Origin of the sequence: Kribbella sp. NPDC006257, assembly GCF_040613535.1 — a bacterium.
Classification (GTDB): Bacteria; Actinomycetota; Actinomycetes; order Propionibacteriales; family Kribbellaceae; genus Kribbella.
Genome location: NZ_JBEXSJ010000017.1, coordinates 1 through 57671 on the forward strand (window position 1 = coordinate 1; position 57671 = coordinate 57671).

Consider the following 57671-nt stretch of genomic DNA (forward strand, 5'->3'; position numbering starts at 1 on the left):
CCGGGCGGCCGACGCGGTCAGCCCGGCCGGCAGCACGACGGCGGCGAGCACCCCCGCGAGGATGCCTCGCATCGCCTTGTTTCGAAGGAACCTGGTCATCAGCGGAATGCCCTCTCTTCGTGGTTCAACAGCCCCCGGCCCCAACCACAGATCGGATAGGATATTGGAACCCTGATGGCTCCCGCAGACGATGTCAAGGTCCTGAGCGCAGTATTCTTGACGCAGTTAAGTTAATCTCCGGTACGACGTACGCCGCCATCACCACCAGTGTCCGACCGGTGACCCTCACCCGTCGGCGAGGCCCAGCTCGTCGGCGCCGAGGCCGGCGAAGTAGGCGGCGACGGCATCGCCGGCAACGTCGGCGAGTTCACCCGGAGACCAGTTCGGCGAGCGATCCTTGTCGATCACCTGCGCCCGCACCCCCTCCAGAAAATCGTGCGACCCGTGGAACCGCACCGCCAGCCGATACTCCTGATCCAGCACGGCCCGCAACGACGGCAGATCGGCCGCACTCCGCAACGCCCTCAGCGTCACATGCACTGAGGTCGGCGATTTCGAAGCCAGTACTACGGCAGTCTCACGAGCCGCCGCGATGCTGGAAGCAGCCAGCCGGGCATGGATCTTCACCACGTCGTCACCTTCGTACGCCGCGTCTATCCACTCCTGATCAACCAGCAGGGTCGACCCCGGTCGTGGCTCGGTCATCTTCGCCAACGCATCCAGTGGCGCCTCGGAAGCCAGTGCCTCGAGCAACAAAGGCAGTCGCTCGCTCGGCACATACCAATCGGCCAGTCCCACCGCGATCGCGTCGCCCGCTCCGACCAAGCCGGCCGTCAGCGCCAGGTGCGTACCGAGCTCCCCGGGCGCCCGCGACAACAGATACGTCCCGCCGACGTCGGGGAAGAATCCGATCCCGGTCTCGGGCATCCCGATCTTCGACCGCTCGGTCACCACCCGTACGTCGGCGTGCGCCGAGAGCCCGATCCCGCCACCGAGCACGATCCCGTCCATGATCGCCACGAACGGCTTCGGGTACTCCGCGATCGTCGCGTCCAGCCTGTACTCGTCAGCCCAGAACGCCAGCGAGTCCGTCCCACCGACGAGCCCGTCGCGGTAGATCGACACGATGTCCCCACCCGCACACAGCCCCCGCTCCCCACGACCAGTCAGCACAACCGTCTGCACCGCGGGATCGTCGGCCCACTCATCCAGCGCGCCCTGAATGATCGAGACCATCTCATGCGTCAACGCATTGATCGCCCCCGGCCGATCGAGCACGATATGCCCGGCCCGCCCCTCAACCCTGGTCACCACCGGCATCCCGCTCATCCCGCTCCATTCCCGGCTAGCCCGCGCTGACCAATTAGTAGGACGCCCAACTATATCCATGACGCCTCCCCCTCATGCGACGAGTGGGCAAGCACAGTCTTCGCCCGGCGAGCCACCCGCGAACCCCGGCGTCTCGGCGCGCGATTGTCAAACAGCGCTTCGCATCGAACCCGATCGCGCTCACCCGCGAGGCCCACCCGGCAGCAGCCGCCCGGGTGTCCCGATCGACAGGAAATGGACCCCGAAATCACCCCCAGTGCTCCCACCCTGAGCGTGAAACCCAGACAGCTACCCCTCCATTTCCTGTCGATCGGGACGGCCCTCCACCAGGCCAAGCTCCGCGGCATACCCGACCTCGCCACGCCGGTGGGTCAAGGCTCGACGGGTGGGGTTGCCGCTGCCAGTTCCTACGGGAACACTCGGACAACCTGTACTTCGTCGGTGGCAGGTGCCCCCGACGAACTCGTCGCCCCACGAGAGGAAACAGATGAGCTGGCTTCGGAGGACTGTTGTTGCGGTTGCTGTTGCGGGACTCACGTTGAGCAGTACGTCGTACAGCTGGGCCGCCAGCACTTGGCCGGGTGGATCCGCGGTTGCGGTGGCGGATGGGAGCAATGTCTTCGGGACGAATCTGAGTGGGCTGTCCTTTCAGAGCGCGACTGTGGTCTGGGCGGTGAAGAACGGGCCCGGGACGATCTACAAGGTGGTGCCGAACGGGTCGATCTGGCAGCCGAGTCCGAGCAGCGGGAAGCCCTTGCGCTACAGCAACGGCGAAGGTGATCCGGATGCTGAAGGGGTCGTCTCGACACCGGACGGCCTGGTGGTTTCCACCGAGCGGGACAACAACAATGACAACGAGAGCCTGCTCAAAGTCCTCCGCTTCGACCCCAACTCGACCGCGTCCTCGCTCAACGCGACAGCCGAGTGGGACCTCACTTCGGACCTCCCCGAAGTCGACCCGAACGGGGGTCTCGAAGCTATCTCCTGGATCCCCGACACGTTCCTCACTACCCACGCCTTCCGCGACGAGCACACGGGCGCGACCTACAACCCCAGCAGCTATTCAGACCACGGCACCGGCCTGTACTTCGTAGGTCTCGAAGACAACGCCACGATCTACGCCTACGCCCTGAACCAAACGAGCAGCAGCTACACCCGCGTCGCCACCATCACCACCGGCTTCAGCGGCCTGATGGACCTCGAGTTCGACCCCAGCACCGGCCACCTCTGGGCCGAATGCGACAACACCTGCTCAGGCCAGACCAAGACCTTGGACCTCAACGTCCAAGGCAGGTTCGCCGTCACCGCGACCTACAGCCGCCCATCCGGCATGTCCAACCTGAACAACGAAGGATTCGCCCTGTCCCCCGCCTGCACCTCCGGCCACAAAGCCGTCCTCTGGTCCGACGACGGCAACAGCAGCAAACACGCCCTCCGCACAGGCACCCTCAACTGCACCAGCTGAGACCCCGCCCTGTCACCTGGTGGGCTGCGAGGCCGGCTACCTGCCGCCCCGCTTCACCGACGAGTTAAGGCAGCAGGATTAGCTTGCCGGTGGAGTGGTTGGCTTCCATGTAGTGGTGGGCGGCAACGACCTCGTCGAGAGGGAAGGCGCGGTGGATGTTGGGGCGGTAGGTGCCGGCCTCGACCTCGCGGACGATCTGCTGGAGCACGGCGGAGTTGCCGGCGAGGTTCTGGCTGTGGAACGCGGTGAGCCTGCTGCCGGACGGGATCATCGCGATGGGTTCGAAGTCCGGGATCAGCCAGCCGCTGAGCGAACCAGCCACGCAGACCGTCCCACCCCGACGCACCAGCCGCAGCGAATCCGGCACGGTACTCGCCCCGACGAGATCCAGAACGTAGTCCGGGCCGTCCGGCCAGATCGAGTGCACGCTCGCCGCCAGTGAGCCACCGCGATCCGCAGTCGCCGGCCGGTCGACCAGGACATGGTCGGCAGCAGTCAACGCGCCGAGCCGATCCTCCCGCCGCGTCGTCGAGGCGACCTCGGCCCCGTAGCCGGACGCGATCGACGCCGCCGCCATCCCCACCGACGAAGTACCGCCGCGGATCAGCAACCGACCGCCCGCCTTGATCCCCAACGTATCCAGAGCGCCGTACGCCGTGAGGTAACTCTCCGGAAGCGCGGCCAACACCTCCCAGGGCAGACTCGTGACGACCGGCATCAGCAATGTGTTGGGAACCAGCGCGTACTCCGCATAACCACCGTCGAACGCGCGACCCATCTCGCCCATCACCGCCGCGACCGTCGACCCCTCCGGCAGCGCCGGATCGGTCGAAGCGGCAACCACCCCGACACACTCGATCCCCAGCACCCGCGGAAATCGGACAGCCGGCGAATGCCCCTGCCGGGTCCGGAGTTCCGAACGGTTCAACCCCGCGCCCTTCACCTGCACCAAACTCCAGCCGTCCCGGACCGGCGGCACCGGGACATCTCGGATCTCGAGGACCTCCGGTTCGCCCGGCCGGACACAAACTGCGGCTCGCATCATCGTCATGCGTCCACCCTCGTCAGTGAGTGCCGTGGCTGCCCACCGGTAAACTGCCAACTTATGCTCGACGGCCGCCAAGTTCCCCAGACTTCGCGCCTATGGGCCTCGGGTGGGATGCACCTCTGGTCGTCCGGCGGATCGAGCCGGCCGGACTCCCATCGTCGTGGACATCTGGTGTATGCGGCGAGTGGCGTGCTGACCGTGCACACCGAACGCGGTACGTCGATCGTCCCGGCGAATCGAGTCGGCTGGACACCGGCCGGCTTCAGTCATTACCACCGGGCTCACGGCGACACCGACATGCGAATCCTGTTCCTCCCGGCAACCCTGGCCCGGCTACTTCCGGATCGTCCTGCCGTGTTCGCGGTCTCCGCTCTCACGCGCGAACTTCTACTCACCCTCACTGGTCCGCGCAGCTACGACTCCGAGACCCCTGATGCAAACAGCGCCCGACTCCGGAGGGCTCTGGTCGACGAGCTCCCCGAAGTACAGGAACAGCCTTTGCAGTTGCCGGAGCCACAGGATGATCGGCTGCAGGCACTCGCCCGATTCCTGTACGAACAACCTGCGGACAACACCTCGCTCGCCGAACTCGGGCAGACGATCGGCGCCAGTGCCCGGACGCTCAGCCGCTTGCTGCACAACGAGTTCGGCATGACCTTCTACGAGTGGCGCACCCAGTTACGCATCTACCACGCACTCCTATTGCTTGCCGAAGGCCACGACACCACCTACGTAGCTCACGCCTGCGGCTGGTCGAACCCGAGCAGCTTCATCACCGCCTTCAGCACCGTCATCGGCACCACGCCGGGCCGCTACAGAAAGACCTGAAGGAGCCTTCGGCAACGAACAGGATCCTCAGTGAGCCCGGCGCCGAGACCCCAGAGGTAGTAGTCCACCGTGCGATAGACGACCCAGTCGCGAGCCCGGTCACTGTCCAGGGCGGCGGTCTCGACGAGAGTGCCGAAGTGTTCGAGGATGTCCGCGTCGGTCTGCATCTTGTCGAGGCTGGTCCAGAGGATCCGGGCAAGGTCGAACTCGATGTCGCCGCGATAGAGCACGGGGTCGACCACCAGCCAGGGTTCGCGAGCGCCGCGTAGTACCTGGTCTGCGTGGAAGTCGCCGTTGACCGCCAGGTCGCGCTCCGCCGTCGCCAACGGTCCGGCGCCGAGCTGCTCGGCCGCACGCAACCAGGACTTGTCGAAGGGAGACCCAAGACGATCCCACTGCGGACCGAACTCCCCGGCGCGCCGGCGCGCCATCGTTGCCGTGGACAACGACATCGGATCGCCGGAAATCGCCAGCCGGCGCATCAGACCGCCGAGGATCGCGATCGATTCATCCAGCGGTACGCCGGTCAGCGGCGCACCGAGGCGCTCGAGCAACATCGCGCCGCGGTCCGCATCGGCGTCGACCAGTCGCACCATGCCGTGGCCGTTCCACCACCGCAGGGCGTGGATCTGCTCGGTGACCTCGGCACCCGGAGGCGACAGGCGAAGTGCCAGCGGTTCGCCGTACCGGAGGACCGGCAGGACGATCGCGTTCGACCCGTGCGCAACTTCACCGTCGAGCTTCAGATCCCAGCGTTCGCACTGGGCCGCTGCGTTTGCGGGTAGTGCGGCAAGCCAGTCAGCGCCTTCGGTCCACCATCGCGGCATCGCGAGGAAGGACGGCGGCAGCTCGATCACTCCAGCGAGACTACCGATCGACCGACCAGGTGGCATCCACGTTTTCGACCGGCGCCGGCGCCGTACAGACACACGCCTTGTTGCCGTCCTGATCGGCGATCACCGTGTACGACGGCGCCTGGCTGTCATCGACGACGGTCCCACCCGCGGCGACCGCAGCGGCGATCCGTTCCTCGGCCACATCGGCCGGCACCCACACGTCGATATGGAAGCGCTGCCGCGGCGTCTCGTGCTCGTCGGTTTTCTGGAACCACAGGATCGGCACCCGCCCGGTCACATCGCGAACATCGTTTCCGATGCTCCCGCGCCCGATCGCCTCCAGACCTCCGGTGAGCAGCACGGCCCAGACCGGCGCGATCGCGGCGGCATGCGCGGTGTCGATCGCCATCTCGATCACGGTGATCTCACTCGGTACGGCGACAATCCCTTGCTCAGCAGCGATCTCGCTCACCAACTGCGCCGCCTCGAGGTCCTTCTCCGTCACCCACTCCACCACATGCTCGACGCCGTCCCCATCGCGATACACCGCGTCCTGGCTGATCAACTTCAGATCGACGAACCCGTCCCCCAACGTCACCGTCGGCGGATGCGCCACCCCCAACGCCCCCACGAACCGAACCCCTTCGGCAAACCCGCCCACCCGGTACCGCGCATGCAACCCCTGCCCCAACTTCCGCCAATCCTTCAACCCCGCCGCAGCAATCTGCTCATCCATCACCATGTCCATGTCCGCCACGCTAACCCCCATTCCCGACATTCAACTTCCGGAATCTTCACGGCTTCACGCTGCCGCAGCCGACCCCGGATCGGCGCGGTTGCCGAAGGCATGGGTTGGGTTTGGCGGCTGAACGAGCTGGGTACCGCACTTTCGGCGACCGGGGTGGGCGGCTTGCCTCCGGAAGGGCGGCCCACTACCCGGCCGCCGCCGGGTGTCCAGCTCAGTCCAGGCAGAATTCGTTGCCTTCGGGGTCTGTCATCACGATGAAGCCGAGGCTCAGCGGGGGCGCGGGTTCGTGGCGTTCGAGGCGCTTGGCGCCGAGGGCGACGAGGCGGTCGCACTCGGCCTCGAGGGCTGCCATCCGCTCGTCGCCCTCGAGCCCCGGAGCTGCCCGGATGTCGAGGTGCAGGCGGTTCTTCGCGACCTTGCCCTCGGGGACCTGCTGGAAGAAGAACCGCGGCCCCTGCTTGGTCGGATCCTCCAGGGCCGACGCCGAGTTCCGCTTCTCCTTCGGTACGCCGGAGCGCTCGAGGAACTCGTCCCAGGCGGCCAACGGGTCATCACCCTCGGCGAGCTCCACTCCGGGCGGCCCCGGGTGCACGTAGCCGAGCACGTCGCGCCAGAAGAGCGACAAAGCCGCCGGGTCGTTGGCGTCGAAGGTGACCTGGATTTCACGGGTTTTCGTCATGGATCCACCCTGGCATCCCAAGCGGACAGAATCGGTCCGCTAGTTCTGGCAAGCTGGAGATTGTGGAAGACGACCTCGGCACGACCGAACGGGTGCTGACCCTCCTCGGCCTGCTCCAGCAGCGCCAGGTCTGGACCGGCCCGGAGCTGGCCGAGCGCCTCGGCGTCACCGCGCGCACCGTACGCCGTGATGTCGAGCGATTGCGCACCCTCGGGTACCAGGTCAATGCGAGCCAGGGTGTCGGCTACCAACTCGGGCCGGGCCAGGATCTGCCACCGCTCCTCCTCGACGACGAGGAGGCGATCGCCACCGCTGTCTCGCTGCTCGCCGGAGCCGGCGGCGGCGTGGCCAGCGCGGGCGACGCCGCCGTACGGGCGTTGACCAAGCTCGATCGCGTGTTGCCGACTCGTTTGCGGCACGAAGTACGGGCGTTGTCCGGTGCGGTGGAGTCGTTCGGTGGCGGGCGGACGCCGGTCGATCCCGAGGTGGTGATGACGCTGGCGCGAGCGTGCCGCGACCAGGTCGAGGCGGGGTTCGACTATCCATCCGGGCAGTCCGTACGCCGGAGGCGGGTCGAGCCGTATCGCCTGGTCAGCTCGGACCGGCGCTGGTACCTGTTCGCCTACGACCTGGACCGCGACGACTGGCGCACCTTCCGCGTCGACCGGATGACCGAGGTCGCCGCGCGGACGTGGCGGTTCCGTCCGCGCCCCGCACCCGACGCGGCGGCGTACGTGCAGGAGACCGTCGCAAGCCGGGTCTACCCCCATCAGGCCCGTTTCCTCGTCCACGCGCCGGCCGAGACCATTCGCGCCCAGATCCCGGCCGCGGCCGCCGTCGTGAATCCGCGCGGAGCCACCGACTGCGAAGTGATCACCGGCGGCCCCAACCTCGACTGGGTGCTCATGCACATGGTTCTGCTCGAGCAGCCCTTCGAAGTACTCGAACCACCAGGCCTCACCGACCGCTGCCGGGTGCTGGCCGAACGTCTGCTGGCTGCGGCACGTTAGCTTTTCGTGTGTTTGCGGACCTGTTCCGGATTGGAGGTTTCGAGCGGGACGTCGGCGGCCGGGATGACGTTGAGTTGCGTGGTCTGGCGGCGTAGTACGGCGTCGAAAAGCCAGTCGGTGGCCGTGCGGAGGCGGTTGCCCGGCATCGACAGCAGGTGGTACCCGCGGGTGACCACCTTCGCCGGGAGACCGGCCAGCGGGATGTGCAGCGGGTCGGCCGCGGCCTGGGTGCCGCCGAGGTCGACCACGAAGCCGAGATCCTTGTGCACATAGGGTTTCAGCTCGCCGGTGCCGAAGCTGGCCGCCACGTTCGACGCGGCCCGGCGACCTTGCCGTTCGGCATGCTGCGCCGTCATCGGCGTGATCTCGCCCGGGCGGGTCAGGTCCGGAACGGCCGCCGCGTCACCGCAGGCGAACACCTCCGGACGACCCGGCACCCGGAGATATTCGTCGACCACCAGACGCCCCTTCTCGGTCTTCAGCCCGAGCGCCTCGACGACGGGATCCGGCCGGACGCCGACGCACCAGATCAGCGACCGGGTCGGCACGTTCGTGTGGTCGGTGAGCCGTACGCCGGCCTCGGTCGCCTCTTCGACGGACAGACCCATCCGTACTTCGACACCGCGGTCCCGCAGCACCTTGTCCGCAGTACGGGAAAGTCGTTCGTCGAGCTCGGGCAGGACCCGGTCGGCGATGTCGAGGAGCATCCAGCGCAGGTGCTGGTCGCGCAGCCGCGGGTGCCGCTTGCGGAGGAGCTCGGTGTAGAGGACGCCATGTGCGGCGACCTCGGTGCCGGTGTAGCCCGCGCCGACGACGACGAAGGTGCAGAGCGCGTCCCGTTCGTCCTGATCGTCGGTCGCATCGGCCAGTTCCAGTTGCTGGGTCAGGTGATCGCGGAGGAAGACCGCTTCCGGGATCCCTCGGAAGCCGTGAGCGTGTTCGGCGACACCGGGGATCGGCAGCAGTTTGTTGACGCTCCCGGCGGCGATGATGAGCCGGTCGTACCCGAGCTCACCGCGGGCACCCGTCGGATCGGCGTACCGGACCCTCCGGCTGTCGAGATCGAGGCCGTCGACCTCCCCGAGCACCAGTTGGACGCCGGGGAGCGTGTCCGCGATCGACACCGTCACCCGGCGCGGCTCGAGGATGCCGGTGGCGACCTCGGGCAGCAGCGGGACGTAGAGGAAGTAGTCGGTGGTGTTCACGATGATGACGTCGGCCCGGGCGCGGGCGAGCCGGTGCAACCGGCGGGCGGCGTGGAATCCGGCGAACCCGGCTCCGATGATGACGATCCTCGGCCTGTTCATGCGACTGCTGTACCAGTTCCGGCAACCCGCAAACAAGAGGCGCACGGCACCGACGGCCGACTGTGTCGCTCGGCCGTGTCCGTGGTGATCCGCGGGCTGGACTTGGCATGATGTGCGCATGGTTCAGTCCGACGGCGCGCCCCTGGGGCCCGACGAGCAACAGGTCGCCGACACATTTGCCCGGCTCGCGGTCGAGCTGCACGATGCCGACGGGGTCGTGGAGACGGTCGACGCGGTCGCCCAGTTCGCGCTCCAGGCCCTGAACTGCTCGTACGCCGGAATCGTGCTCTACACCCGCGGCAGCGGGCCCGAGATCGCCGCCGTCACCGATCCGGTGGTTACCGAGGCGTACAAGCTACAGCTCGACAGCGAGAACGGGCCGCTGGTCACCTCGCTCCGGGAGCAGATCACCGTACTGATTCCGGACACCCGCGCCGAGCAGCGCTGGCCCGAATGGTCTGCCAAGCTCGCCACCCTCGGCGTCCGCAGTGTGCTCGACGTCCCGCTGCTCACCGGCAGCGGCCGCTCCCGGACCGTCGGCGTCCTCGGGCTCTACAGTCCCGACCCGGACGCGTTCGGCGCCGACGACGAGGCGATCGCGCACATCCTGGCCCGGCACGCCTCGGTCGCCGTCGCCACCGCCCGGCACGAGGCCTCGATGGCGCAGGCGGTCGACGCCCGCAAACTGGTCGGCCAGGCGATGGGCATCCTGATGGAGCGCTTCGACGTCGACGGCGACCGGGCCTTCGCGATCCTCAAGCGCTACTCCCAGGACACCAACACCAAACTTCGCGACGTCGCCCAGCGACTCATCGACACCCGCAAACTCCCGGTCGCCCCGCAGCAGGAGCTGCGTCCGCCGGCCTGACTGTGGGTACCTCCTACTGAAAGTCGAAGCAGAGGAGGCCTCATGCCGAAGGTGGCGACGCTCGAGGAGCTGCAGCAGCGGCGAAGCCAGAAGTGGTCCGGCTACGACGACGGCGTGATCGCCGCGACGGTGGCCGAGATGGATTTCGCACTGGCCGAGCCGATCGCGGCGGTGCTGCGCGACGCGGTCTCGCGCGGCGATCTGGGCTACGCGCCCGGCGTACCGGATTCACTCCGTACGGCGTTCGCCGGGTTCGCTGAGCGACGGCTCGGGTGGCGGGTCGATCCCGAGCGGCTGACGCTGGTGCCGGACGTGATGGTCGGGTTGATCGAGTTGTGCCGGCTGATCGCGCCGGGCGGCTCGGTGGGTTTCGCGACCGCGGGCTATCCCCCGTTCTTCCTGCAGCTACCGGCGGCGGGTTTCTCGCTCGTCCACTTGCCGTTGCACGACGACAGGTCGTTCGATCTGGAGAAACTGACCGCGGAGTTGCAGCGTGGCCTGAAGGTGCTCATCCTGGCCAACCCACACAACCCGACCGGCCGCACACTGCCGTACGCCGAACTGGAGCAGATCGCTGATCTCTGCGTGTCGTATGGCGCCTGGGTGCTCGCGGACGAGATCCATGCGCCGATGGTGCTGCCTGGTGCGAAGCACGTGCCGTGGTTCGAGGTGTCGGATGCAGCGCGGGAGTGTGGGATCTCGTTGACGTCGGCGTCCAAGGCTTTCAACCTGGCCGGGTTGAAGGCGGCGCTGATGGTGACCGCGTCGGATCGCGCGCAGGACGTCGTACGCCGGATGCCGTTCACGGCCGACCAGGTCGGTCTCCTCGGCGTCCTCGCCGCCGAGGTCGCCTTCTCGTCCTGCGACGATTGGCTTGATGACGTACTGCGGCAGCTGGATCGCAACCGCACTGTTCTAGGCGACCTGCTTCCCGACGCCATCACCTGGACTCCCCCACAGGCCACCTATGTCGCCTGGCTCGACTGCACGGCGACTGGGCTCAGCGATCCCGCCCAGTTCTTCCTCGAGAAGGCCCGCGTCGCCCTCAGTCCAGGCCACACCTACGACCCAGCCGCTGTCACTCATGCCCGCCTCAACTTCGGTACCAGCGAAGAACTCCTCACCGAAATGCTCACCCGAATGTCGAAGGCCCTTGGCTAACCCTCGGGGTAGAAGAGGAAGAGGGTGCAGCCCTCAGCGGACTGTGGAACATGGGACGAGCCGGCCGGAGCGTGGATGAACGACCCGGCGGGATAGTCGCGGATCCCGTCGTTAAAGGTGCCTTTGACAACGAACACCTCTTCGGGACCTGGCTGGTGGACATCAATGCCTTCCCAGCAAGAGCCTGGAGCCATCTCGAGCACGTGGGCTGAGGCGACCTCGCCTTTCCACAGTGTTCGCAAGCTGATGCCTGGGAAGAGCTCCCGGGCTTCGACATCGTGGACCGAGGACCATTCGAAGTTCTGCACAGCTCGATCGTCGGTCGTACGGGGACCGGATCCCAGTGTCTGAATTGTCCCGATCAGGTACTTTTCTGCCATGGTCGCGCATCGGGTGGTCGCGCTGGTGACGGCACCGCAGTCCTCATTCGAACTGGGCTGTGCAGCGGCCGTGTTCCGGGACGAGAACTACCGCTTCGCTGTGTGCACAGAGGAACCGGGCGCGATCGCGACGCTGGAAGGCTTCGACATGGTAGTGACGGCCGGCTTGCGTGCGCTGGATCGCGCGGACACGGTCGTCATCCCCGGCTGGCTGCCGCTCGATCGCGAGCCTTCTCCTCCCGTACTACGGGCGCTCAGGCGCGCGCATCGACGAGGAGCCCGGCTGGTCAGCATCTGCTCGGGGGCGATCGCGCTGGCTGCCACCGGGTTGCTCGACGGACGCCGGATGACGACGCACTGGCGGTACGCCGATGAGTTGCAGCGTCGCTTTCCGGCGGTCCGAGTTGATCCGGATGTGCTTTACATCGACCACGGCGACGTCGCCACGAGCGGCGGTTCCGGCACCGGGATCGACCTGTGCCTGCAGTTGATCCGCGCCGATCACGGTGCCGCCTACGCGGCTCGGGTCGCGCGGCGGATGGTGATGCCACCGCATCGGGAGGGCGGGCAGATCCAGTACCGCGCCGAAGCTCACGTCGTACCGGGTGATTCTCTTGGTGAGCTGCTCGACTGGGCGAACGAGCAGTTGGCGGAGCCGCTCACGGTGGAGGATCTTGCTGCGCGGATCAGCGTCTCACCGCGGACTCTTGCGCGGCGGTTCGCCGAACAGCTCGGGATGGCTCCCGGCCAGTGGATCCTCCAGCAACGCATCGCGCGAACCCGTGCACTGCTGGAGGAGACGGATCTCCCGATCGAGACGATCGCGGTCAGAGTCGGTCTCTCGTCGGCGACGAACCTTCGCCGGCGGTTCGCTGCCGCCGTACGGACAACTCCTAGCGCCTACCGTCGAGCCTTCAGAGCTGGACGCGTTGCCGGTGCAGTTGCGTACGATCCTGAGGCATGAGCATCGAGATTCGTCCGGCCTCGGTCTTCGAGGACGTGCGGGCCGTGATCGGTCCGAAGGCGCCCACGTCAACGGTTTGCTGGTGCCTCAGCCATCGCATCCCGGCCAAGGAGAACAACGCCTTGCGCGGTGCTGCGCGGGGTGAGTACGTCGCCGAGTTGTGCAAGGCGGCGATCGCTCCGGGCGTGCTCGCGTACGACGGCGACACGCCCGTCGGGTGGGCTGCCATCGCACCCCGCTCGGAAACGGCCTACGCCCGCAACCGCACGATCCCGCACGTCGACGACCTCCCCGTCTGGTCGCTCTGGTGCATCCGTGTCCGGCCCGGTCACCGCGGCCAGGGCATCTCGCACACCCTGATCACCGGCGCCGTCGACTTCGCCCGCACCCACGACGCCCCCGCCGTCGAGGCCTACCCGCTGGACAACGGTACGGCCAAAGTCGACCTCACCATGGCCTACGCCGGCCTCCGCAAAAACTTCGAAAAGGCCGGCTTCGTCTACACCGCCCCCACCACGAGCACCCTCGCCCGCCACCCCCGGGTCCTCATGCGCCTCAACCTGACCTGAGCAGTACCTTCGCATAGCAACGCGTTCCGGGCTGGGTGATGTATTTACCCCACGGCGCAGCGGGCGTATAGCCGCTCGATTCGTAGAGCGCGATCGCCTCAGGCTGCAGCCCGCCGGTCGTCAGCCGCAGTACCGGATGCCCCGCCGTACGGGCCAGCTCTTCCAAGGCAGCCAACAGCCCCCGGGCAAACCCACGCCCACGAGCCGCCGGTACGACGTACATCCGCTTGAGCTCCCCATCCCCCGGGTGCTCGCTGTCCGCCTCGAACGCCTGCACCGCCCCGCACCCAACCGCCACACCGTCATCGTCGAGCACCACGAGATACCGAGCGCCACCCTTCACCTGCGAGCGCCCCTCCGCCCCGTACCGCCCCACCAACTCCGCGAACGCAGCCGCCAATAACCCATCCAGCCCCGCGTCCCCGACCGCCCTCTCCTCGAACTCCACCTCAGGCGTCGCGGCACACGTCGACGATGAGGGCACCAGGACCCTTCAAGTAGGCGGCTTCGGTGCCCCAGTCAGTGGTCAACGGGCCCGCGAGGAGCTCGGCCCCGGCCGCGACCGCACGCTCAACTGCCCGCCCCACGTCGTCGACGTACTCATGCAGAATCACCCCACCGAGCGTCTCCCACGGCACCATCGCCTCCCGCGAAAGCATCAGTCGCACCCCACCCGCATCCAACTCCCCGAAGTTCGCATCATCACTCAGCACCCGCCACCCATAGGCGTCCGCAAGCAACTTGGTAGCCCCGGAGACGTCCTCCACCTGCACATCGATCGCCCGAATACTCATGGTTGCAACGTACTTGGCGGCCGGGTTCAGCAGGAGGTCCTGAAGGCCGGCGACGGCCGAGGGCCGCACGATCCGCCCGCCGGGTTACCGCTCCTTCACCGGGTTACCCCATTGGTCTAGCGATGGGGGAAGCACGCGACGAGGAGGTGAGCACATCGAAGGGTGCGCACGGCGGGCCGAGCGGCGGGCTCGGGTGGCGCACAGCCCGCCAGGTAACCCTGCCTCGGTCGGTCATCCCCTCGCCAGATCGTCGAGAGAGTCGCCGGCTGGTGGGTCCCCGCAAGTCCTCGGAATACCCCCATGGGGTATGGTGTTGGCGGTTGAGAGATCGACGAGGCTGAGAGGACGACGACGATGGTTGAGCACGGCGTACATCAGCACGAGACCCACAGCAACCACGCAAGCCATGACGCCCACGGCGGACACGAGCAGCACGGCGGGCATGGCGGGCATGGCGGGCACAGTGCGCACGACAAGCACGCGGGACATGATCCGGAGGTGTTCCGGCAGAAGTTCTGGCTGAGTTTGCTGCTGACGCTGCCGATCGTGGCGACCAGTGAGATGGTGATGGACTGGTTCGGCTACGACCTCGACTTCCCGGGGATCAGCTGGGTCGGCCCATTGCTCGGCACGTTCGTCTTCTTCTACGGCGGCTGGCCGTTCCTGGTCGGCGGTGTCCGTGAGGCCCGCGACCGGGTGCCCGGGATGATGCTGCTGATCTCGATGGCGATCACGGTCGCGTACGTCGCGTCGCTGGCGACCAGCGTCGGCCTGTTCGACCTGGACTTCTGGTGGGAGCTCGCCGCCCTCGTCACGATCATGCTGCTCGGTCACTGGCAGGAGATGAAGGCGATCGGCCAGGCCCAAGGCGCTCTCGCCGCGCTGGCTGCCCTACTGCCCGATGACGCCGACCGTGTCACGGCTGACGGTGTAGAGACCGTGCCCGTGTCCGAACTCAACCCGGGTGACGTCGTACTGGTCAGGTCCGGAGCCCGCGTCCCGGCCGACGGCGAGATCGTGGAGGGCGCTGCCGAGGTGGACGAGTCGATGATCACCGGTGAGTCCCGCCCGGTTTCCCGCTCCGTCGGCGACCGCGTGGTCGCCGGCACCGTTGCGACCGACTCCGCGATCCGCGTGCGGGTCCTCGCTGTCGGCGAGGACACTGCTCTGGCAGGGATCCAGCGGCTGGTCGCCGAGGCTCAGGAATCCAGCGGTCGCGCGCAGGTGCTGGCCGACCGCTTCGCCGCCATGCTGTTCTACATCGCGACGGCCGTTGCCTTGATCACCTTCATCGCCTGGTGGGCCTTCGGCACCCTCGACGAGGCCGTCGTACGGACCGTCACCGTCCTGGTGATCGCCTGCCCGCACGCCCTCGGGCTGGCCATTCCGCTGGTGATCGCGCTGTCCACCGCGGTCGCCGCGAAGTCCGGCATCCTGGTCAAGGACCGGTTGGCGCTCGAGCGGATGCGGACCGTGCAGGCCGTCCTGTTCGACAAGACCGGCACGCTGACCAAGGGCGAACACATCGTCACCGGCATCGCAGGCAACGATCTCGAAGACTCTTCGGTACTACGGATCGCCGGTGCCGTCGAAGCCGACAGCGAGCACCCGTTGGCCCGCGCGATCGTCACCGCTGCCGACACGCGGGACGGACGCGCCAAGGCAACCGAGTTCAAGTCGCTCACCGGCCGCGGTGTGCAAGCGGTCGTCGACGGTACGACGTACGCGGTCGGCGGGCCTGCCCTGCTGCGCGAATTGGATGCGACCGTACCCAGCCGGCTTCGCGATCACGCCGAGGAATGGTCCGGCCGAGGCGCTGCTGTCCTATACCTGCTGCGCGTTGAGGATTCCACCGCGATTGCTGCGATCGCACTGGAGGACGAAGTACGGCCGGAGGCGCGCGAGGCTGTCGAGCAACTTCGGGCAGCCGGCGTGGCCAAGATCGTGATGATCACCGGCGATGCCGAGCCTGTTGCCCGTGCGGTGGCCGCCGACCTCGGTTTCCGCGACGGTGTGGACGAGGTGTTCGCCGAGGTGCTGCCGGCCGACAAGGACAAGGCGGTCAGCGAGTTGCAGGCGCGCGGGCTGACCGTGGCGATGGTCGGTGACGGCGTCAACGATGCACCCGCGCTGGCGCGCGCCGACGTCGGGATCGCGATCGGTGCCGGCACCGATGTCGCGATCGAGTCGGCGGGCGTCGTCCTGGCGTCGTCGGATCCGCGCGGAGTCACCGGCGTGATCCGGTTGTCCAAGGCGTCGTACCGCAAGATGATCCAGAACCTCGCCTGGGCCGCCGGCTACAACATCGTCGCGCTCCCGCTCGCCGCCGGCGTACTGGCCTGGGCCGGCCTCACCCTCAGCCCCGCCATCGGCGCCGTCCTGATGTCAGCCTCCACCATCGTCGTCGCCGCCAACGCCCAGCTCCTCCGCCGGGTCCATCTCAGCCCTGTCCGCGACTGACCGGTAAAGACCTGCGGGCATCGCGGCGGCTCAGGATCGCGAGCGTCGCCAAGATGTTCGCGGGCACGGCGAGGACGACCATGAACGCCAGGTAGGTATCGCGGCGTTCCGAACAGTCCCGCGCGATTCCGAGCCGGCCGGCCGATCCGACATTGCGATCGGTGGTGATGTGATCGCCCCAAGAGGTCGACGACTCGGTATCGAGGAACGATCCGTCACTCGGCCACCCCACGGCGATCAAGGACCCGCACTTCACGCTCACCGCCTCCTGCCCGAATCCACTCGTCGTGAAGCTCGGTCCCTTGAACAACAACACCGTCATCCCGACGTACAGCAGACCGGCGATCACACCGGCAACCTTGTACGAACCACGCGCCATCCGAACCCCTTAGTCGTTCCAAAGGGCGGCAGTCTAGGCCAGTTCCCGCGCACCCACCGCCTGGTACGAATTGGTCGCGAACGGGGGTGCGCCACGGGCGGCGTCTGGTGCGGTGAGGGCGGCCCGGACGCCCACGTAGCCATCCTCCGCATCCGCACCGCCTGACCCCGACGTCGACGAGGGGGTTTTGAAGCCTGTCGAGGGGCAGACGTTCTGTCCGTACAAGGGGATGGCCAGTTACTACGCGATCGGCGAGGTGGTTGGCGGGGCGTGGTCTTACGAGGATGCTTGGCAGGAGGTCGGGCGGATCTCCGGGATGGTGTCCTTCGGCCCGACAAGGTCGACGTGGAACTGGACGGAGTACGGATGCGACTCGAGCCGGGGCAGAGCGTGGTACCGCATGGTGTCGATCGGGATCTGACGCCGGAGGAGTTCACCGGATGACAGCTGGTTCGGTCGTCTCGGTGAACGTCGGCAAGCCGAAGAACGTCACCTGGAACGGGAAGACCGTCTACACCGGGGTCTGGAAGTACCCGGTGGACGGACCCGCGATGGTCCGGCGGCTCAACGTCGACGGCGACGGCCAGGGCGACACCGGCGGGCACGGCGGCGAGCAGCGGGCGGTGATGGTCTACCAGCTCGGCTCCTACCGGTACTGGCAGGAGTACTTCGGGCGCGACGACTTCACCTACGGCCAGTTCGGCGAGAACTTCACCGTCGAGGGGATGCCCGACGACGAGGTCTGCATCGGCGACCGCTACCGGATCGGCGCGGCCGAGTTCGAGGTCACCCAGCCGCGGGTCACCTGCTACCGCGTCGGGATGCGGATGGGCGAACCGGAACTCCCGTCGCTCCTGGTCGCTCACCACCGGCCGGGTTTCTACCTGCGGGTCATCACCGAAGGCGAGGTCCAGGCCGGCGACGAGATCGTCAGGACCAGGACCGGGCCCGAGGCACTCACCGTCGCCGAGATCGATGCCTTGCTGTACCTCCCCGATCGCGATCCTTCCGTACTCCGGCGCGCGACCCGGATCCCCGCGCTGAGCCCTGGTTGGCAGGGCTCCTTCCGCGAACTGCTGGAGTCTCCGGCAGCATCGAAGGAGCCGTCGTGGGCCGGGTTCCGCCAGCTGCAGGTGGCGGATGTGGTGCCGGAGAGTTCCACGGTTTCGTCGATCTACCTGGCGTCTACGGACGGCACGGCGCTCCCTGCGGCTGTTGCTGGGCAGTACCTCACCTTGCGTGTCGGTGCAGGAGTTCGCAGCTACTCGCTGTCGACCACCGACGGATATCGGATCAGCGTGAAGCACGAGCCGTACGGCTCGGTCAGCGGATATCTGACGACCGAGCTGCAGAAAGGTGCGGTCGTCGACGTGGCCGCACCACGCGGCGATTTCGTGCTCGACAGCACTGACGGTCCGGTGTTGCTCGTCTCCGCCGGGATCGGGCTGACGCCGGTGCTGGCGATGCTGCATCAGTTGGCTGGTAGTGAGCGTGAGGTCTGGTGGATCCACAGTGCGCGCTCACCGAAGGAGCACGCGTTGGCTGAGGAGGCACGTGAGCTGCTCGCGTCGATGCCGCACGCGCATGAGCACGTGTTCTATACGAGTACGACTGGACGGCTGACCAAGGACAAGCTGCTGGCGCTGGGTTTTCCGGTGGATGCAAGTGCCTACCTGTGCGGGCCCGAGGCGTTCATGACCGACATGCGGGAGGCGTTGGTTGCCGCGGGCCTTGGATCCGATCGCATCCACAGTGAGCTGTTCGGAGCGCTAGGGGTGATCAACCCTGGCATCCTCGACCAGGTCAGCCGGCCGCCTCATCAACCGGAAGGTCCATCCGCGACCGGTCCGATGGTGACCTTCGTGCGGAGTGGTATCTCGACTCCGTTCGGCAGCGGCAACCTGCTGGAACTCGCCGAGGCCTGTGATGTGCCGGCTCGCTGGAGCTGCCGCACCGGTGTCTGCCACACCTGCGTGACCCCGCTGCTGTCCGGCGAAGTCACCTACTCCCCCACTCCGCTCGAACCCGCACCCGACGGTCAGGCGCTGATCTGCTGCGCCCGGCCGACGGGCGACGTCGTGCTCGATATGTGAAGGACGCCTGCAGGCTACTTGGCGGTCCAGTCGGTGTAGTGGGTTTCGGCGAGGGTGGCGTCGTCGTCGGGGACCATCGCGCTCTCGGTCGGCGAGATTCCGTAGTACATGGCATTGGGATCGGTGACGACCTGGCGCGGGTCGTTGCTGTCGGCAAGGACCTTGCGGAAGAACTCGTCCATCCGGAACCGGTCCGGGCCGGCGATCTCGAGCTGGCCCTTGAGCGGCGTACCGACGGCGACCCGCCCGACGGCCTGAGCGACGTCGGCGGCGGCGATCGGCTGGAAGTACACGTGCGCGAGGTGCACCTCGGCACCGTCGGTCGCCGCGTCGGCGATACTCGGGACGAACTCGAAGAACTGCGTCGCGCGAACGATCGAGTACGGGATCGAGGACTCCTCGATCAGCTTCTCCTGGGCGAGCTTGGCCCGGAAGTAGCCGCTCTCCTGCAGCCGCTCGGTGCCGACCACCGAGAGCGCGACGTGGTGCCCGACGCCGGCCTTCTCCTCCGCGGCGAGCAGGTTGCCGGTCGACTTCTGGAAGAACTCCAGTACGGCGTCGTCCTCCCACGACGGCGAGTTCGAGACGTCGACGACGACGTCCGCGCCGGCCAGCGCCTCGTCGAGTCCCTCGCCGGTGACCGAGTTCACGCCGGTGTTCGGCGACGCCGCCACCGCGTCGTGACCGTGCTCGCCGAGCTTCGCGACGAGCTTGGAGCCGATCAAGCCGGTACCGCCGATAACCACGATCTTCATGGCATACCTTTCCTGTCCGCCGGGGCCTTCGCGGCGCCCGGTCATCAGCTAGGACCGGACAGCCTCGCGCCCTGTGACAGTGCCCTCTGTCACAGTTGGCCCAGCTGTGCTGTCCGAACTTCGTGACCGAGAAGGATGTGCTCCCCTTGCCCGCAGAGAACTCCCGGATCCGGGTGCGGATGACCCCGCGTGAGATCGACGAGCCGCACCGCGTCTCCAGCCAGCTCGAACTGCTGTTCGACCTGACCTTCGTGATCGCGGTCGCCGCCGTCACGGCCCAGCTCGCGCACCGGATCGCCGAGGCGCACGCACTCGACGGGATCGTGCCGTTCCTGCAGGTCTTCTTCGCGATCTGGTGGGCCTGGATGAACTTCACCTGGTTCGCCTCGTCCTACGACACCGACGACGTTCCCTACCGGCTGCTGACGATGGTGCAGATGGCCGGCGTGCTGGTGCTGGCGGCCGGCGTACCGGCTGCGGCCGACCACGACGACTGGCGTGCGGTGACGATCGGCTACGTGATCATGCGGATCGCCCTGGTCGCGCAATGGGTGCGGGCCGGCGTCGAGGATCCGGCAAGCCGTCGTACGGCGTTCCGCTATGCGGCCGGAGTCGCCCTGACCCAGCTCGGCTGGATCCTCCGCCTGGTGCTGCTGGACACTGAGGTGCTGCCCTCGTGGACCCAGCTCCCGGTGTTCCTGGTGATGGCCGTCCTGGAGCTCTGCGTGCCGTGGTGGGCGGAACAGACCGCTCGCACCAATTGGCATCCGCATCACATCGCCGAGCGTTACGGCTTGTTCACGATCATCCTGCTCGGTGAGAGCGTGCTCGCTGCGGCCACCGGGGTCGAGGGCGCGCTGGACGGTCACGGGATCAGCGGCTCGTTCCTCACGATCGCGATCTCGGCCCTCGTCCTGCTGTTCGCGCTCTGGTGGCTCTACTTCCTCGAGCCGGCCGGCGAGGCGCTGAGCAATCGCCGCGAACGCTCCTACTTCTGGGGCTACAGCCACTACGGCATCTTCGCCGCCCTGGCCGCTCTCGGTGCCGGGCTCGAGGTCGCCGTCGAACAGTCCGGTCACCATCTAGAGGCGTCCCACCTCACCGTCACGTACGCCGTCGCCATCCCGGTCGCGATCTACCTGACCCTTCTCTGGGCGGTACACGCCCCACTGGTCGAGAAGGCCGTCATCCCCCCGGCCTTCCTCCTGGCCTGCGTGGTCATCACCCTCCTCCTCCCCCTCACCGTCCACTGGATCGGCGTCGCCGCAGTCGTCGCCGCCATCGCCACCACCTCGGTCCTCCTGATCGCCGCCACCGTCACCCGGGCCGATCGGTGAGCAGGCGGCGCAGAGCGGTCGGGGTGTGGCCGAGGTGGGTGCGCACGGTGCGGGTGAGGTGAGCCTGGTCGGCGAAGCCCAGGTCCGCGGCGAGGGACGCGAGGCTCGGTTCGCCTGCTTCGAGGCGGTCCAAAGCCCGCGTGATCCGCACCCGGTTGCGGTAGTGGGTCAAGGAGACGCCGAGGATCCGCGGAAAGGCACGGCTCAACCGGTACGGCGAGACGCCGAGCTCGTCGGCGAGAGAACCGAGCCGGTGGGCGACCGGGTGGCCGGCCAGGATCGCCGACCGGGCGTGCTCGACCAGCGCGAGGTCGGCCGGTGTCGAGCGATCATGGATCGGTGCCTGGTCCGCCGTCCGGCTGACCAGGCCGGTGAGCAGTTCGAGTAGCTCCTCGGTGAGCGCGTAGCCGGGATCCGCCTGGGCCGCCAGCAGCCTGCGGTGCGCGAACTCGATCCGCGCCGACGTGTAGGCATGCGGGCGGACGACCGCTGACTCACCGGCGACCGAGCGCCATAGCCGCGGGGTCAGGGTGACAACCGTGCAGATCTCCCCCGTCGCCGGATGCGCGAAGTCCTCCTGGGCACCGGGCACCCCCAGGTAACAACTGGTCCGGTCCACCTCGGAAACGACTCCCCGGCTGCGGACCCGGAACATGCCGCTACGCACCAGCACCACCATGTGGCTCGGTTGGTAGTCCTCGAACCAGCCGGTGTGGTCGTCGATGCAGCTGAACTTGTGCATCGTGAAATCGCGATCGGCGGCGATGGCGACGGCACTTCGAACATGCATGTCCTGGAACGTAACACCGGACGTCGACCAGAACCGCCCGCAAGGATCTTCAAGACCCGAAAGGGCAACCCCGCAATTCTTGAGGCACACAAAGAAGGGGTTGGTTATGCAGAAGAAGAAGATCGGCGTCGTGGTGGCTCTGGCGACGGCGGGTGTGGGCATGATTCCGCTGACGTCGTCGGCGGTGGAGGTCGCGGATCACCAGCGACCGGACGCCGCGAAAATCGTGGCCGGCTTGGATACGCAGTACCAGGCGGCGGTCAAGCGCAACGACGCCAGGACGATGAGCCGGATCCTCGCCGACGACTTCGTGCTGGTGACAGGCCGCGGATCGACGTACAGCAAGGCGGATCTGGTCGGCGACGCGCGCGCGGGGTCGTGCACGTACGAGCAGCAGGACGAGGTCGCCGGCACCCAGACGGTTCGTCTCTACGGCCCGGCGACGGCGATCGTGACGGCCTTGCTGTGGGAGAAGGGCACCTGCACCGACGGCTCCACGTTCGACTCCCACCTGTGGTTCAGCGACACCTATGTGAAGATCAGCGGCCGTTGGAGCTACGTCTTCGGACAGGCATCACGAGCCTTGTAGCAGAATCACTGCATGGCTGAACCTTGTCCGTGTGGGCTCGATGCTGGTTATGACGATTGTTGTGGCCGCTTGCACAGGGGGCTGGCGGCGACGACGGCTGAGCAGTTGATGCGGTCGCGGTACGTCGCGTTCGTGGTGCACGACGCCGGCTACCTGCTGCGGACCTGGGCCGCGGCGTACCGGCCGCCGCACCTCAGCTTCGAGGACGACATGGAGTGGACCGCGCTCGAGATCCTCAACACGGTGGGCGGGAGCGCCTTCCACACCGAGGGGACCGTCGAGTTCCGGGCTCACTACCTGCTCGACGGCGAGCCCGGTGAGCTTCAGGAGAACAGCCAGTTCACCCGCGAGGACGGCCGCTGGGTCTACGTCGCACCCGCAGGCTAGGCGCCGGGCTCCTCGAGACGATTCTGGAGGAGTTGCTTCAACGGGATGGACTCGCCGTCGCGGGCGCCTTGGCCGATGATCAAGGGTGGGTCCGAGGGGAGCACCTGTACGCCGAACAGCAGTGACTTCAGGCTGGGCTGGGTGCCGAGGATGTAGAAGTTGCCGTCGGTATCGAGGCCGAGGGACTTGTTGCGGCGGAGGTACCAGCCGGTGATGCCGGTGCGATAGCTCGTCCCCGATCCGACGACCGGCGCCCGCAGCGGTTGCGGCTCGACACCGGCGGCCCGCAACTTCTCGATGAACTCGGCCAGCAGAGCGCGAGCCTGCTCGCTCTCGGCAGCCCTACGGCGATCGAGCGCCTCGGCCTGTGCAGCCGCCGCCTCTCGACGCTGCTCCCGCCAACTCGTCTGGTCGTCCACATCAGCCACCCTACGCAGGGGAGCCCGACGCTGCCGGGCTCCCCTGACGGTTATGGGTAGCTGACCACGTTCACCGGGACGGTTCCCGGCGGTGTCACCGCGCCCGTGTCGTTGATGACGTGGGTGATCACGCCCTGATAGTTCAGCGACACCGTGCACAGGCTGTGGAAGCGCACGTTTGCGTTGTTCGGGACCTCAAAGGCGTTGTACGCACTCACCGACGGGTTGACGTTGAAGAAGTTGTAGCTCCCCAACCCCCAGGCCTCGTGCGACGTCACGTTGTCCCCGACTTTGTACGCCGGGTAGCCGTTGCGCCCACTCGGCCGGTTCCAGCTCGCCTGGTTCGGCACGTCGTACGGCATCTCGTTCTGGAAGAAGATCGTCTTGCCGCCCTGGCCGTTCCAGATCACCTGACTCTTCTGGTAGTGCTCGACGAACAAGCCGGTCGCCAGCACGTTGTTGCCATTGACAAGCAATCCGGTGTCGCCGGTCGACTGGGTCCAGCCCCAGGTCCCCGCGTTGCCGTGGTCGGCCCGCCAGGCCCAGGTGTGGTCGATGATCGCGTTGTTGCTGTTGACAACAAGACTCGTGGTCGCCTTACCGACCGTCGCGCCGCCGATCCGGAAGAACACGTCCTGCAACGTCGTCGGATTGCCGGCATGGCTCGCCGACGACCCGGCCGGCCCGACGGTCAGCAGCGCCGCCGAGTTCGTCGTACCGGCATCGAACAGCAGGCCCTTCAGCCGTACGCCGTCCACGTCGGCCACCTGCATCGCGTTCACCCCGTTGTCCGGAATCAACGTGGGGTAACCGATGCCGAGGACAACGGTGTTGGCCTTCGTCACGTTGAGCGTCTGGTTCAGGTGGTACACACCAGGTGTGAAGAAGAGGTTGCAGCCCGAGGCCAGCGCCGAGTTGATGGACGACGCGGTGTCGCCCGCCTTCACGACGTAGAACTGGCTCATCGGGATCGACGTACCGGGGGTGGACCCGTTCGCCCAGCTCGCGCCCGAGGCGTTGGTGCGCAGCGACGGGGTGAAGACGCGGTACTTGCCGGCGCCGTCGACGTACAGGTACGGCACGTCGCGCGAGACCGGAGTGGTGGCGAGGGTGGTCTCCGGCGGGTTCGGGAAGGTGGTGGCCGGCGCGCCCGGCGTACCGGAGAAGACCATGTTCCAGACGCCGCCGTCCCAGCTCCCGAGATTGCTGTCGCGGGTGTACCACTGCTGCTGGGAGATGGACGCGGTCTGGCCGGACACCTTCGTGTCGGCGATGTAGCCGCCACTCGCGAAGCCGTAGCTGGCCGGGTAGAGCTGGAGGTTGCCGCGGATGTCCATCCGGCGGAACGGCGCCGCCTGCGCCACGGCCCAGCGGTCCGAACCACCGACCGGGTTCACGGCCATGTTCTCCGCGGAGCGCCAGAAGTTTTGCAGCGCCACACCCTGGTCTGAGGCGTTGAAGGCGTCGACCGTGATCGCGCCGTTGATGACCACGTCGCCGGGATTCTGGCCGAGGCCGGCGACCGAGGTGTAGTAACCGACGTCGTCGTGCACGCTGTAGGTGCCCGGCTTGAACAGATGCGCGATCCGGCGGTCGGCCATCTGCGCGGTGAGCGTGTCCTTCTGGTTGTTGAAGTCGGTGTCGAGCTGCGCCTGGATGCTCGCGCTCGACATGCCCGGGTCGAAGATGCGCACGTTCGGACCGAAGTTCGGTACGTCGGACTGCGTCGGGCAGCTCGTCGGCGTTGTACCGATCGTGTACGTCGCGCCGGCGACCGCCGAGTTCGTGAGGCCGGACTTGAGGCCGATCGCGTTGATCGTCCGCGACGACGGGACGCTGGTCGGGCCGCTGTAGAGCGTCGAGGATGCGGTCGGGGTCGAGCCGTCGATCGTGTAGCGGATCGTGGCGCCCGAGGTGGTGGTGGAGATCGTCACCGTCTGCGCGGACGAGTACTGGCCGCCCGCCGGCGAGAAGGTCGGCGTCGCGACGGCCGTCGTACTGCTGCCACCGTGTGTGTAGGAGAAGTGCGGCGTGTCGTACTGCGGACCGTTCTTCTCGTACGTGAACCAGTAGTCGAGAACGGTTCCGGTGGACAACCCGCTCACCGTTGTCCGCCAGGTGCCGCCGCTGAGCGTCATCCGGACGTTCTGCTGGCCCTGACTCGTGCCGGTGTAGTGGACGTCGACGTACACCGCCGGCGTCGTCGGAGTGAAGGAGATCTGGGCCTGGGTCGCGTTGAGTGACGTGACCGACTGGGTGTAGTCGTCGGCCGCTGTCGCTACGCCACCCACCAGGAGGGTCGAGCAGACGGCCAGCACGACGGCGACGATCAGTGCGCGCAGGCTTCGGCGCCGGGTCGGATCAGGGCTGAGTTTCACGGGTGCCACCTCCAGGGGGCGGAAGAGAGATAGAGGCAGGAGGTGAGAGCGCTCTCACGTACCGCGAAGGTAGACCCCCGCGGCCCGTTGGGGAAGACCTCGGCCACCGCTATCGAGAGCTTGGCCACTCGCCGCCGGTCCCGGCCGGTGCGCCTATTAGGGTGGGGTTGCCTCCACGGGTGGCCCGGGGAGTGATTTCGACGGAGCAGAGGACAGACGCGAGTGACTGAGTCGACCATCATCTACACCCATACCGACGAGGCCCCGGCCCTGGCGACGTACTCGTTGCTGCCGGTGATCCAGGCGTACGCCGCGCAGGCGGGGGTAGGCGTGGAGACCCGGGACATCTCGCTGGCCGGGCGGATCATCGCCGTCTTCGGCGACTTCCTGACCGAGGACCAGCGGATCCCGGACGCGCTCGCCGAGCTCGGCGAGCTGGCCAAGACGCCCGGCGCGAACATCATCAAGCTGCCGAACATCTCCGCCTCGATCCCGCAGCTCAAGGCCGCGATCGCCGAACTGCAGTCGCAGGGCTACGCGCTGCCGGAGTACCCGGACGAGCCGAAGACCGACGAGGAGCGCGACATCCGTGCCCGCTACGACAGCACCAAGGGCTCGGCCGTCAACCCGGTCCTGCGCGAGGGCAACTCCGACCGCCGCGCGCCTGCCTCGGTGAAGAACTACGCCAAGACGCATCCGCACCGGATGGGCGCCTGGACGCCGGACTCCAAGACCAACGTCGCGACGATGGACGCGGACGACTTCCGCTCGACCGAGAAGTCCGCGGTGATCGAGGCCGATGGCTCGCTGCGGATCGAGTTCGTGGGCGCCGACGGTTCGACTTCTGTACTGCGTGAGTCGGTCCCGGTCCTCGCCGGTGAGGTCGTCGACTCGTCGGTGATGCACGTCGCCGCGCTCGACGAGTTCCTCGACGCCCAGATCGCCCGGGCCAAGGCCGAGGGCGTGCTGTTCTCGGTGCACCTGAAGGCCACCATGATGAAGGTGTCCGACCCGATCGTGTTCGGGCACGTGGTCCGCCGCTTCTTTCCGAAGACCTTCGCCGAGTACGGCGCGACGCTCGCCGCCGCGGGCCTGTCCCCCAACGACGGTCTCGGCGGGATCTACGCCGGCCTGGCCGCACTGCCCGAGGGTGACGCGATCAAGGCGTCCTTCGACGCCGAGCTGGCCGACGGCCCGGCGCTGGCGATGGTCGACTCCGACAAGGGCATCAGCAACCTGCATGTCCCGTCCGACGTGATCGTCGACGCGTCGATGCCGGCCATGATCCGTACGTCGGGGCACATGTGGGGCCCGGACGGCGCCGAGCTCGACACCCTCGCCGTCCTCCCGGACAGCAGCTACGCCGGGATCTACCAGGTCGTCCTGGACGACTGCCGCGCGCACGGCGCCTTCGACCCGTCGACGATGGGTTCGGTCCCGAACGTCGGCCTGATGGCGCAGAAGGCCGAGGAGTACGGCAGCCACGACAAGACCTTCGAGCTGGCGGCCGCCGGTGTGGTCCGGCTGGTCGATGCCGAGGGCAACGTCGTACTGGAGCAGGACGTCGCCGCCGGGGACATCTTCCGTGCCTGCCAGACGAAGGACGCGCCGATCCGGGACTGGGTCAAGCTGGCCGTCACCCGGGCCCGCGCGACCGGCGACCCGGCCATCTTCTGGCTGGACGAGACCCGCGCCCACGACGCGAACCTGATCAGCAAGGTCGTCAAGTACCTCACCGAGCACGACACCGAGGGCCTGGTGATCAAGATCCTGGCGCCGGTGGACGCGATCAAGTTCTCGCTCGAGCGGATCCGGCGCGGCGAGAACACCATCTCGGTCACCGGCAACGTGCTGCGCGACTACCTGACCGACCTGTTCCCGATCCTCGAGCTCGGCACCAGCGCGAAGATGCTGTCCGTCGTACCGCTGATGGCCGGCGGCGGCCTGTTCGAGACCGGCGCGGGCGGCTCGGCGCCGAAGCACGTACAGCAGCTGGTGAAGGAGAACTACCTGCGCTGGGACAGCCTCGGTGAGTTCTTCGCCCTGGCCGCGAGCTTCGAGCACCTGGCCCAGACCACCGGCAACGCCCGGGCCCAGGTCCTCGCCGACACCCTCGACCGGGCGACGGCGACCTTCCTCAACGAGGACAAGTCCCCGACCCGCCGCGTCGGCGGCATCGACAACCGCGGCAGCCACTTCTACCTGTCCCTCTACTGGGCCCAGGAACTGGCCAAGCAAACCGACGACACCGACCTGGCCAAGGCCTTCACCACGGTCGCCGAAACCCTGGCCACCAACGAACAGAAGATCGTCGAGGAACTCCTCGCAGTCCAGGGCTCTCCCGTAGACCTAGGCGGCTACTACCAACCCGACCCGGAGAAAGCCGCCGCCGTCATGCGCCCCTCCACCACCTGGAACGAAACCCTCGCAACTCTCAGCTAACACCTCTTTGTGAAGGCGCCCGGTGACCTTGTCACCGGGCGCTTTCCACTGTCTTGGCCTTCCGCTCGGCTATGGTCAAGCAGCTATGAGCGATCCGCGGGTAGTGGATGCCTTGCAAAAACGCATCCCCAAGCTGCTGGATGTGCATCGGCTGCCGGGAATGGCGATCGCGATCTGCGACGCGTCAGCGGTCTTGTGGTCGGGCGGCTTCGGGACCACGCGGGACGAAGGCGGCGAGCCGATCACTCCCCAGACAGCATTCGGCGTTCAGTCGTGCTCGAAGATGTATACGGCGACCGCGGTTCTGCTGGCAGTTCAGGCCGGGCTGGTCGAGCTGGACGTGCCGATCACCAGGTATCTGCCGGAGTTCCAGGTCAACAGTTCCTTCGAGGAACATCCCGAGCGGCTGATCACGCTGCGGCATCTGCTCAGTCATACGGCCGGTTTCACTCATGAGGCGCCCGTCGGCTCCAACTATCTGGTCGGGCGCGAGTCGTTCACGGCGCATTGCCGGAGCATCTCCGAGACCTGGTTGCGCTTTCCTGTCGGACATCACTATCAGTACTCGAACCTCGGCATCGACCTCGCCGGATACGTCCTGCAGCGGCGCAGTGGTCAGCCGTTCCACGAGTTCGTACGCCGGGTGCTGCTCGAGCCGCTCGGGCTGGAGAAGACGACGTTCGACGTACGGAAGATCATGGGCGATCGCAGTCGGGCGATCGGTCACACGCCCGGCCATTCACGAGTGCCGGTCAGGGTGCCGATGGTTGCCGCAGGTGGGCTGTACACCAGCGCCGAGGATGCCTGCCGCTACGTGCAGTTCCACCTCAGCGGAGGCGCCTCCTTACTGGATCCTGCACTCCTCGCCGAGCTCTACCAGGTGCCCGGAGCACCAGACCGCGACGAGGGCTACGGCCTCGGCACTGCGCTCAGGCGCGCCGACGACATCCCGGTCCGCGGGCACGGGGGAGGCGGCTTCGGATTCCTCTCGGACATGTACTGGGCGCCAGAAGCCGGCCTCGGCGTCGTCGTACTGACCAACTCCACCAGTCACCCGCTCCAGTGGGAACTGGCCAGTGAAATCTTCCGCGACCTCATCCCCTCCCAGCCTCGCCCTCGCACACCTCCTCCGAAAACAGTCCCGCTGTCCGCCGAATCGATGGCCGCGATGACGGGCGACTACGTCGGCCGCAGCAACGACCCCGAAACCTTCACCGTGGAGGGTGATCGGGGCATCCTCATCCGCGACGACGGTCGGCACCCGGTGGAGTTCATCGGCCCGACCCGCTTCCGGATCGGCCAGGAGCAGTACATCTTCCGCGACTTCGACGACGCCGGTCGCCCCAGCTACCTAGAACGCGCCGCCGACGGCTTCGTCCGCTACCGCAACGACCTCCCCGAAACAACGCCCGCTCCGCCGGACGGCCCTTGGAACCGGGACTACGTCATCCGAGTCAACGGCGTACGGGACGGTACCGCCCGACTGCGCAAGGAGCACGGATACCTGTTCTTCGACTACTGGGACGGTGGAACCCTCCGCCTCCACGAACACACCCGTGGCGTCTACGTATCCGCAACCGGTGAGGTCCTCGACCTCGCCCGAACCCCTCCCACCTACGCCAACATCAGACTCCACCCGCTCTAGCCCCGCCCTCTGACTGATTCAGGTCTGGAGTTCGGCTACTACTCGGGCGCCGGTGAGGAGTCTGAGGACGGCTGGGTCGGGGGTGGCGACGAGGAAGCGGTGCTTGGTGGCGCGGAAGCGGGTCTGGGTGTCGCGGACGAGGCGGGCGACCAGCTCGGCGCCGTCCACGGAGACGTGGAGGTGCAGCCGGAGCGTGGCGGGCGCCCGGTTGCCAAGCTCCAGCAGCACTTTACGCAGGGCGACCACCAGCCGTACGTCGATCCGCCCGGCCACCGTCACCGTCACGGTCTCCCCCACCGTCGACAGCACGATCTCGCCCGGTTCGTCCCCATCCCCGTCCACAAGCCCTCCGAGCCTCACCCAGCAGAAGTCGCTTCCCACCCACCATGCCACCAAACCCCCAACCACAGGCAACTCGAAGCGTGGGACCAGCCTCAATCCGCTCCCGCTACCCAGCCGTGGCGAGCCGCCTGGATTCCTGCCTGGAAGCGGCTGGTGGCGCCTAGTTGGTCCTGGACCTGGGAGATGCGGCGGCGGAGGGTTCGGCTGCTGATGCCCAGCTGGCGGGCGATCGTTTCGTCCTTCATCCCGGTGGCCAGCAGGTTGATCAGGTCCGTCACCGGGTCCGCGGTCGAGGTCAGCCGCAGCGGGCTGGCCTGCGCCCAGAGCTGGTCGAACAGGACCTGCAGCGCGTTGGTCAGCACAGAGTCCGTCACGACCACCGCCCGACCGCGCCCCCCGATCCAGCAGCGCCAGCTCCGCACCGGACACCTGCGAACTCCCGTCCGCGACGTACGGCGGGGTGTCGGTGCCGACCGCCTGCTCCGTTGCCCCCAGCAACATGTCCCCGATCCGCGCCTCGATCGCCTCCCGTCCGACAGCGATCTCGATCAACCGGGTCGGTTCGGCCAGCAACTGCCCGGCGCTGTACTCGCGCGCCAGCTGATCCGTCATCGCCGCCACCCCGTCGAGCGCCGCCCGCCGCTCCCGCACCAGCATTCCGACCGCCGAGCGCGGACCCCAGCGAGATCCCCGGATCGCGCAGCACCTGCCGATACACCTGCGCCTCGAAATCGGACAGCCCAACTATTTCCCAGTCAGCCACGTCAAACAGCCTAATTGGCCACAATCGGCGTCTGGCCGGATTCGGCGCCATGCCGGCACACCGGAGGTCTAAGTTACATCTGGCAAGCGTCAGGGTCCGAGGAGTGAACAGTGCGTCTACATGTTGGCCGGTCAGCGATCGCCTTGGCCGGGATCGCCGCCGCGGTTCTGGTCAGTTCCGGAGCGAGCGCTCAGCAGAGCGCGGCACCGCAGTACGCCCCGCAGTCCATCGTCTGGCCAACAGCAACCGATGGTTACGTGCTCGGCGGCATCGGCTGCACGGATACGAGCTGCCCGTCCGAAGTACGCGCCACCCACGACGGCGGCAAGACCTGGACCACCGCCGGCAAGCCCCACAACGGCCTGGCCAAGAGCGGTGAACCAGGCCTGACCAGCCTGCAGATGGCGAACCCGAAGTTCGGCTGGGCCTACGATCCGTTCCTCGAGGTGACCAAAGACAGCGGCAAGACCTGGACCCAGGTCCCGCTACCCGGCGGCGCCACCAAGGTGCTCAACCTGCTGGCCGCCCCCGACGGCACGTACGCCATAACCTCGGACTGCCCCATCGGTTCCGGCGTCTGTGACGACAAACCACTCCGGGTCTGGCGAGCGCCGACCGGCAGCTCCACCGGCTGGCAGCAGCTGAATATCGACGTCGCCGCGGACGACGAAGTCCTCTTCGCCGCCCAGGGCCGAACCGTCTACCTCGTGGCAACCCCGTTCGGAGCGCCCGGCCGCCTCAACACCCTCACAGATGGCAAGGTCCGATCCACCAGCACGATCACCTGCGCAAACGCCGACGACGCGATCGTCACCAACCTCGCGACCAACGGCCCGAACCGGCTCTTCGTGCTCTGCAACGCCCACTACGGCCGCGGCCAGTCCGAGAAGACGGTGATGGTCTCCGGCGACGGCGGCAAGAGCTTCCGGTACGACGCTGTGCCGGGCACCCTCGGTCTCGGCAGTGAACTCGCCGTCGGCGCCGATGGTGCCGTGATGATCTCGACCGTCACCGCGAGCCTCGTCTACAACCGGCCGGCGTTGAGCAAGGCCTGGCGCTATGACAAGAGCTGGCTCGAGAACAGCGAACACATCCACGACCTCGTGATCCAGACCGCCACGACCGCCTGGATCGTCGAACGCGACGCGGCATACGGCAGCGGCACCCAACTGTGGGTCACCCACGACGCCGGCAAGACCTGGCAGCAGACCACGCTCGGAGTGCACCTGTGATCCGCCGACTGATGATCCCGCTGGCCCTACTCCTCGTCGGCGGCACGAGCATGGCGGCTTCGGCAAACGTCCATGAGCCGCCGAAGGTGGTGGCGAGTTGCGACCAGAAGGTCGAGCCCGGCTTCTTCACCTGCTTCGCGCAACGACGGGCGGACCTGGGCTTCCGGTCGCGCGCGCTCGGCGTACCGGAAGGCTTCGGACCGGCTGACCTCGCTTCGGCGTACAAGTTGCCCACCGCAACGGCCGGGAAGGGGCAGCGGGTCTACATCGTCGACGCGTACGACGATCCGACGGCCGAGGCCGATCTCGCCGTCTACCGCAAGCAGTTCGGACTCAAGCCTTGTACGACGGCCAACGGCTGCTTCCAGAAACTCAACCAGCACGGGAAACCGAGCCCACTTCCGGCGCCATCGAGCTCCTGGTCCGGTGAGATCTCGCTCGACCTCGACATGGTCTCGGCGATCTGCCCGAACTGCGGCATCACGCTGATCGAGTCGGACTCGCCGAGCGACGACCTGCTGGCGGCAGTCAAGACCGCCGAGCGACTGGGTGCGAAGTTCGTCTCGATGAGCTGGGGTGGGCCGGAGTCAGGCAATCTGGCGCAGCTCGACAAGCAATACTTCAACCCACGCGGCATCGTCTACGCGGCCTCGACTGGTGACTACGACTACGACGCCGGCGTCTCCTACCCCGCGAGCTCAACGGCGACGACGGCCATCGGCGGCACCTCGCTGGTCAAGGGCGGCTCAGGTCGCGGCTGGTCGGAGACCGTGTGGAACAACGAGCCCGGGCACGGCACCGGCTCCGGCTGCTCGGCCGAAATCACCAAGCCCGCCTGGCAATCGATCATTCCCACGACCGTCTGCCCGAAGCGCGCCATCGCCGACATCTCCGCCGTCGCCGACCCCGCCACCGGAGTCGCCGTCTACCAGACCACCGGCGGCAACGGCTGGGCCGTGTACGGCGGAACGAGCGCGGCCGCCCCGATCGTCGCCGCGACCTACGCACTCGCCGGCGACCCCTCCCCCACCTCGCATCCGGCCGGCTACCCCTACGGCCGCACCGCGAACCTCAACGACGTTGTCCACGGCAACAATGGCGAATGCGCCCCGGCCCCGCTCTGCACCGCACAGCCAGGCTGGGACGGCCCAACAGGCCTCGGTACGCCGAACGGCCTCCGCGCCCTCACCTCCCCAACCAAGGCAAACCGGATCACCGTCAGCGCCCCGTCTCAACACTTCAGCGCCGTCGGTGACATCGTCCTCCAACGCGTGCACGCAACGGACTCGGGTCATCGCCTTGTCCACTTCGCCGCCACCGACCCCCCGGCGGGCCTGCGGATCGACGCCGCCACCGGCGTGATCTTCGGCCGCCCGACCCGACCGGCCACCCACTCCACGACGGTCACCGCGACCGACTCCACCGGAGCCCGTGCCAACACGGTCATCAACTGGATCGTCAGCTCCCACAAGAACGCGGTAGCCAACGGCGACTTCGAGTCCGGCATCGGCGGCTGGACCCAGACCTCGGACGTGATCCGCGAGGACGGCCAGTACAGCAACCATGGCCTCGGCTACGCCTGGCTCGGCGGCGAGGACTCGGCGAGCATGGACTCCCTCAGCCAGCAGGTCAAGGTGCCCTTCTTCGGACATCCAGCCCTGCGGTTCGGCGTACGGATCAACGGCGAGCAGGCGGCCGACGTACTGAAGGTCACCGTCAACGGAAAGACAGTCCGCACCTTGACCGGCGCACAGACGAGTCCGCGGTACGTCGCTCAGTCGATCGACCTCACGCCGTACCGCGGACGCAGTATCACCCTCGCCTGGACCAGCACGACCGAGACACCGACCACGTTCTTGCTGGACGACATCTCGATCGGCTGAACCTAAGTCACTCGGCCCAGTTGAACAGCCAGCCGTCGCCGCAGCCGCCACCGCCACCGCAGGTCTGGCCCTGGCGGTACCAGACGTCGCTGACGGCGTAACCGTAGTGCCGGAACACGTTGTGCTGCTGGACGCAGTAGTCGTAGTTCTGTCCGCAGAAGAACTCGTGCACCGACTGAGTGCTCGCCGGCGCCGCGGCCGGGCTCGACTCGAGCGGCGCCGCCTGCGCGACGGAGGCGGCGCCGACGACTGCCGTCGCCGCTACCGACACCACAGCCACCATTCGTGCGATCGGTCCCATGACCTCTTCACCTTTCACGTCAACTATTCGTTGCCCTATGCAACGCCCATCGACGCTAGTACCGATCCGAGGGATGAATCAAACGCTTCGAACAGATGCGAAATGAGGCTTACCGAGTGAGTGCCTCGGGCAACGACGTCGAGTGGACGATCTGCAGGTGGCTGACCGCGCGGGTGAGGACGACGTAGAGGCGCTGGAGGCCGCGGGGTTCGGCGGCGACGATGCCGGCCGGTTCGGCGACCACCACGGCGTCGAACTCGAGGCCCTTCGCAAGGGTCGCGGGGACGCAGACCAGGCGTGACGCCTCCATCGCGTCCTCGCTCGCGCCGAGCAGGCCGGGCTGGAGTCCCGCGGCGGCCAGCGCGTCGCGCAGCTCGGTGACCTGGTCGTCGGCGGCAATCAGGGCCACCGAGCCTTCGCCGGTCAGCGCGTTCTTGCAGGCCGCGACCACGGCGGAGGACAGATCGTCGGTCGGGATGATCGAGAGTGCGTCCGCGACCGTCCGGACACCGGTCGGCACGCCGAGCGTCGGGGCGATCTCGGGCAGCAGCTTCGCCGCGAAGCTGATGATCTGCTCCGGCACCCGGAACCCCCGGTCGAGCTCGGCGACGATCGCATCCGCCTTGTCGAGGTGACCGAGCACTTGCTCCCAGGAACCGGCCGCCCACGGCGTTGTCGCCTGGGCGACATCGCCCAGCACGGTCGCCGAGCCGGTGCGGCACCGCCGGCCGAGAGCGCGCAACTGCATGGCCGACAAATCCTGCGCCTCGTCCAGAACCAGGTGCCCAAGCGAGCCACTGTGCCGCTCGATCAAGTCATCCAACTCGTCGAGCAATACGGTGTCGGCCACGGACCACTGCGCCGACTTCCACGAGCGCGCAGGCTTCGCCCACAACAACGCAGACCGCTCGTCGTCGGTGAGGACCTCAGCGGCGTCGGCCAGGAACGACGCGTCGGAGAACAGCCGGTGCAACACCTGCTCAGGCGTGACTTGCGGCCACACGGCGTTCAGCAGATCCTTCACCGGCTTCGACCGAGCGACCGCGTTCTGCACTCGGTCGTCCGGCGAATCCCCGCTCTGTTCCATCTGAACCAGTACGGCGTGCGCGACCCGCTGCGCCAGAGCATTCCGACCGGGCGCGTACCGGGTCGATCCGCGCAGCGCCTCGACGATCTCGGTCAGCTGGTACTCATGCACCCGGAAGCGCCGGGATCCCTTGCTGTAAAGGATTCCCTCGGCCGGCGTACCGACGTACGACCAAAGCGCCTTCAGTAGTACGTCGGCCATTCGGGCGTCACCCTTGACCCGCGCGCTCTCCGGCTCGTCCACGGCGGTGGTGGGGTGGGTGATCAGCTCTTCGATGGTGATCTGGCGGACGTTGACCTCACCGAGCGCGGGCAGCACCTTGCGGATGTAGGAGAGGAACGAGCTGTTCGGCCCGACGATCACGACGCCGCCGCGACTCAGCCGCTCGCGTTCGGTGTAGAGCAGGTAGGCGACGCGGTGCAGGCCGACCGCCGTCTTTCCGGTGCCGGGCGCCCCTTGGACACAGACCGAAGGGTGCAGTGCCGCACGGACCAGGTCATCTTGCTCCGGCTGGATCGTCGCCACGATGTCGCGCATCGGGCCGGTACGCGGCCGCTCGATCTCGGCTCGCAGGAACGCGTCGGCCTGATCGGAGGCGACCGCTCCGACCAGCGGCTCGTCCTCGAACCCGGTCAGCTCGGCAGCATCGGAGAATCCGTACCGACGCCGCAGTACGACGTGTTGCCGGTCGCTCGCCGTCGCCCGGTAGAAGGGGACCGACACCCGCGCGCGCCAGTCGATGACGAGCGGGACGCCGTTGCCGTCGTGCACGTGGCGCCGGCCGATGTGGATCTGGTCGATCCCCTCGATCGTGCCGGGCTCGTAGTCGAGCAGGCCGAAGAACAGTGGCACGTCGGGAAGGTCCACCAGGGCGAGCACGCGTTGCTGATGGGCACGGGCGTTCGCTTCGTTGGTGAAGCGTTCGTCGTTGTCCTCGCCGCCGATGACGGGGATCTCGCGGACCAGCACGTCGCCGTGCATGCGGACCAGAGCCGCGCGGGCCTCGGCCAGGAATTCTCGCTCGGTAGTCAGCTCATGGGCAGGGGTGGGTTCGACCATGGAGGGGCCTCGACTCGCGTTGGCAGCGGATACGAACTGGCGGCGATCAACAGGGTCCCGCCCCGGACACAATCCGGTTCGTTTCGATCCTTCACGCAGATACCGAAAAGACAGGCCGGGGACGCTACCAGCGCGCGGGGCCGGCCGCCACCGAATTATTCCGGCGGCCGCTGGTCACCCCTCGTTCTATGAACGTTCAACAGACAGAACGTCTCAGCCGCGCCGAAGTGGGTAATTATGTTCCCTGGGGATCACGAAAGAGGGAAATCATGGACAGACCGGTGCCCGTCCGGGCTCGCGGAATCACCAAACGCTTCGGCGAGGTTGTCGCCCTCGACGGCATCGAACTCGATGTCGCACCCGGCCAGATCCACGGTCTGGTCGGCCCGAACGGTGCCGGCAAGACAACGCTGCTCGGCCTCCTGCTGGGCCTGGCAGTCGCCGACAGCGGCCGACTCGAGATCCTCGGTACGCCGGTCGGCCGCGCGCTCGCCGCACCCGACGGCGTCGCCGGTTTCGTCGACGGACCCGGGCTCTACCCCTCCCTCACCGCCCGGCAGAACCTCGCCGCGCTGGCCGCCCTCCGCGGAGCCGGGCGGACGGCCGGGATCGACGACGTCCTCGACCAGGTCGGGCTCACCGACCTCGCCGACGACCGGGTCCGCGGCTTCTCGCTCGGCATGCGGCAACGCCTCGGGCTCGCCGCCGCCCTGCTCACCAAGCCGCGCCTGCTCATCCTCGACGAGCCGTCCAACGGCCTCGATCCGAGCGGCAAGAAGCACGTGTACGGCGTACTCTCGCGCCTCGCCGCCGAAGGAACCGCGGTGGTGCTGTCCAGCCACCGGATGGACGACGTCGAGGCCCTCTGCTCCGAGGTCACCATCCTCGCCACCGGCCGGGTCGCCTTCTCCGGCCCGCTCACCAAGTTGGCATCGGAAAGCCGCGAACTCGACTACCGCCTGGTCACCTCCGACGCGGACGGTGCTCGACGAGTGGCCGGTGAGACCGCAGGAGTCCGGATCATCGACGACACCGCCGTACGGCAAGGCGCGGATCTGCTGGTGGTGTCCGCTGCGGTTCCGACCATGGACGAGCTCGTCAAGAAGCTCGTTCACGCGGATATAGCAGTCCGCGAGCTGGCACCGGTCGTGTCGCCGCTAGAAGCCGCATTCATCGCCCTCACCGAGCAGGAGGCACAGTGACGACCACCACCGAGGCCGAGCGGCCGGAGGACGGCCCCGGCTCTCGCACCCCCGCCACCGCCACCGCGACCCGGCCAGCCTCGGTCGGCCGTCCCGTCTCGGTCGCGCGCGCCTACCGCTTTGAGCTGACCAAGCTTGTCTCGTTGTGGCGGGTGCGGTTGGTGATTGGTGCGTGCTGGCTGGCGCCGGCGCTGTTCGTGGCGGTGGTCAGCCGGCAGGCGTCGCTGCCGGTCGACACGCTCTTCGGGCGCTGGATGCACGCGACCGGGTGGGCAGGGCCGCTGGTGATCCTCGGCTTCTCCGGTTCGTGGGCGCTCCCGCTGCTGACCTCGCTGGTCGCCGGTGACGTGTTCGCTGCCGAGGACCGCCTCGGCACGTGGCGCCATCTGCTGGTGGCGGTCCGCTCACCCCGCCGGATCTTCGCCTCGAAGGCGCTGGCCAGCCTCACCGTGATCCTGGTGCTCGTCATCGGCCTGGTGTCCTCGAGCACGATCAGCGGACTCGTTGTCATCGGCAACCGATCCCTGACCGGCCTCGACGGCCACCTGCTGTCGCCCAGCGCCGCCGCCGGAAAGGTCCTGCTCGCCTGGGCCTGCGCACTCGCACCAACGCTGGCGCTGGCAGCGATCGGCCTGCTGGGATCCGTCGCCCTCGGCCGGTCGCCGATGGGACTGCTCCTCCCCGCAGTGGTCGCCCTCGCGATGCAGATCGTTCAGCAATTACCGGTGCCGGTCGCCATCCGCTATGCGCTCCCCGGTTACGCCTTCATCAGCTGGAACGGCCTGTTCACCAGTCCACCCCAAGCGGCACCCTTGCTGATCGGTATCGCGGTCAGCCTGGTCTGGGTCGCCGTCGCCACCGTGCTGGCCTACTTCCTGTTCGCACGGCGTGACTTCACCAACCCGGTGCACGACGGATCCGGCCGGCTCGCGATCACGGCCGGCCTACTTCCCCTCGTCGTACTGTTCGCCCTCACCGCCGGCGTACTGACCCCCACCACCGGGACCGGCTCCGGAATCGACCAGAGCAAGGTCCAACGGTCTCTCGCCACATCGTTCGCGCACCTCTACCGCCTGCAGGCCAAGCAGCTCAACCGGCCAGACGTCACCGAGGCGCAACTGAACACCTCGGCCGCCTGCACCAAGGGCAGCGACCAGACCCAGGGTCCCGGCAACGACTGGCGCTGCGTCGTCACCTGGCATCTGCCCGGGATCGACGCGGCCGGCACGGCGATCTACCAACTCGACATCAATCCACTCGGCCGGTACGTCGCCGACGGGGACGGCCCGAAAGAAGTGAATGGCTTCTTCCTGGTCCGGACCTCCGCCGGTGACCAACCGAACCCGCTCTGGCAGTTCGACGGAACCATCGAACTGCTCCCGTCCACCTCGAAGGGATAACCCCCACATGCAGGTAACCCGCCGCCGCCGGCGGACCGAGAGAGGCCCTCTCCGTCGCCGGCTCACGCTGGTCACAACCGGAACCACCGCGGTCGCCGTGGCCCTGGCCGGTACCGCAGTCGCGGCCACCGACCAGTTCGGCACCGAACAGGTCGGTCAGGTCACCGCCCAGGGTCAGGTGATCTCGAGCGACCAGTACCTCGCACCGCTCGGCGACCGCCTGGTCCTCCAGAAGGGCAAGATCATGTCGTCCACGGTCAGTCCGGACGGCAGCCACCTGGCTGCCTCCGTGACCGACGGTGGAATGGCGCTGGCGATCATCGACCTGAAGAACTACAAGGTGCAGCAGTACGTCGGCAACAACGCCGCTGCCGATCTGAAGATCCCGGGGAACGACATCGGCCAGGAAGGCCCGACGTACTCCCCCGACGGAACGCAACTGTGGCTCGGCCAGACCGACGGCTATCGCCGGTTCACGGTCAACCCGGACGGCAGCCTCGCCAACCCGACGTTCGTGACGATCGCCGCAGACGGAGCCAAGCACTCGCTCGCCGCCCAAGCGGTCTTCTCGGCCGACAGTTCTACCGTCTACTCCGCGGTGAACGGCCAGAACCGCGTCGTCGCGATCGACACCGCGACCGGTTCCATCAAGCAGAGCTGGGCGGTCGGCAACGCACCGCGCGACCTGATCCAGGTCGGCTCCAAGCTCTACGTCAGCAACGAAGGTGGCCGGCCGGCCGAGCCCGGTGAGCCCACCATCAACTCGTACGGCACCCAGGTACCGGCCTCCCAGATCACCGCTGCCACCACCACCGGCACCGTGAGCGTCATCGATCTGGCCGACCCTGCCGCCACTCCCACCAGCATCACCGTCGGCCTCCACCCGACCGCCCTGTATGCGAAGAACGGCACGCTGTTCGTCACCAACACGGCAACGAACAACGTCTCGGTCATCGACACCAGGCGCGACAAGGTCATGCAGACGATCGCCACCCAGCCGTGGCCCGAAGCCTCGGTCGGCTACGAGCCCGACGCGGTGACGCTGACCGACGACGGCCATCTTCTGGTGACTCTCGGCCGGGCGAACGCGGTCGCGGTCTACCGCTTCCAGAACGCGCTGGAGCCGGTCAGCTACGTCGGCCTGCTGCCGACCGACTACTTCCCGGCAGAGATCGCCACGGTCGGCAACGACATCGTCGTCTCCAACACCCGCGGGGTCGACGCCCGGCGTACGACGACTGCTGCCGGCCACGCGACCCACGACACCACGTCGAGCGTGACCCGGTTCCAGTTACCGGACGACCGCACGATCCGCAACGAGTTCACCGACAAGGTCTTCCAGCAGAACGGCTGGACCAAGCACGCGGCCCGGACCGGCGACGGTGACAAGAAGCCGGTGCCGGTCCCGAACCGGCTCGGTGAGCCCTCGACGATCAAGCACGTCTTCCTGATCGTCAAGGAGAACCGGACCTACGACCAGGTCTTCGGCGACATCCCGGCCGGCAACGGCAACCCCGCGCTCGCGCAGTACGGGGAGAACGTGACGCCGAACCAGCATGCGCTGACCCAGCAGTTCGGCCTGTACGACAACACCTACGACATCGGCACGAACTCGGCCGAGGGGCACAACTGGCTGATGCAGGCCGACAACCCGGAGTACACCGAGTCCTCCGCCGGTGAGTACCTGCGCAGCTACGACACCGAGGACGACGCCCTCGGCCACCAGCAGACCGGGTTCATCTGGACCGGCGCGCAGGCGGCCGGCAAGAGCGTGCGCAACTTCGGCGAGTTCCAGCAGTTCCTGACCAAGCCGACCGGCGCGAGCTGGCAGAACCTGTACTGCGACACGAAGAACATGGCTGCGACCGGTGCCGACACGGCGTACCCGCTGGTCTCCTCATCGCCGATCCCGTCGCTGAACGACGTGTCGGTGCACGGCTTCCCGAAGTTCGACACCGATGTGCCGGACATCTACCGGTACGAGATCTGGAAGCGTGACTTCGAGAAGAACGGTCCGGCGAATCTGAACATGTTCTGGCTCTCCAGCGACCACACCGGTGGCCCGCCGAGCGGTGCCGCGCAGGTTGCCGACAACGACCTCGCGGTCGGCAAGATGGTCGACGAGATCTCGCACAGCAAGTACTGGAAGGACTCGGCGATCTTCGTCGTCGAGGACGACTCGCAGGCCGGGCTCGACCACGTCGACGGGCACCGGGCGCCGATCCAGATCATCAGCCCGTACGCCCAGCGCGGCGCGGTCGACAGCCACTACTACACGCAGATCACGATGATCCGGACGATCGAGCAGATCCTCGGCATCCGGCCGATGAACCAGAAGGACACCGCGGCGACCCCGATGGCCGGCGCGTTCACCACGACCCCCGACTACACGCCGTTCACCGCCCTGCCGAACCGGACTTCGCTGACTGCGGGGATCAAGGTTCTGCCGCCTTGTGGTGCCGATGTCCCGGCGGCGCAGAACCCCACCGCGGCGCCGGCGCCGAAGGCCGTAGTACCGGCTGGTCAGCAGGCGGTTGCGGCGCAGTGGGACAGCTGGAAGGCGCAGCAGAAGCTGACCGGTCCGGGAGCTCGGGCCGACTTCGCCAACCCGGCGCAGATGAACCACTTCGACTGGTACCAGGCCCACGACTGGTCGACGCCGTACCCGGGCGAGAGCAAGATCTTCGCCCCGGCCGACGTCCCCGGCTCCTTCATCCCAGCGGCCGAGTCTGACGGCTGACCTGACAAAACCTCACCGCCGGTCGTTGCGCTAAGCAACGACTGGCGGTGCCGTCAGGCCGGGGAGATCTGCCCGACGAGCTGTTGCCACGCCTGATCGAGACCGGCGGCGAGGCACCCAGCTACGACCGTCTCGCTACCCAACACGCTGGCTTTGACATCCGGAAGGACCGGCGCCAACCGGCGCAGCTGGTCGACCACCGCCTCGAGGAACCCTGGCGCCTGCCCGATACCGCCGCCGAGCACGATCAACTCCGGATCCACCACCGTGATCACCGTGCAGACCGCCTTCGCCACCAGCAGCGCTTCCTCAGCAACGATGCCGGCGGCAACCGCATCGCCGCGGGCCGCCGCCGCGAACACCTTCTCCGCCGACGACGCACCGCGTACGCCGGCCCGCTTCGCCGCCCGCACCACTGCCGCGGCCGACGCCGACGCGTCGAAGCTGCCGCGCTTGCGGGCATCCCGAGCGTCGATCCCACTCCCCTCGGCGAACGGCAGATAGCCGATCTCGCCGGCCACCCCATGCGAACCATGCCGGAGCTTGCCGTCGAGCACCAGCCCCATGCCGATACCGGTCCCGACCGACACGAACGCGAACGTGTCGACCCCGCGGCCGTGACCGTGCACCCGCTCGGCCAGCGCGGCCGCGTCGACGTCGTTCTCGATCATCAAGCTCGGCCCGAACTCCGCACGCAACGCCACCAGCGTCGCCGGAGAGTCCCAGCCGGAAAGCCGGCCGGTCAAGGTCAGCGCGTCGAGCTTCGGATCGTAGACACCTGGACTTCCCATCACTGTCTGGATGAGTTGTGACGCCTCCAGGCCGGCCTCGGCCAGCAACGTCGCCGTGAGATCGGCCAGCTCCCGGATGCGGGCGGTCGCATCGGGCGCCTTCGTCCGGACACTCAACCGGCTACGGACAGTCCCGGCCAGATCGGAGATCGCCCCGCGCAAGTACTCGCGTCCGACATCGAGCCCGAGGATGAATCCGGCTTCCGGCCGCACCTCGTACAGAACAGCCGCCGGCCCCGGACTGCCGGTGCGCTGACCGGACGCGTAGATCAGCCCGGCCCGCTCGATGCTGCCCAGCGCGGCCGAGACGGTCGGTTTCGACAGCCCGGACAGGGTGGCGAGTTCGGTCCGCGAGATCGGCCCCGAACGCCGGATGTGATCGAGCAGTACCTGTTCGTTGATCGCCCGGATCAGACGCGGTCGGGCAGCGGTTGCATCCCCCGCAACAACGGTCACCTGGGTCTCCTGACGTTGCGAACTCTTAATACGGCGGACTTCCGGAGCCCTTGTGCCGACGGTGATTGTTAACGTAGTTTCCGATTAATTGTATGAGGCACAGGAGGCGCCAGTCCATGATGCGTACGCCGGTAGCCCTCGGGCTCGACTTCGGCGGGACGAAGATCGCCGTGGCGGTCTGCGACCTGTCCGGCCGTCGTCTCGGCGCCACCACGCTCGAGAGTCAGGCCGCTGCCGGGGCCGAAGCTGCCCTGGAACGCGGGCTGGCCGCGGGACGCCAACTGCTGGCCGAGGTCGCCCCCGACGGCGAGCTGGCCGGGGTGGGCGCGGCGACTCTCGGCATCCCGTACGACGATCGGGTCGACCTGGCACCGACCTTCCCGGGCTGGGGCGAACTCCCGTTCGGCAAGCTGGTGAAGGCCGCGTTCCCCGACGTACCGGTCAAGCTCGGAACCGATGTGAAGGCGGCCGCCGCGGCCGAACTGCGCTGGGGTGCGCTGGCCGGGTGTGATCCGGGCATCTATCTCAACCTGGGCACGGGTCTCGCGGTCGCGATCGTTGCCGAGGGCACCGTGATCTCCGGCGCGCACGGTGCATCCGGCGAGATCGGCTACAACCTGCGGACCGCTGCGGACGTGGGGATCCGCGAACCGGAGCGGACGATTCTCGAGGGCGTGGTCAGCGGCCAGGCGCTCGAAGCGATCGGCAGCGCCGAGCTGGGGCAGCGGGTGTCCGCGGCCGAGGTGTTCGCCTTGGCCGAGACCCGGCCGGACGCCGCTGGACTGACCGCCGCGTTCACCCGCGAACTGGCCCTGCACATCGTCAACCTGGCCATCGCGATCGACCCGGTCCGGATCGTCGTCGCCGGCGGCCTGGTCGGTTCGTGGGACCGGATCGAACCGGAGTTGCGCCGCGCCCTGGACGCAGCCGTGCCGTATCCACCGGAGTTGTCGGTGGCTCGATTTCCTGCGGATGCACCGCTGGTCGGGGCCCTCGCCCTGGGCGTCCAGGCCGCCGGTGCCGTCCTCGGTGAAGGGGCGTTCGCATGACCGTTCATTCAAGAAGTGAGAGGCAGAGACCATGAGGGCCATCAAGCGTGTCGCCGTCACCGCCGTCGCCATCGGCCTGCTGGCCGCGGGCTGCGGCGGCGGGGACAAACCGATCGGGAACGCGTCGTCGAGCAACCCCGGTGCGACCAGCAGCAACGGCAGCGGGGCATTCAAGAAGGGCGGCACGGTCACCATCGCCAACGTGGCCGGCCAGACCTGGCCCTGCCAGTTCAACCCGTTCAACCCGGCGGTGAACCAGCAGGCGATGGGCTTCGTCTACGAGCCGCTGACGTTCGTCAACGTGCTGAAGAGCGGCGCCACCACGCCGATGCTCGCGACCGGCTTCACCTGGTCGCCGAAGAAGGACTCGATCACCTTCACCATCCGCCCCGGCGTGAAGTGGAGCGACGGCCAGCCCTTCACCGCCGACGACGTCGTCTTCACCTTCAACCAGATGAAGGCGCAGCCGGCCCTCGACCTCTACTCGCTCTGGACCGGCGCCGGCCTGACCAGCGTCACCGCGGCCGGCGACAAGGTCACGCTGGCCTTCAAGGCTGCCGCCGAGCCGTACTTCTTCAACTTCGCCAACCAGGTCGGCATCGTCCCGAAGCACATCTGGTCGGTCGGCGAGCCGGCCACCAAGGCCGCCACCTGGGCCGACGCGAAGCCGGTTGGCACCGGACCGTTCACGGTCGGCTCCTGCAGCGGCAACAACATCACCTACCTTGCCAACGGCAGCTACTGGCAGCCCGGCAAGCCGTACGTCGAGAAGGTCCAGTACCCGGCGTACCTGGACAACAACCCGGCGAACCTCGACCTCGCCAGCGGCAAGGCGCAATGGGGTGGGCAGTACATCCCCAACATCGACAACTTCTACAAGTCGAAGTCGCCGGAGAACAACTACTGGTTCCCGCCGACCGCGAACGTCGCGATCATCCCGAACCTCGACCCGTCCCGCCCGGTGACCAGCAAGCTCGCGGTCCGGCAGGCGATCGCCTACGCGCTCGACCGGGAGCAGATCTCCAAGATCGGTGAGAGCGGCTACCAGCCGGCCGCGAACCAGACCGGTGTCGTCACGCCGACCTTCGACAACTACTTCGACAAGGACGCGCTGGCCGCGGCCGGCTACGACAAGCCGAACCCGGACAAGGCGAAGCAACTCCTCGAGAGCGCCGGCTACTCGGCATCGAACCCGCTCAAGCTGAGCATCATCACGGTCACCGGCTACACCGACTGGGACGCTTCGCTAGCCGTCGTCAAGCAGCAGCTGGCCAAGGTCGGCATCGAGCTGACCGTCCAGGACCTGCAGCAGCAGTCGTACAACACGAAGCTCTTCAACGGTGACTACGACCTGGCCTACTCCAGCCAGTCCGGTGGACCGACGCCGTACTACGAACTGCGGCAGCTGCTCTACTCGAAGAACACCGCGCCGATCGGCAAGGCGGCCAGCACCAACTACTCGCGCTACATCAAGCCCGAGGTGGACAAGCTGTTCGACCAGTACGCGAGTGCCGACGCGGACACGCAGGTCAAGCTGATCAAGCAGATCTCGTCGTACATGATCAAGGACGTGCCGGTCATCCCGACCACCGAGTCGGTCGACTGGTACCAGTACAACACCAAGGACATCGCAGGCTGGCCGACCGAGCAGGAGCCGTACGCCCAGCCCGCGCCGTACAACATCCCCGACGTCGGTCAGGTCCTGGCGAACCTGTACTCCAAGTCGGCTCAGAAGTAAGGGCGGTCCGAGAGAGTGAGCACTATCAGTAGGTGGTCGCCGTGAGGTTCCTGATCCGACGCCTCGGGTTCTTCGTGCTCACTCTCTGGGCGGCCATGACGCTGAACTTCTTCATCCCGCGGATGATGCCGGGTAGCCCGGAGGAAGCGCTGCGGGAGCGGTTCAGCAAGGGCGGTTCGGTGGTCTCCGCGGAGCAGCTCCGGACCGTGCTGGCCGAGTTCGGCTTCGACCCGGACAAGAACATCCTGCTCCAGTACGGCGAGTACCTGAAGGCGATGGTGACCGGACACTGGGGCGTGTCGATCGGCAGCAGCCTCGGCGTACCGGTGACCCAGCTGATCGGCGACGCGCTGCCGTGGACGCTCGGCCTGGTCGGCATCGCGACCGTGCTGGCGTTCGTCATCGGCACGCTGATCGGCACCGTGGCCGGCTGGCGGCGCGGCGGGCTGATCGACGGGATCGTCCCGCCGGTCTTCATCGTCACCTCGGCGCTGCCGTACTTCTGGGTGGCGCTGCTGCTGATCTCGCTGTTCGCGATCGGCGACAACCCGATCCTGCCCAACGACTTCAACTACGAGCAGGGCCTGACGCCCGGCTTCAACGGGGAGTTCATCCTCAGCGTGCTCAAGCACGGCATCCTGCCGGCCGGCACGATCCTGATCACCGCGGTCGGCGGCTGGATCCTGACCATGCGGAACAACATGATCACCACGCTCGCCGAGGACTACGTCCGGATGGCCCGCGCCAAGGGCATCCCGAACCGCAAGATCATGTTCGGGTACGCCGGGCGGAACGCCTTCCTGCCGAACCTCTCCGGCTTCGCGATGTCACTCGGCTTCGTCATCTCCGGCACGATCCTGGTCGAGTACGTCTTCAACTACCCCGGACTGGGCTACATGTTCTACAACGCCACCGTGAGCACGGACTATCCGTTGCTACAGGCCCTGTTCCTGCTGGTGACGCTGGCCGTCCTGGTCTGTGTCCTGCTCTGCGACTTCGCGGTGTTCCTGCTAGACCCCCGCGCCAGGACGAAGGGATGACCCGCCAATGAGTGCGATCGTCGCCGGCTCTGCGCCCGCTGCCGCCCCGGTTGCCGGCCGTCGCCCACGCGGAGGCCTGTTGCGGGCAGTGCTGCGCAACCGCAAGGCCATGCTCGGAGCGAGTCTCCTACTCCTGTTCACCCTGCTCGCCGCCTTCCCGCATCTGTTCGTCCCCTGGCTGCACGGCGACCCGCGCGCGATCGGCGACGTACCGCTGGCCCATCCGTCCGGCGACCACTGGCTCGGTACGACGGGCCTCGGCCAGGACGTGTACGCCGAACTGATCTACAGCACCCGCGAATCCCTGGTGATCGCCGTCGTCGCCGGGCTCGGGGCAACGATCCTCTCGGTCATCATCGGTGTCTCGGCCGCCTACCTCGGCGGGTTCGCCGACGACGGGCTGTCGATGCTGACCGACATCTTCCTGGTGCTCCCGACCTTCCCACTGATCATCGTGCTCGCGACGTACGCCGGGAAGGGCAATCTCACGGTGATCATCATCGTGCTGATCCTCACCGGCTGGTCCTACGGCGCCCGCCAGATGCGGGCCCAGGCGCTCTCGCTGCGCAACCGGGACTTCCTCGAATCCGCCCGGGTCCGCGGCGAACGCCGGTCGTACATCATCGTGGTCGAGATGCTGCCGACGATGATCTCGCTGATCGTGGCGAACTTCCTCGGCGCCGCCCTGTACTCCGTACTGACCGCCGCCGGACTCCAGTTCCTCGGCCTCGGCGATCCCAACTCGCTCAGCTGGGGCACGATGCTCTACTGGGCCCAGAACCAGGGTGCGCTGGTGAACGGCCTGCCCGCGTGGGCGTTGTCGCCGGGCCTCGCGGTGGCCCTGCTCGGCGTCTCCTTCGCCTTGCTCAACTACGCGTTCGACGAGATCAGCAACCCCGCGCTGCGGCCGGTACGGAGGCGACGTGTCAAAGCCAATTCTTGAGGTCCGCGGCCTGACCGTCGCCTACGACACCGGCGACCGGCCGGTGATCGCGGTCGACGGCGTGGACCTCGACGTCCGTCCCGGCGAGTTCGTCGGCGTGGTCGGTGAGTCCGGCTGCGGCAAGTCGACGCTGCTGTTCGCCATCGCCCAGCTGCTGAGTTCACCGGCCGGGATCACCGGGGGCAGCGTGCTGTTCAAGGGTGAAGAGCTGGTCGGGATGACCGAGAAGCAGCTGGCCCCGTTGCGCTGGCGGGACTTCTCGGTGGTGATGCAGAGCGCGATGAACGCCCTGAATCCGGTGAAGAGCATCGGCGCGCAGTTCCGGGACGCGATCATGGCGCACGACGAACCGGTCGCCGACGACCGGCCGGCCGAGGTTCTGAAACTGGTCGGTATCGACCCGATCCACCTGAAGAGCTACCCACACCAGCTCAGTGGTGGCATGCGGCAGCGAGCCATGATCGCGATGGCGCTGCTGTTCACGCCCGACCTGATCATCATGGACGAGCCGACCTCCGCCCTCGACGTGGTCGCCCAGCGATCGCTGATGGTGCAGATCAAGGAGCTGCAGCGGGAGCTCGGCTTCGCGGTCATCTTCGTCACCCACGACATGTCCCTGGTCAGTCACTTCTCCGACCAGCTACTGGTCATGTACGCCGGCAAGGTGGTCGAGCTCGGCGACACCCGCGCGGTCTTCGACCACCCCGCACATCCTTACAGCAAAGGGCTGCTGGACGCCTTCCCGTCGATCCGCGGCCCGAAGGTGCCGCTCACCGGCATCCCCGGCAGCCCACCCAACCTCGCCAGTCCGCCGAGCGGTTGCCGGTTCCACCCCCGCTGCCCGGAGGTCTTCGCGGACTGCTCCAAGATCGAGCCCGACCTCTACCAGGTCGGCTCCGTCCAGGCCCGCTGCCTCCTCCACTCCCCCGACGTGCTTTCGGCCTCGCCTGCGGCTCGGCGGGTCATGGGGCTAAGCTCCCGTCCTTCCCTCGTCCCTCCGGTCGCTTCGCTCCCTCCACTCCTCAGTCCAGGCCAGGAGGCCCCATGACCGCGCTCATCACCGACAATGCCTCGGCGAACCAGCCGGCGACTGTGCCTTTGCTTGAGACGAAGGGTCTGACCCGGCACTTCCGGGTCGGGCGGGGGTTCTCGGCCAAGTTGCTGCATGCGGTCGACGACGTCAACCTGACGATCAACCGGCAGGAGATCGTCGCGCTCGCGGGTGAGAGCGGCAGCGGCAAGAGCACGATCGCCCGGCTGCTCGCGGGCGTCTACAAGCCGACCAGTGGCGACATCCTCTACCAGGGCCAGTCGCTGGCCGGCCAGCGGTTCCGGCGCGATCAGCTCGCCTATCGCAGCGACGTACCGATGGTCTTCCAGGACCCCTTCAGCTCGCTCAACCCGGCGTTCCGGGTCGCGCACGGCGTACTGCGCAGCCTGAAACTGCATCGCAAGGACCTCACCAAGGCCCAGCGACTCGAGGAGGCCGAGCGGGTCGTCGAGGCGGTCGGCCTGAGCCCGGCCGCCGACATCATGAGCCGCTACCCGTACGAGCTGAGTGGTGGCCAACGGCAACGAATCGGCTTCGCCCAGGCGCTGGCCCACCAGCCGAAGCTGATCCTGGCCGACGAACCGGTCTCGATGCTCGACGTGTCGATCCGGATCGGCCTGCTCAACCTGATGGCCGAGCTCCGCGCGTCGGCCGGGGTGTCGTTCCTCTACATCACCCACGACATCGCCAGCGCGCGCTACGTCGCCGACCGGCTGATGATCATGTACGCCGGCCACATCGTCGAGTCCGGCCCCACCGAGGCCGTGCTGGCCAACCCCAAGCACCCCTACACCGACCTGCTCCTCGGCGCGGTTCCCGACCCCCGTGCACCCCTCAACCTCGGCGTCGAAGGCGACACCGGCGAACCCCCGAAGGTCATCGACCCCACCCCCGGCTGCCGCTTCCGCTGGCGCTGCCCGCTAGCCATCGAGAAGTGCCACCAGGTCACCCCCACCCTCCGAGTCCTGGGCCCTCGTCACGAGGCCGCCTGCCACGTGGCAGAACCTGATGTCGGCTTCAAGGCCGAGGAGCCGGTCAGCGTTTGACGCGGTCCACCCGGCGGCCTAGTTGGTCGAAGATGTGGATCTTGGCGACGTCGACGGTGAGCCGGATGGTCTCGCGGGCCTGCAGGCCGTCGGCGTTGTCGATCTCCAGGACGAGGTCGTGGCGCCGGTGGCTCGCCGAGGCCAGCGGCTCCATCGGCGGTGGCGTGTACTCGCGGCCGATCACGGACCGGGCCTTGGTCGCCAGCGCCGCGAAGCGTCCGGCGGAGCGGTGGACCCGCGAGCCCGCACTGTGCGAGGTCGTCCGCGGAGCCCTGGTACGACGGCGCCGGGCCACACCGATCAGGTCCGGGTTCAGCAACTCGATCCCGGCGTCGACGAAGGCGATCCACTGGTTGCCGTGGAACTCCAGCGTCCGGATCGTCCCGGTCAGCTGATTGGCCTGGCCGCCGTCCCGGGTCGCCTTGAACGCATCCGAGCGGGCGCCGACGATCACCTGCTCACCGGCGTGGTCGCGCAGCACCATCGAGCGGCGGTCGGTCGGCGGCAGTGAGATCGACTGGGTGCCGAAGTCCAGGGTGACCCGGTGGTGGGCCGCGACCCGGACGAACGCCGACATCAGGTTGATCCGCGGAGTGCCCAGAAAGCCTGCGGTGAAAGCGGTCGCCGGGTCGTCGTACACCTGGGCCGGGGTACCGACGTCCTCGATCTGGCCGTCCCGCATGATCGCGATCCGGTCGGCCAGCGTGAGCGCCTCGACCTGGTCGTGCGTGACGTAGACGGTGGTCACGTTCATGTCCCGGGTCATCGACCCGATCTCCTGCCGCAGCTCGGTCCGCATCGTGGCGTCCAGGTTCGACAGCGGCTCGTCCATCAGGAAGACCTTGGGCTGCCGGACGATCGCCCGGCCGATCGCGACCCGCTGCCGCTGGCCGCCGGACAGCGTCCAGGGCAACCGGTCGAGGGCGCCGTCGATGCCGAGGATCCGGGCCAGCCCGGAGGCCTTCGCGTTGGCCTCCTCCAGGTCGTCGCCGGCCATCCGGAGCGGGAAGATGATGTTCTCCCGGGCGGTCCGGTTCGGGTACAGGGCGCCGTTCTGGAACACCATCGCGACGCCCCGGTCCTTCGGGGTCAGGCCGGTGCCCTCGGTGCGGCCGAACCAGACCGAGCCGCCGCTGAGATCCTCCAGGCCCGCGATCATCCGCAGGACGGTCGTCTTACCGCACCCCGAGGGGCCGAGGAGCACCATGAACTCGCCGTCCCCGACCTCCAGGGACAGCTCGTCGACCGCGAGATGACCGCCGTCGTACACCTTGGACACGGAGTCCAGCCTGATTCCCGTCACACAGCCCCTCCGCGCATTGATCAGGGCTGAGTGAACCGCGTCCGCAGCCACCTGTCCAGGGTTCGTAAACCCCGAATACGTGGCGTCAGCGAAGGGTTACCCGTTCAGAAGCTTGTCAGTAGCAACAAGCCGGATGCAGGTTGCCAATCCGCTGATCGCGACCTCGAGTTCGGCCGGATCCGGGTAGGTCGGCGCGATCCGGATCGTCCGGTCCTCGGGCTCGTCGCCGTACGGGTGGGTGGCGCCGGCCGGCGTGAGTGCGATCCCCGCCGCCTTGGCCTTCGCGACCACCTCGCCGGCGCAGCCTTCCGGCACTGTCAGCGTGATGAAGTAGCCGCCGGCCGGGCTGGTCCAGGACGCGAGCCCGGAGTCGCCGAGCTCGGCGGTGAGCACCTTGTCGACGATGTCGAACTTCGGCCGGATCACCGCGGCGTGTTGCGCCATGTGCTCCCGCAGGCCGTCGGCATCACGGAGGAACTGGACGTGCCGCAACTGGTTGATCTTGTCCGGGCCGATGCTGCGCTTCACGGTGTGGCTCTGCCACCACTTGAGGTTCGCCGGGGAGGAGCCGAAGAAGGCGACACCGGCGCCGGCGAAGGTGATCTTCGAGCTGGAGCCGAAGACGAAGACGCGGTCGGGGTGACCGGCCTCGGTCGCCAGGGCGAGCACGTCGGCGATCTCGGCGGGCTCGCCGGAGAGGTGATGGACGGCGTACGCGTTGTCCCAGAAGATCCGGAAGTCCGGTGCGGCGGTCTCCATCGCGGCCAGCCGGCGCACCGTCTCGTCGGAGTACACGACACCGTCGGGGTTGCTGTACTTCGGCACGCACCAGATGCCTTTGACCGCAGGATCTTCGGCGACGAGGCGTTCCACCACGTCCATGTCCGGTCCGTCGGCCGTCATCGGCACCGGGATCATTTTGATCCCGTAGCGCTCGCAGATGCCGTAGTGCCGGTCGTAGCCGGGCACCGGGCAGAGGAACGCGATCTCCGGCTCCTCGACCCAGCGACGCTCGGCGCCCGGGACCTTGCTCAGCAACGCGAACACGATCGCGTCGTGCATCAGCTCCAGGCTGGAGTTCCCGGCGGCCAGCAGCTGGTCGACCGGGACCTGGAGGGCCTCGCTGAAGATCGCCCGCAGCTCGGGCAGCCCGTTCAGGCCGCCGTAGTTGCGCAGGTCGGTTCCATCGGCCGCCTTCGGCTCACCCTTGAGTTCCAGTAGTCCGAGGGCGAGATCGAGCTGATCGGGTGACGGCTTGCCGCGGGTGAGATCCAGCTTCAACCCACGAGCGACCAGCTCGTCGTAGTCCTGGCGCGCACGATCGCGCTGAGCCGTCAGCTCTTCCTTGGCGGTCACGAGATGTCCCTTTCACTGCAACACGGTTCGGTTGGATACCGAACAGCCTAACGACGCAGTGTGCCCGCGGTCACAGGGACAGCTTGGGATGCCGGTTGACGTCTTTGTAGAGCAGGTAGCGGAACCGGCCGGGGCCGCCCGCGTAGCAAGCCTGCGGGCAGAAGGCGCGGAGCCACATGAAGTCGCCTTCCTGCACCTCGACCCAGTCCTTGTTGAGCAGGTAGACCGCCTTGCCCTCGAGGACGTAGAGACCGTGCTCCATCACGTGGGTCTCCGGGAACGGGATCACGCCGCCCGGCTCGAAGGTGACGATGTTGACGTGCATGTCGTGCCGGACGTCGTGCGGATCGACGAACCGCTGGGTCTTCCAGCGCCCCTCCGTGTCGGGCATCTCGTGCCCTTCCACGTCGGTCTCGTTGGTGACGAACGCCTCCGGTACGTCGATGCCCTCGATCCGCTCGTACGCCTTGCGCACGAGATGGAACACCACCCGCTGATCGCTGGTGTTCCGCACGGTCCAGTCCGCGGCAGGCGGCACGAACGCATAGCCGCCCGGCTCCAGCTCGTACTTCTCCCCCGTCACCGTCAGCGACAAGTTGCCTTCGACAACGAACAGGACAGCCTCGGCGCCCGGATCCGTCTCGGGCCTGTCGCTGCCACCGCCCGGCGCAACCTCCACGATGTACTGCGAGAACGTCTCGGCGAAACCGGACAGCGGCCGGGCGAGCACCCAGAGCCGGGTGTTCTCCCAGAACGGCAGCTGGGACGTCACGATGTCGCGCATGGTGCCGCGCGGGAGTACGGCGTACGCCTCGGTGAAGACGGCTCGGTCGGTGGTCAGCTCGGTTTGAGCCGGCAGGCCACCTTGCGGCGCGTAGTACGTCATTCTTGGGCCCCTCTCTGGAGCAAGCGTCCCCGTTGACCCGCGCCGACCGGCTCGCCGCGCAACCAGGTGCCGCGAACGACTCCGGTCAGCGGCATCCCGTCGTACGGGCTGATCGCGTTCTTGTGGTGCAAGGTGTTGACGTCGACGACGAAGGTCTCGTCCGGTGCGAAGACGGAGAAGTCCGCGTCGTACCCGGGTTCGATCCTGCCCTTGTGCTTCAGGCCGGTTTGTTCGGCTGGTGCCTGGCACATCCAGCGGGCTACGTCGGTCAGGGTGAATCCTCTTCTGCTCGCTTGGGTCCAGACGGCCGGGAGGCCGAGCTGGAGCGACGCGATGCCGCCCCAGGCCGCGCCGAAGTCGCCGGTGTCGAGGCGCTTGAGATCGACCGTGGACGGCGAGTGGTCGGAGACCACCAGGTCGATCAAGCCGTCGCGGAGGCCTTCCCAGAGGAGCTCGCGGTTCGCCGCTTCGCGGATCGGCGGACAACACTTGTACTGCGTGGCGCCGGGCGGGATCTCCTCGGCGGAGAAGGTGAGATAGTGCGGACAGGTCTCCGCGGTGATCCGTACGCCGTCGCCCCGGGCCTCGGCGAGCATCGGCAGCACGTCGGCGCTGGAGACGTGCAGGATGTGCACGCGGCAACCGGTCAGCGCGGCCAGACCGATGACGTCCGCGACCGCGGCGTACTCCGCCTCCCGTGGACGCGACCGCAGGAAGTCCTGGTAGCTCGCCCCGTTGGGCGGCGGCGCGTGGTCGATCCGGTGCGCGTCTTCGGCGTGCACGATGAGCAAGCCGTCGAAGGCGCTGATCTCGCGCATCGCGAGCTCGAGCTCTGCCGGGTTCAGCGGCGGGAACTCGTCGACGCCGGAGTGCAGCAGGAAGCACTTGAACCCGAACACCCCCGCCTCGTGGAGCGGCCTCAGCTGCTCGGCGTTCCCCGGAATCGCCCCGCCCCAGAATCCGACATCGATGGACGCCTGGCTCTCCGCGGCCTTCTGCTTCAGCTCCAGCGCCGGTACGTCGCAGGTCGGCGGGATGCTGTTCAGCGGCATGTCGATGATCGTCGTCACGCCACCTGCCGCCGCTGCCCGGGTGGCTGTGGTGAATCCTTCCCACTCAGTCCGCCCAGGGTCATTCACATGCACATGGGAATCCACGAGGCCGGGCATCAACACTTCGTCGTCAGCAAGCTCCAGGTGGGCTGCACCTTGCAGGGGCGAATCGTAGGCGTCGACGGCAACAATCCGTCCGCCCTTCACGCCGACGGCACCCGGCACCTCCCCCGTCGTACTGATCATCCGGCGGGCCCGGATCACGAGGTCCAGCTCAGTCATCCAACGCCCCTCTCGGTCCCAGCCATCGTAAGAGCAATCCGCTCCCCCAGCCGCCGCAGCAACGGAGCCGGCTCCGCAATGCACTTCCGTACGTCGGCCTCAAGGTCAGTCAACGCGTAAACGGCCGCCACCCCAGCCTCCCGCGCCCGCCCATCATCAAGCCGATTAAGCCCACAGACAGCCACCACCGGCACCCCAACCTCCCGAGCAACCGCCGCCACCCCCGCAACAGCCTTCCCCCGCAACGTCTGCTCATCCAGCGCCCCCTCCCCCGTCACCACCAACTCGCACCCCAGCAACTGCTCCCGAAACCCCACCAGCTCCAGCAAAAGCTCAATCCCAGGCCGCACCTCGGCCCCCAGCAACGCCATCGCCGCAAACCCCACCCCACCAGCCGCCCCGGCCCCCGCCGCATCCCGAAGGTCAGCAGCCGCCGCCGGCCGAGCGACCAGGTCGGCCCAGTGGGTCAGGGCGGCGTCCAACTGCTTGACCAGCGACGGCGGGGCGCCCTTTTGGGGACCGTAGGTTGCCGCTGCGCCGGTTGGCCCGGTCAGCGGGTTGTCCACGTCGCAGGCGACGACTATCTCTACTCCTGCTAAGCGCTGGCGGAGAGGACTTAGGTCGAGGGAGGCTGCTGCTATCAGGGCGGCGCCTCCTTCGGGGAGGTCTGCACCGGTGGCGTCTGAGAGGCGGGCGCCTAGGGCGCGGACCAGACCCGCTCCGCCGTCGGTGCAGGCGCTGCCGCCGATGCCGAGGATGATCTGGGTGCAGCCGGCGTCGACTGCCGCGGCGATCAGGTCGCCTGTGCCGCGTGAGGTCGCCGTCATCGGGGCCAGGACGCCTCCAGGAAGGCGGCTCAGCCCCGAGACGTCTGCCAACTCGACGACAGCAACCTCACCGCGTCGGGCGTACCCGGTCTCGACCGGCTCCCCGGTCGGCCCGGTGGCAGTACGGCGTACGAGCTCGAACCCAGCGGCGACCGCCGCAGCGAGCGTCCCGTCGCCGCCGTCTGCCACCAGCACCGAGTCGACGACCACCTCCGGCCGAACCCGCTGAATGCCGAGCCGAACCGCATCCGCCACCTCCGCACTGCTCAGCGACCCCTTGAACTTGTCAGAGGCAACAAGCACCCGAGTCATCAGGCGAGCAGCGCGACAGCAGTCGGCGCGTCTTCGGGGCCTTCGGCAAGCTCCTCGAATTCGGTGATGTTGTCCAGTTCCGTGCCCATGGCAACGTTCGTGATCCGCTCGAGGATGACTTCCACGACGATCGGCACCTGGTGTTCGACCATCAGCTTCTTCGCCTGCTCCAAAGCCGGGAGGATCTCGTCCGGCGCAGACACCCGAAGCGCCTTACAGCCCAGCCCCTCCGCGACCTTGACGTGGTCCACCCCATAACCGTTCAGCTCAGGACTGTTGATGTTCTCGAACGACAACTGCACGCAGTAGTCCATATCCAGACCACGCTGCGCCTGCCGGATCAACCCCAGATACGAGTTGTTCACGACCACGTGGATATAAGGAATGTTGAACTGCGCCCCGACCGCCAACTCCTCGATCAAGAACTGGAAGTCGTAATCACCCGACAGCGCGACAACAGTGCTCTCCGGATCAGCAACCGCAACTCCCAGCGTGGCAGGGATGGTCCACCCCAACGGCCCAGCCTGCCCAGCGTTGATCCAGTGCCGCGGCCGGTACACGTGCAACATCTGGGCCGCCTGGATCTGCGAAAGCCCGATCGTCGACACATACCGCGTGTCCGGCCCGAACGCGCGATTCATCTCCTCATAAACCCGCTGCGGCTTGATCGGCACATTCTCGAAATGCGTCTTCCGCTGCAGCGTCGTACGCCGCTCCCGGCACTCCGCAACCCACCCGCTCCGATCGACCAGCCTGCCCTCGGCCGCCCACTCGGCAGCAACCTGGACAAACATCTCCAGCGCCGCACGAGCGTCCGAGACGATGCTGTACTCCGGTGCGAACACCCGTCCGATCTGCGTCGGCTCGATATCCACGTGCACGAAGCGACGACCGTCCCGATACGTATCGAGACCACCCGTATGCCGGTTCGCCCACCGGTTGCCGATCCCGAGCACCACATCGGACGCCAGGAAGGTCGCATTGCCGTACCGATGCGACGTCTGCAGCCCCACCATCCCGGCCGCCAGCGGATGGTCGTCCGGAATCGTCCCCCACCCCATCAGCGTCGGTACGACGGGCACGCCGACCAGCTCGGCGAAGGACACCAGCAGGTCGGCCGCATCGGCGTTGACGACCCCGCCACCGGCAACGATCAGCGGCCGCTCGGCCTCGTTGAGCAGGGTCAGCGCCTTCTCCACCTGAGCCCGCGTCGCCGAAGGCTTGACCACCGGCAGCGGCTCGTACGTCTCGATGTCGAAGTCGATCTCCGCCAGCTGCACGTCGATCGGCAGGTCGATGAGCACCGGTCCGGGACGACCGGAACGCATCAACTGGAACGCCTTCTGGAACGACCCCGGCACCTGCGCCGGCTCCATCACGGTCACCGCCCACTTGGCGACGGTGGCGGCGATCGAAGCGATATCGACCGCCTGGAAGTCCTCCTTGTGCAGCTTCGCGACCGGCGCCTGCCCGGTGATGCAGAGGATCGGGATCGAGTCGGCGGACGCGGAGTACAGGCCGGTGATCATGTCGGTACCCGCGGGACCCGACGTACCGATGCAGACGCCGATGTTGCCGGCCTTGGCGCGGGTGTATCCCTCGGCCATGTGCGAGGCGCCCTCCACGTGGCGGGCCAGGACGTGCTTGATCCCGCCGTGGTTCCGCATCGCGCTGTAGAACGGGTTGATCGCCGCGCCCGGCAGTCCGAAGGTCTGAACCGCACCTTCCTTCTCCAGGATCAGCACCGCGGCGTCGACCGCGCGCATCCGGGCCATCAGTCCACTGCCTTTCCGGACAGCCGCTCGACGCCTCGCAGCAGAGCCGAGTGGTCGAGCCCGCCGTCACCGTTTGCGCGAGCGGACGCCACCAG

At 67.5% G+C, this 57671-nt stretch carries 52 protein-coding genes and 1 pseudogene (1 of these 53 running past the window's edge); 26 read left to right on the forward strand and 27 right to left on the reverse strand.

The window, feature by feature from the left end; translation table 11 throughout:
- Nucleotides 1-285: 285 nt before the first annotated feature.
- Nucleotides 286-1329, reverse strand: coding sequence for an enoyl-CoA hydratase/isomerase family protein (locus ABZ004_RS21245; protein WP_355681926.1), 1044 nt, complete (start codon nt 1327-1329; stop codon nt 286-288).
- Nucleotides 1330-1816: 487 nt separating this feature from the next.
- Between ABZ004_RS21245 and ABZ004_RS21250 the strand changes: the two genes are divergently transcribed.
- A complete protein-coding gene (locus tag ABZ004_RS21250) occupies nt 1817-2794 on the forward strand; it encodes a hypothetical protein (protein WP_355681928.1) in 978 nt (325 codons plus the stop codon).
- A gap of 64 nt (nt 2795-2858) precedes the next feature.
- Here ABZ004_RS21250 and ABZ004_RS21255 read toward each other — a convergent pair whose 3' ends face one another.
- A complete protein-coding gene (locus tag ABZ004_RS21255) occupies nt 2859-3845 on the reverse strand; it encodes a zinc-binding dehydrogenase (RefSeq protein WP_355681929.1) in 987 nt (328 codons plus the stop codon).
- Between the two features lie 168 nt (nt 3846-4013).
- On the opposite strand from ABZ004_RS21255, the gene ABZ004_RS21260 reads away from it, so the two are divergent.
- Nucleotides 4014-4670: an AraC family transcriptional regulator gene (locus ABZ004_RS21260; protein ID WP_355681931.1), complete on the forward strand. Its 657-nt coding sequence runs from the start codon at nt 4014-4016 to the stop codon at nt 4668-4670.
- On the opposite strand, the gene ABZ004_RS21265 is transcribed toward ABZ004_RS21260, so the two are convergent.
- The 3 genes from ABZ004_RS21265 to ABZ004_RS21275 form a co-directional block, all read right to left on the reverse strand.
- Nucleotides 4655-5527 carry an aminoglycoside phosphotransferase family protein gene (locus ABZ004_RS21265; protein ID WP_355681932.1) on the reverse strand — a complete coding sequence of 291 codons (873 nt, stop codon included), beginning with the start codon at nt 5525-5527 and terminating at the stop codon, nt 4655-4657. The two genes, ABZ004_RS21260 and ABZ004_RS21265, sit on opposite strands and share 16 nt — an antisense overlap.
- 10 nt (nt 5528-5537) lie before the next feature.
- Nucleotides 5538-6275, reverse strand: a complete 738-nt coding sequence (locus tag ABZ004_RS21270) for a VOC family protein (protein ID WP_355681933.1) — start codon at nt 6273-6275, stop codon at nt 5538-5540.
- Between the two features lie 190 nt (nt 6276-6465).
- The gene (locus ABZ004_RS21275; RefSeq protein ID WP_355681935.1) at nt 6466-6933 is read right to left on the reverse strand and encodes a VOC family protein; all 468 of its coding nucleotides are present in this window, start codon (nt 6931-6933) and stop codon (nt 6466-6468) included.
- A gap of 62 nt (nt 6934-6995) precedes the next feature.
- Here ABZ004_RS21275 and ABZ004_RS21280 point away from each other — a divergent pair, with 62 nt between their 5' ends.
- Nucleotides 6996-7943, forward strand: coding sequence for a WYL domain-containing protein (locus tag ABZ004_RS21280; RefSeq protein WP_355681937.1), 948 nt, complete (start codon nt 6996-6998; stop codon nt 7941-7943).
- On the opposite strand, the gene ABZ004_RS21285 is transcribed toward ABZ004_RS21280, so the two are convergent.
- On the reverse strand, nt 7940-9250 hold the full coding sequence (locus ABZ004_RS21285; protein ID WP_355681939.1) for an NAD(P)/FAD-dependent oxidoreductase: 1311 nt from the start codon (nt 9248-9250) through the stop codon (nt 7940-7942). The two genes, ABZ004_RS21280 and ABZ004_RS21285, sit on opposite strands and share 4 nt — an antisense overlap.
- Before the next feature lie 118 nt (nt 9251-9368).
- On the opposite strand from ABZ004_RS21285, the gene ABZ004_RS21290 reads away from it, so the two are divergent.
- A complete protein-coding gene (locus tag ABZ004_RS21290) occupies nt 9369-10118 on the forward strand; it encodes a GAF and ANTAR domain-containing protein (protein WP_355681941.1) in 750 nt (249 codons plus the stop codon).
- 42 nt (nt 10119-10160) lie between these two features.
- A complete protein-coding gene (locus tag ABZ004_RS21295) occupies nt 10161-11279 on the forward strand; it encodes an aminotransferase class I/II-fold pyridoxal phosphate-dependent enzyme (protein WP_355681943.1) in 1119 nt (372 codons plus the stop codon).
- Here ABZ004_RS21295 and ABZ004_RS21300 read toward each other — a convergent pair.
- Nucleotides 11276-11587 carry a cupin domain-containing protein gene (locus tag ABZ004_RS21300; protein WP_355681945.1) on the reverse strand — a complete coding sequence of 104 codons (312 nt, stop codon included), beginning with the start codon at nt 11585-11587 and terminating at the stop codon, nt 11276-11278. The two genes, ABZ004_RS21295 and ABZ004_RS21300, sit on opposite strands and share 4 nt — an antisense overlap.
- A 70-nt stretch (nt 11588-11657) precedes the next feature.
- On the opposite strand from ABZ004_RS21300, the gene ABZ004_RS21305 reads away from it, so the two are divergent.
- Entirely contained in the window at nt 11658-12623 is a 966-nt protein-coding gene (locus ABZ004_RS21305) for a helix-turn-helix domain-containing protein (protein ID WP_355681947.1), read from the forward strand.
- Nucleotides 12620-13192: a GNAT family N-acetyltransferase gene (locus tag ABZ004_RS21310; RefSeq protein ID WP_355681949.1), complete on the forward strand. Its 573-nt coding sequence runs from the start codon at nt 12620-12622 to the stop codon at nt 13190-13192. Before ABZ004_RS21305 ends, ABZ004_RS21310 begins: the two co-directional genes overlap by 4 nt.
- Here the strand turns inward: ABZ004_RS21310 and ABZ004_RS21315 are convergent.
- Entirely contained in the window at nt 13179-13676 is a 498-nt protein-coding gene (locus ABZ004_RS21315; RefSeq protein WP_355681950.1) for a GNAT family N-acetyltransferase, read from the reverse strand. The two genes, ABZ004_RS21310 and ABZ004_RS21315, sit on opposite strands and share 14 nt — an antisense overlap.
- Entirely contained in the window at nt 13642-13986 is a 345-nt protein-coding gene (locus ABZ004_RS21320) for a hypothetical protein (protein WP_355681952.1), read from the reverse strand. Before ABZ004_RS21320 ends, ABZ004_RS21315 begins: the two co-directional genes overlap by 35 nt.
- 354 nt (nt 13987-14340) lie before the next feature.
- On the opposite strand from ABZ004_RS21320, the gene ABZ004_RS21325 reads away from it, so the two are divergent.
- Nucleotides 14341-16446, forward strand: coding sequence for a heavy metal translocating P-type ATPase (locus ABZ004_RS21325; RefSeq protein ID WP_355681954.1), 2106 nt, complete (start codon nt 14341-14343; stop codon nt 16444-16446).
- Here ABZ004_RS21325 and ABZ004_RS21330 read toward each other — a convergent pair.
- Nucleotides 16427-16825 carry a hypothetical protein gene (locus ABZ004_RS21330; protein ID WP_355681956.1) on the reverse strand — a complete coding sequence of 133 codons (399 nt, stop codon included), beginning with the start codon at nt 16823-16825 and terminating at the stop codon, nt 16427-16429. The genes ABZ004_RS21325 and ABZ004_RS21330 overlap by 20 nt on opposite strands.
- 187 nt (nt 16826-17012) lie before the next feature.
- On the opposite strand from ABZ004_RS21330, the pseudogene ABZ004_RS21335 reads away from it, so the two are divergent.
- A pseudogene (locus tag ABZ004_RS21335) lies at nt 17013-17096 on the forward strand (DUF427 domain-containing protein); the annotation flags it as partial.
- 5 nt (nt 17097-17101) lie between these two features.
- On the opposite strand, the gene ABZ004_RS21340 reads toward ABZ004_RS21335, so the two are convergent.
- Complete coding sequence (locus tag ABZ004_RS21340; RefSeq protein ID WP_355682185.1) at nt 17102-17227, reverse strand: hypothetical protein; 126 nt, start codon at nt 17225-17227, stop codon at nt 17102-17104.
- Between the two features lie 38 nt (nt 17228-17265).
- On the opposite strand from ABZ004_RS21340, the gene ABZ004_RS21345 reads away from it, so the two are divergent.
- On the forward strand, nt 17266-18918 hold the full coding sequence (locus ABZ004_RS21345) for an MOSC and FAD-binding oxidoreductase domain-containing protein (protein WP_355681958.1): 1653 nt from the start codon (nt 17266-17268) through the stop codon (nt 18916-18918).
- 14 nt (nt 18919-18932) lie between these two features.
- Here the strand turns inward: ABZ004_RS21345 and ABZ004_RS21350 are convergent, their stop codons facing one another.
- Nucleotides 18933-19673, reverse strand: coding sequence for an SDR family oxidoreductase (locus tag ABZ004_RS21350; RefSeq protein WP_355681959.1), 741 nt, complete (start codon nt 19671-19673; stop codon nt 18933-18935).
- A gap of 122 nt (nt 19674-19795) precedes the next feature.
- On the opposite strand from ABZ004_RS21350, the gene ABZ004_RS21355 reads away from it, so the two are divergent.
- Nucleotides 19796-21010: a low temperature requirement protein A gene (locus ABZ004_RS21355; RefSeq protein WP_355681961.1), complete on the forward strand. Its 1215-nt coding sequence runs from the start codon at nt 19796-19798 to the stop codon at nt 21008-21010.
- Here ABZ004_RS21355 and ABZ004_RS21360 read toward each other — a convergent pair.
- On the reverse strand, nt 20991-21800 hold the full coding sequence (locus tag ABZ004_RS21360; RefSeq protein ID WP_355681963.1) for an AraC family transcriptional regulator: 810 nt from the start codon (nt 21798-21800) through the stop codon (nt 20991-20993). The genes ABZ004_RS21355 and ABZ004_RS21360 overlap by 20 nt on opposite strands.
- Before the next feature lie 106 nt (nt 21801-21906).
- Here ABZ004_RS21360 and ABZ004_RS21365 point away from each other — a divergent pair, with 106 nt between their 5' ends.
- Together ABZ004_RS21365 and ABZ004_RS21370 are read left to right on the forward strand one after the other, a co-directional pair.
- The gene (locus tag ABZ004_RS21365; protein ID WP_355681965.1) at nt 21907-22389 is read left to right on the forward strand and encodes a nuclear transport factor 2 family protein; all 483 of its coding nucleotides are present in this window, start codon (nt 21907-21909) and stop codon (nt 22387-22389) included.
- A gap of 12 nt (nt 22390-22401) precedes the next feature.
- The gene (locus tag ABZ004_RS21370) at nt 22402-22776 is read left to right on the forward strand and encodes a YchJ family metal-binding protein (RefSeq protein ID WP_355681967.1); all 375 of its coding nucleotides are present in this window, start codon (nt 22402-22404) and stop codon (nt 22774-22776) included.
- Here the strand turns inward: ABZ004_RS21370 and ABZ004_RS21375 are convergent.
- The gene (locus ABZ004_RS21375) at nt 22773-23195 is read right to left on the reverse strand and encodes a hypothetical protein (RefSeq protein WP_355681969.1); all 423 of its coding nucleotides are present in this window, start codon (nt 23193-23195) and stop codon (nt 22773-22775) included. The two genes, ABZ004_RS21370 and ABZ004_RS21375, sit on opposite strands and share 4 nt — an antisense overlap.
- Nucleotides 23196-23245: 50 nt before the next feature.
- Nucleotides 23246-25573: a chitobiase/beta-hexosaminidase C-terminal domain-containing protein gene (locus tag ABZ004_RS21380; RefSeq protein ID WP_355681971.1), complete on the reverse strand. Its 2328-nt coding sequence runs from the start codon at nt 25571-25573 to the stop codon at nt 23246-23248.
- 222 nt (nt 25574-25795) lie between these two features.
- On the opposite strand from ABZ004_RS21380, the gene ABZ004_RS21385 reads away from it, so the two are divergent.
- Together ABZ004_RS21385 and ABZ004_RS21390 are read left to right on the forward strand one after the other, a co-directional pair.
- Entirely contained in the window at nt 25796-28015 is a 2220-nt protein-coding gene (locus ABZ004_RS21385) for an NADP-dependent isocitrate dehydrogenase (RefSeq protein ID WP_355681973.1), read from the forward strand.
- A gap of 85 nt (nt 28016-28100) precedes the next feature.
- Entirely contained in the window at nt 28101-29660 is a 1560-nt protein-coding gene (locus ABZ004_RS21390) for a serine hydrolase domain-containing protein (RefSeq protein ID WP_355681974.1), read from the forward strand.
- Between the two features lie 18 nt (nt 29661-29678).
- Here ABZ004_RS21390 and ABZ004_RS21395 read toward each other — a convergent pair whose 3' ends face one another.
- Nucleotides 29679-30002 carry a hypothetical protein gene (locus tag ABZ004_RS21395; RefSeq protein WP_355681976.1) on the reverse strand — a complete coding sequence of 108 codons (324 nt, stop codon included), beginning with the start codon at nt 30000-30002 and terminating at the stop codon, nt 29679-29681.
- Nucleotides 30003-30094: 92 nt separating this feature from the next.
- On the reverse strand, nt 30095-30376 hold the full coding sequence (locus ABZ004_RS21400; protein ID WP_355681978.1) for a LuxR C-terminal-related transcriptional regulator: 282 nt from the start codon (nt 30374-30376) through the stop codon (nt 30095-30097).
- A 499-nt stretch (nt 30377-30875) separates the two neighbouring features.
- On the opposite strand from ABZ004_RS21400, the gene ABZ004_RS21405 reads away from it, so the two are divergent.
- Nucleotides 30876-31997, forward strand: a complete 1122-nt coding sequence (locus tag ABZ004_RS21405) for a hypothetical protein (protein ID WP_355681980.1) — start codon at nt 30876-30878, stop codon at nt 31995-31997.
- Nucleotides 31994-33880, forward strand: a complete 1887-nt coding sequence (locus ABZ004_RS21410; protein WP_355681982.1) for a putative Ig domain-containing protein — start codon at nt 31994-31996, stop codon at nt 33878-33880. Before ABZ004_RS21405 ends, ABZ004_RS21410 begins: the two co-directional genes overlap by 4 nt.
- 7 nt (nt 33881-33887) lie before the next feature.
- Here ABZ004_RS21410 and ABZ004_RS21415 read toward each other — a convergent pair whose 3' ends face one another.
- The gene (locus ABZ004_RS21415) at nt 33888-34181 is read right to left on the reverse strand and encodes a hypothetical protein (protein ID WP_355681984.1); all 294 of its coding nucleotides are present in this window, start codon (nt 34179-34181) and stop codon (nt 33888-33890) included.
- A gap of 109 nt (nt 34182-34290) precedes the next feature.
- On the reverse strand, nt 34291-36327 hold the full coding sequence (locus ABZ004_RS21420; protein WP_355681986.1) for an AAA family ATPase: 2037 nt from the start codon (nt 36325-36327) through the stop codon (nt 34291-34293).
- 269 nt (nt 36328-36596) lie between these two features.
- On the opposite strand from ABZ004_RS21420, the gene ABZ004_RS21425 reads away from it, so the two are divergent.
- The 3 genes from ABZ004_RS21425 to ABZ004_RS21435 are packed head-to-tail and all read left to right on the forward strand — an operon-like array spanning nt 36597 to nt 41669.
- Nucleotides 36597-37529, forward strand: a complete 933-nt coding sequence (locus tag ABZ004_RS21425) for an ABC transporter ATP-binding protein (protein WP_355681988.1) — start codon at nt 36597-36599, stop codon at nt 37527-37529.
- A complete protein-coding gene (locus tag ABZ004_RS21430) occupies nt 37526-38929 on the forward strand; it encodes an ABC transporter permease (protein ID WP_355681990.1) in 1404 nt (467 codons plus the stop codon). Before ABZ004_RS21425 ends, ABZ004_RS21430 begins: the two co-directional genes overlap by 4 nt.
- Before the next feature lie 7 nt (nt 38930-38936).
- Entirely contained in the window at nt 38937-41669 is a 2733-nt protein-coding gene (locus ABZ004_RS21435; protein WP_355681992.1) for a phosphoesterase, read from the forward strand.
- 53 nt (nt 41670-41722) lie between these two features.
- On the opposite strand, the gene ABZ004_RS21440 is transcribed toward ABZ004_RS21435, so the two are convergent.
- Nucleotides 41723-42916 carry an ROK family transcriptional regulator gene (locus ABZ004_RS21440; protein ID WP_355681994.1) on the reverse strand — a complete coding sequence of 398 codons (1194 nt, stop codon included), beginning with the start codon at nt 42914-42916 and terminating at the stop codon, nt 41723-41725.
- 116 nt (nt 42917-43032) lie between these two features.
- On the opposite strand from ABZ004_RS21440, the gene ABZ004_RS21445 reads away from it, so the two are divergent.
- From ABZ004_RS21445 to ABZ004_RS21470, 6 genes are read left to right on the forward strand one after another with little or no spacing between them, the layout of a single operon-like run.
- Nucleotides 43033-43965: an ROK family protein gene (locus ABZ004_RS21445; RefSeq protein WP_355681996.1), complete on the forward strand. Its 933-nt coding sequence runs from the start codon at nt 43033-43035 to the stop codon at nt 43963-43965.
- Nucleotides 43966-43996: 31 nt separating this feature from the next.
- Nucleotides 43997-45703, forward strand: a complete 1707-nt coding sequence (locus ABZ004_RS21450; RefSeq protein ID WP_355681998.1) for an ABC transporter substrate-binding protein — start codon at nt 43997-43999, stop codon at nt 45701-45703.
- Nucleotides 45704-45744: 41 nt separating this feature from the next.
- On the forward strand, nt 45745-46743 hold the full coding sequence (locus ABZ004_RS21455) for an ABC transporter permease (RefSeq protein WP_355682000.1): 999 nt from the start codon (nt 45745-45747) through the stop codon (nt 46741-46743).
- A gap of 7 nt (nt 46744-46750) precedes the next feature.
- Complete coding sequence (locus ABZ004_RS21460) at nt 46751-47686, forward strand: ABC transporter permease (protein WP_355682002.1); 936 nt, start codon at nt 46751-46753, stop codon at nt 47684-47686.
- Complete coding sequence (locus ABZ004_RS21465) at nt 47667-48734, forward strand: ABC transporter ATP-binding protein (protein WP_355682004.1); 1068 nt, start codon at nt 47667-47669, stop codon at nt 48732-48734. Before ABZ004_RS21460 ends, ABZ004_RS21465 begins: the two co-directional genes overlap by 20 nt.
- Entirely contained in the window at nt 48731-49783 is a 1053-nt protein-coding gene (locus tag ABZ004_RS21470) for an ABC transporter ATP-binding protein (RefSeq protein WP_355682006.1), read from the forward strand. The genes ABZ004_RS21465 and ABZ004_RS21470 overlap by 4 nt, the downstream gene beginning before the upstream one ends.
- Here the strand turns inward: ABZ004_RS21470 and ABZ004_RS21475 are convergent.
- The 7 genes from ABZ004_RS21475 to ABZ004_RS21505 form a co-directional block, all read right to left on the reverse strand.
- The gene (locus tag ABZ004_RS21475) at nt 49773-51086 is read right to left on the reverse strand and encodes an ABC transporter ATP-binding protein (protein WP_355682008.1); all 1314 of its coding nucleotides are present in this window, start codon (nt 51084-51086) and stop codon (nt 49773-49775) included. The genes ABZ004_RS21470 and ABZ004_RS21475 overlap by 11 nt on opposite strands.
- A 96-nt stretch (nt 51087-51182) precedes the next feature.
- On the reverse strand, nt 51183-52442 hold the full coding sequence (locus tag ABZ004_RS21480) for an aminotransferase class I/II-fold pyridoxal phosphate-dependent enzyme (protein WP_355682009.1): 1260 nt from the start codon (nt 52440-52442) through the stop codon (nt 51183-51185).
- Nucleotides 52443-52512: 70 nt separating this feature from the next.
- Nucleotides 52513-53328, reverse strand: coding sequence for a bifunctional allantoicase/(S)-ureidoglycine aminohydrolase (locus ABZ004_RS21485; protein WP_355682011.1), 816 nt, complete (start codon nt 53326-53328; stop codon nt 52513-52515).
- Nucleotides 53325-54662: an allantoinase AllB gene (gene allB, locus ABZ004_RS21490; protein ID WP_355682013.1), complete on the reverse strand. Its 1338-nt coding sequence runs from the start codon at nt 54660-54662 to the stop codon at nt 53325-53327. The genes ABZ004_RS21485 and allB overlap by 4 nt, the downstream gene beginning before the upstream one ends.
- Nucleotides 54659-55801, reverse strand: coding sequence for a glycerate kinase (locus tag ABZ004_RS21495; RefSeq protein WP_355682014.1), 1143 nt, complete (start codon nt 55799-55801; stop codon nt 54659-54661). The genes allB and ABZ004_RS21495 overlap by 4 nt, the downstream gene beginning before the upstream one ends.
- Nucleotides 55801-57576 (reverse strand): glyoxylate carboligase, encoded by a 1776-nt coding sequence (gene gcl / locus ABZ004_RS21500; protein ID WP_355682016.1) that lies wholly within the window; start codon nt 57574-57576, stop codon nt 55801-55803. Before gcl ends, ABZ004_RS21495 begins: the two co-directional genes overlap by 1 nt.
- Nucleotides 57576-57671, reverse strand: the end of a protein-coding gene (locus ABZ004_RS21505; protein WP_355682018.1) for a 2-hydroxy-3-oxopropionate reductase. The gene runs 789 nt beyond the window's last position; the window shows 96 of its 885 coding nt (coding positions 790-885); the start codon falls outside the window, past its right edge — the gene reads right to left on this strand; it ends in the stop codon at nt 57576-57578. Before ABZ004_RS21505 ends, gcl begins: the two co-directional genes overlap by 1 nt.

Excerpts from the sequence above, each read along its gene's own strand:
- ABZ004_RS21245 (WP_355681926.1), bottom strand. The coding sequence starts at position 1,329 with ATGAGCGGGATGCCGGTGGTGACCAGGGTTGAGGGGCGGGCCGGGCAT.
- ABZ004_RS21250 (WP_355681928.1), top strand. The coding sequence starts at position 1,817 with ATGAGCTGGCTTCGGAGGACTGTTGTTGCGGTTGCTGTTGCGGGACTC.
- ABZ004_RS21255 (WP_355681929.1), bottom strand. The coding sequence starts at position 3,845 with ATGACGATGATGCGAGCCGCAGTTTGTGTCCGGCCGGGCGAACCGGAG.
- ABZ004_RS21270 (WP_355681933.1), bottom strand. The coding sequence starts at position 6,275 with ATGGGGGTTAGCGTGGCGGACATGGACATGGTGATGGATGAGCAGATT.
- ABZ004_RS21275 (WP_355681935.1), bottom strand. The coding sequence starts at position 6,933 with ATGACGAAAACCCGTGAAATCCAGGTCACCTTCGACGCCAACGACCCG.
- ABZ004_RS21285 (WP_355681939.1), bottom strand. The coding sequence starts at position 9,250 with ATGAACAGGCCGAGGATCGTCATCATCGGAGCCGGGTTCGCCGGATTC.
- ABZ004_RS21290 (WP_355681941.1), top strand. The coding sequence starts at position 9,369 with ATGGTTCAGTCCGACGGCGCGCCCCTGGGGCCCGACGAGCAACAGGTC.
- ABZ004_RS21295 (WP_355681943.1), top strand. The coding sequence starts at position 10,161 with ATGCCGAAGGTGGCGACGCTCGAGGAGCTGCAGCAGCGGCGAAGCCAG.
- ABZ004_RS21305 (WP_355681947.1), top strand. The coding sequence starts at position 11,658 with ATGGTCGCGCATCGGGTGGTCGCGCTGGTGACGGCACCGCAGTCCTCA.
- ABZ004_RS21310 (WP_355681949.1), top strand. The coding sequence starts at position 12,620 with ATGAGCATCGAGATTCGTCCGGCCTCGGTCTTCGAGGACGTGCGGGCC.
- ABZ004_RS21320 (WP_355681952.1), bottom strand. The coding sequence starts at position 13,986 with ATGAGTATTCGGGCGATCGATGTGCAGGTGGAGGACGTCTCCGGGGCT.
- ABZ004_RS21325 (WP_355681954.1), top strand. The coding sequence starts at position 14,341 with ATGGTTGAGCACGGCGTACATCAGCACGAGACCCACAGCAACCACGCA.
- ABZ004_RS21330 (WP_355681956.1), bottom strand. The coding sequence starts at position 16,825 with ATGGCGCGTGGTTCGTACAAGGTTGCCGGTGTGATCGCCGGTCTGCTG.
- ABZ004_RS21340 (WP_355682185.1), bottom strand. The coding sequence starts at position 17,227 with ATGCGGTACCACGCTCTGCCCCGGCTCGAGTCGCATCCGTACTCCGTC.
- ABZ004_RS21345 (WP_355681958.1), top strand. The coding sequence starts at position 17,266 with ATGACAGCTGGTTCGGTCGTCTCGGTGAACGTCGGCAAGCCGAAGAAC.
- ABZ004_RS21350 (WP_355681959.1), bottom strand. The coding sequence starts at position 19,673 with ATGAAGATCGTGGTTATCGGCGGTACCGGCTTGATCGGCTCCAAGCTC.
- ABZ004_RS21360 (WP_355681963.1), bottom strand. The coding sequence starts at position 21,800 with ATGCATGTTCGAAGTGCCGTCGCCATCGCCGCCGATCGCGATTTCACG.
- ABZ004_RS21365 (WP_355681965.1), top strand. The coding sequence starts at position 21,907 with ATGCAGAAGAAGAAGATCGGCGTCGTGGTGGCTCTGGCGACGGCGGGT.
- ABZ004_RS21370 (WP_355681967.1), top strand. The coding sequence starts at position 22,402 with ATGGCTGAACCTTGTCCGTGTGGGCTCGATGCTGGTTATGACGATTGT.
- ABZ004_RS21390 (WP_355681974.1), top strand. The coding sequence starts at position 28,101 with ATGAGCGATCCGCGGGTAGTGGATGCCTTGCAAAAACGCATCCCCAAG.
- ABZ004_RS21415 (WP_355681984.1), bottom strand. The coding sequence starts at position 34,181 with ATGGGACCGATCGCACGAATGGTGGCTGTGGTGTCGGTAGCGGCGACG.
- ABZ004_RS21420 (WP_355681986.1), bottom strand. The coding sequence starts at position 36,327 with ATGGTCGAACCCACCCCTGCCCATGAGCTGACTACCGAGCGAGAATTC.
- ABZ004_RS21425 (WP_355681988.1), top strand. The coding sequence starts at position 36,597 with ATGGACAGACCGGTGCCCGTCCGGGCTCGCGGAATCACCAAACGCTTC.
- ABZ004_RS21435 (WP_355681992.1), top strand. The coding sequence starts at position 38,937 with ATGCAGGTAACCCGCCGCCGCCGGCGGACCGAGAGAGGCCCTCTCCGT.
- ABZ004_RS21445 (WP_355681996.1), top strand. The coding sequence starts at position 43,033 with ATGATGCGTACGCCGGTAGCCCTCGGGCTCGACTTCGGCGGGACGAAG.
- ABZ004_RS21450 (WP_355681998.1), top strand. The coding sequence starts at position 43,997 with ATGAGGGCCATCAAGCGTGTCGCCGTCACCGCCGTCGCCATCGGCCTG.
- ABZ004_RS21460 (WP_355682002.1), top strand. The coding sequence starts at position 46,751 with ATGAGTGCGATCGTCGCCGGCTCTGCGCCCGCTGCCGCCCCGGTTGCC.
- ABZ004_RS21470 (WP_355682006.1), top strand. The coding sequence starts at position 48,731 with ATGACCGCGCTCATCACCGACAATGCCTCGGCGAACCAGCCGGCGACT.
- ABZ004_RS21485 (WP_355682011.1), bottom strand. The coding sequence starts at position 53,328 with ATGACGTACTACGCGCCGCAAGGTGGCCTGCCGGCTCAAACCGAGCTG.
- allB (WP_355682013.1), bottom strand. The coding sequence starts at position 54,662 with ATGACTGAGCTGGACCTCGTGATCCGGGCCCGCCGGATGATCAGTACG.
- ABZ004_RS21495 (WP_355682014.1), bottom strand. The coding sequence starts at position 55,801 with ATGACTCGGGTGCTTGTTGCCTCTGACAAGTTCAAGGGGTCGCTGAGC.
- gcl (WP_355682016.1), bottom strand. The coding sequence starts at position 57,576 with ATGGCCCGGATGCGCGCGGTCGACGCCGCGGTGCTGATCCTGGAGAAG.